Origin of the sequence: Flavobacterium sp. CSZ, assembly GCF_015350725.1 — a bacterium.
In the GTDB taxonomy this organism is placed as follows: domain Bacteria; phylum Bacteroidota; class Bacteroidia; order Flavobacteriales; family Flavobacteriaceae; genus Flavobacterium.
Window position 1 is genome coordinate 1 of the sequence record NZ_JADKPQ010000031.1, and the last position, 53,500, is coordinate 53,500.

The following is a 53,500-nucleotide window of genomic DNA, read 5'->3' on the forward strand; positions in this document are numbered from 1 at the left end:
CTCACTCTCACTCTCACTCTCACTCTCAGTCTTCAGTCACAGTTAAGAAACTGAAGACTGCGACTGAAAACTTATTTCTTAGCTTCGTCGATACGTTTCTGGATCAAATCCCAGGCGTAATAGTGAAACGTCATTCCGTTGCTCATGGCTACGAAAAGACCGTTTTTGAAGTTTCCTCCTAAATTTACGCTGGTAACATCGGCACCATCACATTCAATAGTCGATGTTGGAATTTCTGCCAATAGAGGATAATCGTTCGGGTTTCCTTTTGCGCCTTCTCTTGGATACACCATAAAAGTATTCGCTTGCTGGTTGGATACTAAAATATATCCGGTAGAATCTGTTTTTTTATAAATAGCGATTCCTTCGTTATCTGCTTTGAAACCTGTTTTTCCAAAAAGGGCTATCTCTTTATTGTCATTTAAAGCAGGATCAGCTTTGTATTTTCTAATTCCGAATTGTTCGTCGCAATACAAAACAGTTCCTAATTCGTTATCAACGGCAATGGCTTCGATTTCTTTTTTTCCGCTATAAGCTCCAAACTTTCTAACCACTTTTGCTGTAGCAAATTTCCCGTTTCCGGAAAGTTCGTATTGCCATAAATAACTTCCTGACGGTCCTGATTTTCGGCCTATAATAGCAAAGATTTTACCATCGCTTTTTCGGGTATACAAGGCAATTCCCATTGGATCGCGTAATTCTTCACCTTCAAAAACAGCAATTCCGCCATTATCAATTGCTTTTAGATCCGGTAAACTAAAAACTCTTATTTTGTTCGATTCACGTTCTGTGGTTATGGCAACATCTACTTTTTTTCCGTCAATAATTAAACCGTAAGCGATGTCAACATTATTCGGGCGTTTTAAAACTTCTGATTTTGCAACGATTTTCCCTTTTAAATCAAAGGCATACAAACCGCCGTCGGTATCTTTATCTGTTCCTACGATAATACTTTTAGAAGCATCTGTTGGATGAATCCAGATCGAAGGATCGTCTGTATCGTGAGGTAAAGCTTCGGTAACCACTGTAGGTTTTACTGCATTTGCAGCAACGGGAGCAAGTTTGTCATCTTTACAAGCGATGAATAAAGTACTTAAAAGTAAAAAAGCTATTATAGATTTATTTTTCATTATGGATTTCATTTAATAAAACTAGACAGAACCGCTAAGTTCTGTCTAATTTAAGCATTTTATAAATTGATTATTACAAGTCAAGTTTCAAACCAAAATTATATCTGGCCTGATAGTACTCTGCTTGTTTGGTATGCGCCTCAACTCCTTGGTAGTAACGTAAAGGCTGGTTAGTTAAATTGTTGGCTTCGGCAAAAAGACGAAGTTTAGGAGTAATCTTGTAAGAAGCATTGGCATCTAAGAAAAATTGTTTGTCGTAGTAACTGTCTTTATAAGATTCTGAACCTAATTCATCTAAATAATCTGAAGTGAAATTTGTCGAAACTCTGGCAGAAAAACGTTTATTTTCCCAAGACAATGATCCGTTGAACATATGTGGCGTTGTACCCGGAAGACTGATGTTGTTTCTTTCGTTTCCGTCTTCATCGGCAATTCCTTTTGCTTTAGATTTTGTGTAGGTATAGTTCAAATAAATACCAAATCCTTTCAGGAATTTACCAGGAAGAAAATCTAACTGACGTTGAAAAGCCACTTCGAAACCATAAACATCAACCGTATCTCCGTTTCTTGATTGCAGGAACGACCAGTTTTCTCCCGCTGGAATTGGATTAGTCTGATTAGGGAAATCAGCAGCAAATTTTGCAGCATCATACTGATTATCGCTATAATTGTAGATAAAATTATCTAATTTTTTATAGAAAACTCCTCCTGAAATTAAACCAACAGATTTAAAATAATTCTCGGCCATGAAATCATAGTTGTAAGAGTAAGTTGCCTCAAGATCAGGATTTCCTGCTGTAATTTCTTTATCGGCAGCAATATTGTTTACATAAGGAGCCAATGCATAATAGTTTGGTCTTGCCAAAGCCGTTGTAACAGCAGCTCTTAAAACTAAATCTTTGGTAGCATTATATTGTAAAGAGATACTTGGCAATAAATTGGTATAAGAGTTTTTTGTGTTGATTTGGCTTTCTAATTCTTCTTCATCCAAAACGCGGTTTCCGGTGTAATCTATATGAGTGTTTTCAACCCTGAAACCTAAAACCATTGATAGTTTATCATTAAAATCCTGATCCCATCTTACGTAAGCAGCATAAATACTTTCTTTGGCATTATAATTTACTGCTAAATATTCTGCAGGATCTGATGTTTTATCAAATAATGTTGAATTGTTTAAATCTAAACTTCCTAAAAAGCTTGCAGAGGCGAAAATTCCCGGAACATATTTACTACCCGGATTAAAGTTTTTTCCATCATAATAATTAGTAGGTACTTCAGATAATAATTCCATTCCGTCGTTGATTGGCTCGTAAGAATAGAACATATTATTTCTTTCCTTTTCTTTTAATCGAAGTCTTAATCCGGTTCTTAATCGTCCTTTTTCAGATGGAATAATGGTAAAAGGAAAACGAATATTAACCTTTGCTCCAAATTCGCTTTCGCTCGTTTCATCTGTGTTTTCTGTAACGGAGTCAAATTTGAATTTATCTGTAGATTCTCCAACTGTTGTCATCAAAGGAAATCGGATATCAGATAAATCTTCTGTCATTTCAAGACCTTTTTGACGGTATTCGATATAACGCTCCTGCGGACGATATTCTCTTGCTTTTGCATAGTTTGCTGACCAGTCTAAATCTAATTTAGAGTTGATTAAATGTTCTCCGCGAATCGAATAATTCTGCACACGCTGATCTTCTAATCTTCTGTTTTTATTACGATCATTGTCAACTCCACCTTTTATCTGGCGTTTTACACGACCTTCAAAACCTGTAATTTGTTCGCCGTTATAAATAGGTTCAATATCGTCATAAGTCGTTCTAAAACGGTTTTCTCTGTCGTCTCTCCAGTTATAAATGGCATTGGCAAAAATGGTATTGTTTTCATCAAACTTATAATCTAAAGCTACAGATCCGCTGCGACGAATACGTTGTACATCATATTTTCTAATTTCTGAAGCTTGCAGGTACTCATTCCCGAATTTATCTTTTACCCATTCGTTTTCGATATTATCAGATCCGTAGTTTACGTTATTGTAAGATCCGCTAAAAACAGCTCCCAACTTATTATCTAAAAAACGATTTCCATAAACCAATCCTGCTGTATAAGTAGCGTGTTCGCGAATTGGCATATAGCCACCCGCAAGAGTTGCCGAGATTCTTTCACCATTTGGAGTTGCTCTTGTTACTAAATTTACAGAACCTCCAATAGCATCAGCATCCATATCTGAAGTCAGGGTTTTGTTAACTTCGATAGTCGAAATCATATCAGACGGAATTAAATCCATTTGAACGTTTCTGTTATCTCCTTCTGCAGACGGGATTCTGTCACCATTTAAAGTTACCGAGTTCAATGACGGAGCTAAACCTCTAATAATAATGTTACGTGCTTCACCCTGATCGTTTTGCATGGTGATACCCGGAACACGTTTTAAAGCGTCTCCAACATTGGCATCAGGGAAACGCCCCATTTGGTCAGATGAAATAATGTTTCCGATATTTTTACTGTTTTTTTGTTGGTTCAACGCTTTGGCCTGACCTTTTAAAATGTCTCCAACAACCACTTCGTTCAATTCAGTTCCCGAAGTTTTAAGTGCAAAATCAATTACGTTATTTTTGCCTTGTTCTACAGTAATTTCCTGTGTAATGGCGGTATATCCTATATATTTTACTTCTACTTTGTATGTTCCTACATTAATGTTCAATAATTCAAAACGACCATTATAATCTGAAACTGTGTATTTGTTTTCGCCTACAATTTGAATCATTGCTCCTGGTAAAGGAAGTTTGTCATCAACATCTAATACTTTTCCTGAGATTATGGCTTTTTGGGCATAACCCGAAAAGGCCAATAGCATGAATGTTACTACTAAATAAATTTTTTTCATTGTGTTTTAGTTTGTTTTGTTGCGAAACTAGAACCTTAATGTTATTAAAGACGTTGGAAAAAATTAAGGTAGTGTTATGATTCCCTCCTAACATTAGAAATAGATTAATGTTAAAATAACATTTAATAAAAATGAAATTTTTATGAGCGCAACAGAAAACAAATCAACTATTTAACACAGAATTAAATTTTTGGCGCTAAATTTGCCCTATCAATCATAATCAAAAATCATCAATCATGCTTAAACAATTTTTTATCCTGTGTTCAGGAGCTGATCGTGACCTGCTCGAAGGTTGCTCAGAAGGCGAACAAACCAAATATGTTGGTATTGGCGCCACGGTTTTCTTTACTGCCGTTATGGCTTTTTTGGCCAGTGCTTATGCGCTTTTTACTGTTTTTGACTCTATTTATCCGGCTGTCGCTTTTGGATTTGTCTGGAGTTTACTTATTTTTAATCTGGACCGATTTATTGTTTCGACGATTAAAAAAAGAGATCGTTTTTTTGATGAATTTCTGCAAGCGACTCCCCGAATTATGTTGGCCGTTATTATTGCTATCGTAATTTCGAAACCTTTGGAGATTAAAATTTTCGAAAAAGAAATCAATACCGTTTTATTGAAGGAAAAAAATGAAATGGAATTGGCCAATAAAAAACAAGTGGGTAATTATTTCAAATCAGATTTAGATAAAAATAAAGCTGAAATTGCGGCTTTAAAAACAGATATTGTGAACAAAGAAAAAGAAGTAAATGCACTTTATTCTACTTATATCACAGAAGCTGAAGGGACTACCGGAACTAAAAAACTCGGAAAAGGTCCTGTTTATAAAGAAAAGCGAGAAAAACACGATGCCGCATTAAAAGAATTTGAAACTCTAAAAGCGACTAATGAAGCTAAAATTGCCGAGAAAGAAAAAGCAGGCAAACAATTACAAGCCGATTTAGATAAAAAAGTATCGCAAACTCAACCCATCATTGAAGGTTTTGATGGTTTAATGGCGCGTATAAACGCATTGGATAAATTGCCGTGGTTGCCGTCATTCTTTATTATGTTGTTGTTTCTGGCGATCGAAACGTCTCCAATTATTGCGAAACTTTTAGCTCCAAAAGGCGAATTCGATTTTAAACAAGAAGAAGCCGAAACTGCGATGAAAGCAACTTTGGCACAAAACAAATACCAACGTGATTTATTAGTAAAAACCAGTGCCGAAATGCATGATAAAGTTTATGCTGATATCGCCGAAGATAAAAATCTATACGATCTGCAGCGTAAAAATGCAACGGAGTTATTAGAACTGCAATCGAATAGTTTTGTTGAAAAGCAGAAAGCAACTTTGTAAAAAGGCTTAATCGCAAAGGAATGCGCAAAGTTCGCAAGTTTATATAAAGAAAAACCATCAGCTATAAAACTGATGGTTTTTTTCTTTGCGAACCTTGCGTAAAATCCTTGCGCCCTCTTTGCGGTTAGATTATTACATATAGCTCAATATTTCTTTTTTGTAAGCATCATATTCACCTTGCATGATTAAACCATTATCAAGCAATTTTTTATAATTCTGTAATTTATCAAAAAGTTCTTCTTTAGATAAATCACTTAATTTACGATCTCCTGTTGCAGGTTGTGCTGGCTGAATTGGCTCATAAGTTTCTGTATAAGATGGAGTAGCAGCCGGCATAATTTCAGCATAATTGGTTACTTCTTCCGTTTCAACTTCTTCCACTTCATCTTCAATATCGTCTTCTTCTTCAACAACTTGTGCTGTTTCTGCAATTGGAGTTTCGGCAATAATAGGATTTTTTATTAAATCCAATTGCTCTTTTGCGTAAGTATATATTTTTCTGGCCTGAATTTTCGGAATGTAATCAATCGAAATAGAAAAATCAGTATTGGTATTAAATGAGAATTCAGAACCTAAAATATTTTCTTTTACAAAAGCACCCGCAACATTATCCCAGGTATAATCTGTAAAATCCATTGAAAGGCCTAAATTTTTAGGTTGACAAATAATGATTCGTTTGTTTGTTAATACAATACTATCAGGAAAAACAGTAATTGCCGGTTTTTTTTGAACGGCAATATATCCAATTTCTTCACCTTTCATCAATAAATCATTGAGTTTTGAAGTGACTTTTTCAATCGCTTTTGGATCTTGTTCTTCGTTCAGAAATTTTTTAAATTGTTCTTTCATGGTTTAATAAAGTTGCTGAGTTACCAGGTAACTGAGTTGCTAAGTTTTTTGACTGACATTGCAAATGTAATGCCTAATTTTCTAATTCAATAATTTCATTCTGAATTTTCTTTGTCAAACTTTTGAAAACCAATTCATACGAATGATCGATTAATTCTTTGACCAAGGTATTCGATAAATTTCCGTTTAAGGCAATCGTATTCCAATGCACTTTGCTCATATGGAATCCCGGTTTTATCTCATCATATTCGGCTCTCAGTTCCTGGGCACGTTCCGGATCGCATTTTAAATTGACTGAAGGTTCATTTTTTTCCCATTGTGATAAGGAAGATAAGGTAAACATTTTTCCGCCCACCTTAAAAACCAAAGTATCTTCATCAAAAGGAAAATGTTCGCTAACTCCTTTTTTCGAAAGACAATATTCGTAAAATGTTTCTAGATTCATCTTATTTTATTTACCAATTTCACCTAAATGTGTGTATTTAAAACCTTTCTCGTATTTTAAACCGTAACCAAAAATTCGATCCATTGCAGAATGTGAAAATAAAATAATTCCGGCTAATTGAATCGTTTGAATACTTAAATAACATCCTAAAGCATAAGTTAAAAGTGCAATCCCTTTATGATGAAATACATTATAAAAAAATGCACCGCTTTTATTCCCAAAAAGATAGCCCAGCATAGACAAATCCGGCGCTAAAATTAAAACCAAAAACCACCACCAATCAAAATTTAAGCGGTTGAATAAAAAGATTCCCAGAATAAATAAAGCCGCTTCTTCGAGTTTGATTATTGTTTTCATTATACTTTTTTCTCCATTAATTTTTCGGGATGTTCCAATTGAGTAAAACCAAATTTACGATATAAAAAGTGCGCATCAGTTGTAGCCAATCTCCAAATTTGAATGTTCTTAAGAATGTGTTCGTTCATCATATTTTCGATTAAAATAGACGAATATCCTTTTCCGCGATGTTCCTCGGTGATAAACACATCCATTACATAGCCAAAAACGACATAATCTGTAATCACTCTGGCAAAGCCAATCTGTTTATCGTTCAGGTAAATTCCAAAACAAACCGAAGCATCAATTGTAGTCTGAACTTCTTCGATAGTTCTTCCCGCAGCCCAATAAATATCCTTGAGGAAATTTTGTATAAACGGAACTTCAAGTTTGGTTTTGTCTGTAGATACGGTGATCATTTTAATTTTAGATTTTAGATTTCAGAATTTAGATTTTTTGCAGAAGTAGAATCTAAAATCTAAAATCTACAATTTTGTATAATATCGGTTTACTCGGACTTGCATCATTTTCAAACGAAGCGATTTGTAAATTTAGTATATAGTCTCCATCTTCAATTTCGTCCGGAACATAAATCATTTCGGTAATTGTTGCATTCAAACGTGCATCTGGATTTAGGTTTAAAGTGTCTTTTACATTCCAAAATGCTTTATGGGCTAATAATTTTCCTTCGTCATGCTCTTTGTCAACACTTGGCAAATCGATTAGCAAATGTTGAATTTCGCTTTCGCGGATGAAAATCGCGGCTTCTTCAGACAAATAAGGCGGATTTGTATTGGAGTATTTTCGGGACTTTTTGTCTTTGTGATTTGGAAGTGTTCTGATAATAAGAGCTTCAGTTGTCACACTGAGCGAAGTCGAAGTGCGCATTGCTTTTTCAACTAGTTCTTTTGTAATCATCCAATCATCACCAACTTTTTCTGGCTCAACCGTAATCAGTTTTGCAAAAAAGAAAAACTGCTTCAAAGATTGATTGATACTGTAAAAATCATTCGTTATATGTCCTAAGCATTCCGTATGCGTTCCGTGCCCATGCGGATTGAAAAAGATATTATTGAAATTCGTCGATGATTTTCCCTCAGAAACTTTCCCAATCCAATCTCCAAAAACGACCGGTTCAATTACCGGTTTTTCTATGTACCATGCAATCGGATTTTCATCTGTATTCGTTAACGGAATCGAAATATCAATGGGTTTTGATAGGTCTATTTCGAAGTTGTTGATTTTTGCTAACATATTATTTAACCCCAAGGTTCGCTAAGGTTTACGCAAAGGGCGCAAAGTTTTTTAAAGATTGTTTACAATTCTTCTAATGCCGTTTTTTATTAAAGCTACATTGAAAATTATTAATAAGCCTAATTTACAATTTGTTAATTTTAAATAGGTTAATAATTGAGCAAAATGAACTTCATTTAAAACATCAACAGATTTTATTTCCAAAATTAATTTATTTTCAACTATAATGTCTAGTCGATAACCAATATCTAGTTTTACTTCTTCGTAAATTAAAGGTAAAGGTTTTTGTTTTTCAATTTCTAAGCCTAACTTTTTTAATTCGTAAAAAAGACATTCCTCATAAGTGCTTTCCAAAAGTCCAGGTCCCAAAGTTTGATGAACTTTTAAAGCACAGTTAAATACAATTCTTGATAATTCATTTTCTCACATGAGTATTAATTTTAAATTTAAAAACTCAAATGTGGTATTTAAAATATTTACGCAAATTTATTCTTATAAAAAAATAAATAGCGTTCTTTGCGTAAATCTTAGCGAACCTTGCGGTTAAGCTCTCATTCTAAATTTAGATAAAATAAATCTGAAGCAATTCCATCCGTTAAAAATTTTCCTTTTGCGGTTGGTTTTATAATGTTATTTTCGATGAAAAGCAAATCATCATCCAAGAATTTCTGACTTTGATTTGTTAGATAATCAAGATATTCTACGCCAAATTCAGTTTCAATTCTTTCTAACGAAACGCCCCAAATGGTTCGTAATCCTGTCATAATATATTCGTTATAACGATCAGAAATGGTTAGGGTTTCAGTTTCGATTGGAAGTTCATCATTTTGAATCGACTTTAAGTAAAGCGAATTATTCGCTACATTCCAGCCTCTTTTTTCGCCATTATAGCTATGTGCCGAAGGCCCAATTCCGATATATTTTTTTCCCAACCAATAGGCTGAATTGTTTTTAGAAAAATAATTCTCCTTCCCAAAATTGGATAATTCGTAATGAATAAAGCCATTTTTTTGAAGCGTTTCAACCAAAATCATAAAATGGTTTGAAGCTACTTCGTCTTCTGGTTCAGCGATTTTCCCGGTATCGATTAGTTTTCTTAAAGCCGTTTTAGGTTCAACCGTCAAAGCATAACTCGATATATGCGGAATACCAAAAGATAATGCCGTTTCGATATTTTTCCTCCACATTTCATCTGTTAGTCCCGGAATCCCGTAAATTAAATCGAGTGAGATATTATCAAAATATTTTGTTGCTTCTGTTAAACAATTTATGGCTTCCTCCGAATTATGCGCACGATTCATCATTTTTAAATCTTCTTCATAAAAAGACTGAATCCCTATGCTTAAGCGGTTTATGGGGCTTTTAGATAATTCCAGAATTCGTTCGGTCGATAAATCATCCGGATTGGCTTCGAGTGTAATTTCGGGATTTTCGACAACACTATAATTTTTATAAACTTCTGAAATTAAAAATTTTATTTCGTCATTTGTCAAAACAGAAGGTGTTCCACCACCAAAATAAATGGTTTCTACCATTTCAGTTGAAAACTCATTTTTGCGCATGGCAATTTCTTTGGCTAAAGCCAAAACCATATCGTCTTTCTTTTTCATAGAAGTCGAAAAATGAAAGTCGCAATAATGGCAAGCTTGCTTGCAGAATGGTATATGAATATATATTCCTGACATTTTTTAATTAGATAATAGGGGTAATTAGAAAATTAGATAATTCTTTTCGTGTCTGTAAAATTTTCTAATTATCAAATTGGCACATTGATTCATTTTCTAATTTTATCTTCGTTTTGTTTTACAAAAGCATCCCAACCCGTATAACTTTTTCCGGCAACGATTTTTCCCGAGTTAAAGAAATGACAAACTGCAGCCGCCAACCCATCGGTTGAATCTAGGTTTTTAGGTAATTCTTTTAGGCCTAAAAGTTGTTGCAGCATTTTGGCGACTTGTTCCTTGCTGGCATTTCCGTTTCCGGTAATCGCCATTTTTATCTTTTTAGGTTCGTACTCAGTAATCGGAATATCTCTCGAAAGTCCTGCTGCCATTGCAACACCTTGGGCACGACCCAACTTTAACATCGATTGCACGTTTTTACCAAAGAAAGGTGCTTCAATCGCAATCTCGTCAGGATTGTGCGTTTCGATTAGTTCAATGGTACGCTCAAAAATGATTTTTAGTTTTTGGTAATGATTGTCATATTTAGACAATTGCAATTCGTTCAATTGCAAAAATTCCATTTTTTTATTGATGACTTTTATCAATCCAAAACCCATAATGGTGGTTCCGGGGTCAATACCTAATATGATGCGTTCTTTTGTCAAGTTTTTTAATTTAAATAAGAGAATTTCTTTTCAACTTCTTCCTTAGAGATATTCTCTTTAATTATTTTCTTTTTATTATTTATAATGAAATACTTTCCATTTTTTAAAACATAAAATTCATCTACTTCCTTTTTTGCAGCAAAGGCTAAATCTGTATATATTTTTTCATACTCAAGAGGTATTATACTTTTATTATTAATGTTTACGACGCCATATTCGCCATTTTTAGAAAGAATAATTTTGTTATTATCGATGTAAAACAAACTATCATAAATAACCGGAATCACAGTTTTTCCTTCTTTGGTAATCAAACCATTCTTATTGTTTTTGCTAACAAAATGATAATTAGAACCTGGACCATATTCGACCCAATTTGACATTTTACTATATTCAAAAGGAATAACTATTCTTCCTAATCTATTTATAACGCCATATTTATTATTTTGTTTAGCTATGAAAAAGTTTTTATTGTCATAAAAACAAGGAGATAAATCCTGATAATCGAAATTTAAAATTGTTTTTAAATTTTTACTAATAATTCCGGCTTTGTTGTTTTTGCTTATGATATAATAATCGAGATCTTTCCCAGTCATTATTGCATCATTGTCTATTGGATATAAAATTTGGTTAAATGAACTAATAATACCAGATTTTCCTTTGAGTTCGACTACTGTATTTGCTGTTCCGTTAAAATCTTGAATTACATCATACATGAAAGGAATAATTATTTGTCCTTGAGCATCAACTACGCCATATTGTTTTTTAAAATTCTGAATGATATAAACTCTATAATTTTTTTTGCGCAGACGACTAAAATCAAAGCGGTAATCTTTTATTTTGTCATAGATTTTATTTCCGCTTTTATCCAGTAAAGTAATATAATTTTTATTTTTTCCTTCGAAGATTTCAGATTCATGGTAATCTTCTTCGGGATGTTCTAATGTATCATATTCCGGTTTGACTATTTCTTTTCCAAATTCATTTATAATTCCATATTTGTGATTTTTAGAAACAATTGCAATTCTATTTTGATTGAATCTTTCTCCGGAATCATATTTTCCAAAAGGAATTACTTCTTTTAAATTTTTATCTAAATATGCGGTTTGACGATTTTTTCTAACCAAAATCAATCCGTTTCTCCAAAAAGTACTTCCATTTTCTCCTTTTAAACTAATGTCCGTTACAAAAATTTCATCATATATAAAATCTGTTTTTTGTTTTCCCTTATAATCGAAAAATGCCCATTTCCCTTTTTTGTTCAATGTAATTAAACTGTCAAATGTAGCTTCATTGACATTTTGATAATTGATTGAAATTATCTCTTTTCCTGTTTGATTTATAAATCCAAACTTATTATTTTTTTCTACAAGTGCTAATCCAGAGTTTGTAAAATCGCTATTATTATCAAATTGAATAGGGATTACTATTTTTCCTTTTCTATTTACGAAACCATACTTACCATTTTTTTTGACTGAAGCCAATTCATGATTAAATAGATCAATGTCATCATATTCGAAAGGAACTATAATTTTTTGATTAATATCAATATAACCATGTTTATTGCCTAATTCAGCTAATATCATTCCTTTCTCATCAATAGGATTTAAAAAATTATATTTTCCTAAAGGGATAATAGAATTTCCTTTTTCATCATTAAATCCCCAAGAATTTTCTCCCATGATTCTAATATATGTTCTAGGTTGGTTTTTAGAGTCAACTTTATTACATGAATAGAATAGGAAGGATACTAGGAATATTTTAATGAATAGTTTTATCATATTTTGATATGGATAATCGATGATTTTAATCTTTAGAAAAACGAATATTATTCGTACTCAAATTGATTACTTTTACGGCATGATTTCAATTCCTCACAAAGCTAAACAATTCCTAGTTCTTCTGATCAAACTTTTGATTGTAGGTGGTGCATTTTATTTTATTTATAATCAGTTAGCAAATAATGACAAACTCGATTGGCAAAAGTTCATTAAGCTGTTTCGCAAAAATCAATCGGTTTTAGGGATTGGGTTTATATTGCTTTTGAGTGTTTTGAATCGTTATTTCGAGATTTTGAAATGGCAGAATCTGGCCAAAGTAATTCACGAAATCTCATTAGGAGAAGCTACAAAGCAAGTTCTGGCGGCACTTACGGCAGGAATTTTTACGCCAAATGGTGTGGGAGAGTACGCAGGAAAAGCATTGTTTTATCCGAAATCTGAAGCTAAACAAGTAGTTTTTCTGAATTTGATTTGCAATGGAATCCAAATGATCTTGACGGTGATTTTTGGGCTTTTTGGCTTATTGTATTTTAATGCTAAATACGAGGTGATTACGACTCAAACGGTTGCCATTTTATTTGGAGGTTTTGTATTGCTTTTTATTGTTTTGTTTTCATTAAAGAAGATAAAAATCAAAGGATATTCGATCGAAAAGTTATTGCATAAAATCAATGAAATTCCAAAACCAATTCATCGTAAAAATATTGTTTTAGGAATTTTGCGTTATTTGGTTTTCTCGCATCAATATTACGTTTTGTTTCTCGCTTTTGATGTCGATTTGCCTTATTTTACTTTGATTGCTACAATTACTGTGGTTTATTTTTTGGCTTCATCATTACCCACTTTTCAGTTTCTGGATTTTGCAGTAAAAGGAAGTGTTGCCATATATTTCTTCGGAATTTTAGGTGTAAACGAATGGATTGTGGTTTTTATCAGTACTTTGATGTGGTTTCTTAACGTCGTATTGCCAGTAGTTATTGGTGCTTATTATGTGCTGAATTTCAAAACGAAAGCTGTAGAATGATCTGGTTTTTATTTTTCATATTATCTATCTATGTAATTACGATAGGCTTACTTATTTATGGTTTTACCAAAGTAAAGAACTATCAAAAAGAAGACTTAAAACCGCGAACCAGTTTTACAATTATAGTTCCGTTCAGGGATGAAGAAGAGAATTTGCCAAACCTTTTGCAAAGCTTTTCAAACTTAAATTATCCGAAGAATTTATTCGAAGTAATTTTAGTGGATGACAATTCTAGCGAAAAAATCCAAATTTTAAATTCCAAATTCCAGGTTTTTATAATCGATAATATTAGAGTTTCGAATTCTCCTAAAAAAGATGCCATTGCTACAGCGATGCAACACATAAAAACCAAGTGGGTGATTACTACTGATGCTGATTGCCTGGTGCCTAAAAACTGGCTTCTAACATTTGATAATTATATTCAGCAACATGATGTCTCGATACTTGCGGGCGCAGTTACTTATCAATGCGAGAATTCATTTCTGGATCATTTTCAACAATTAGATTTAACGAGTTTACAAGGAGCAACAATAGGAAGTTTTGGGCTTGGCAACGCTTTTATGTGTAACGGAGCTAATTTTGCCTACACGAAATCTTTGTTCGAAAAGCTAAATGGGTTTGACGGAAATAATAAAATTGCCAGTGGCGATGATGTTTTTTTATTGCAAAAAGCGGCCAATTTATTTCCGGATAAAGTTGATTATCTAAAAGCAAAAGAGGCTATTGTAATTACAAAACCAACAGAAAACTGGAAGTCTTTATTTTATCAACGAGTGCGTTGGGCAGCAAAAACAAGTTCGTATCAAAGTAATTTCGGAAAGGTTTTAGGGTTGATTGTTTTGTTTGGAAATCTGGGTTTTGTTATTGGATTTTTATTTTGTGTTTTAGCGATTTGGCCTTGTCCTTTTTTTGTTTTATTAGCCTTTTCTAAGTTTATAATCGATTTTATCCTGCTTTATAAAACGAATCAGTTTTTGACTAAAACCAGAATAAAAAGCCTGGTTTTAAGTAGTTTGCTATATCCTTTCTTTAGTTCGACTGTCGCTTTGTATAGTTTATTTGGGACTTATGAATGGAAGGGGAGAAGATTTAGAAATTAAATTCCAATCCCGAAGGCTTGCGATAAATTCCAAATTCCAATGGAAAACGTATACTATTATGAACGCTAAGTGGCACGCGGATGATACGGATTCGCTTTGCGAAAGCACGGATTTGGGCGGATTTTTTGTAATGTTTTATTTTGAAAATCGTCTAAGTTCAATCTTTGTTGAATTACACGTGCCGTATTTTGTTAGTACGATGACATAAAATAAGAAAAAGAAATCTGCGCAGATCTGTTTAAATCCGTAAAACCTGCGTGCTATAAATCACAAAGATGAAAAAAATTACTCTTTCCCTTTTTCTTTAAGAATAACAGGCAAAATAAATTGGGTTTTTACCGGAAGTCCGCGTTTTAGGGCAGGATTTATTTTTGGGAAATCGACCAAACGCGCTTGCAAAATACTATCGATTTTGATGGTATCGTAAGCAACGGAGTCTTTAGGAAATTGCGGTTCGAATTTCATTGTTGAATTAGGGAAAACCGTTACTTTTACCTGAATCGTATCGAGTTCAGGATACAGTATAGAAAGTGTATCGATGTCTAGTTTTTGCTGAATAAGCTGTGCCATTACCTGAAAAAAGCATTGTTGGCGTTGTTTTTTATCAGCGATTTTTTCGCAATTTGCTACTGATGGATATTCGTCGACTTCTTTCCAATTGATCGATTTTAATTCTTTTTGAAGTAACTCTTTTTCAGACGGAACCTGCTTGTCAATATATTGACAAGAATTGAAAGATAAGATAACTAAAAAAAGGAAAAACTGCTTCAAGATTTTGATGTTGAATTGAATAAACTGATTATGGTATAAAAATACGATTATTTTTTTTGAGAAGCTTTGTATTGCAGATAATCTTCATAGCTTTCTGAAAGCCATTGTTCTTTATTTTGCGCTGCAACTTCTTTTTGGTCAGGATATAAAGAAGACAAGCGATCAGAAAATGTAGCGATTTGAACCGTGTAATTGTAAAATTCTTTTCTGGTTAAAACAACATTTGCATCATTTTTACGATTAAAGTATTCAAAGAAAAGGGCATCAAATTCTTTCATAGAAAAATTGAGAACTTTTTTCTTATTACTTTTATAGATGCTATCCTGAATTAATTGATCGTCGACAGACAGTTTTTTAACTTGCGCATAAGCAGTATCGTTGATTGAAATAATCAAGGAAATAAATAATGCGATTTGTAAAAGTCTGCGCATTGACTGGATTTACTAAAGAGTTTGTAGGTGCTAAATTACAAAAAAATATATGGATTTACTATTGTTGTTACTTGGTTTTATATGCATGATCGTGGGCATTTTTGGTAGTTTTCTGCCTGTCTTGCCTGGCTTGACCAGTTGTTGGGTGGGGCTTTTATTGCTGTACATGACAAAAGCGGTAGAGAATAATTATTGGGTTCTGGGTATTACCCTTGTGATCACGATAATAATAACGGTTCTCGATTATGTGATTCCGGCAAAAGGAACCAAAAAATTTGGAGGAAGTTCGTACGGAATCTGGGGAACCAATATTGGGTTAATTGTTGGTATTCTGGCACCTATACCTTTTGGAGTTATTATTGGTCCTTTTGTGGGGGCTTTTGTGGGCGAAATAATTTATGATTCAAAAAATCACAAACGAGCGCTAAAGGCTGCAACGGGATCTTTACTTGGTTTTTTGGCCTCTAGTTTTATCAATTTTATGTTTTGTATTATTTTTCTAGGCATATTTTTGAGTGTCACATGGGAATATCGAAACTTTTTGTTTTAATTGTGTAACAATTATTTAGCTTTTTTCTTATTTTTTGGTTTTTTTGTTAAAATTTACAAAAAAATAATTCTACTTTGATTTGATAAAGAAAGGGTTATGTTTACTGACGCGAGCAGTTTTTTTTGTTAAACAACTGTTAATCGATCGCTCAGGTATTTTACTTATTTTTTGGAAATGTTAAAATATTTTATATTTTTATCCTGATAAACGATAAAAAGCCTCACTTTATCGGTTATTTTGAATAGATTTAAATAACATTTTAAACCATTTAAGTATGACTCCAAACCTACAAATTGAACTTAGACGTTTTATTTCTTCTAATGTTGTTTCAAAGTTAAACAAGTTTTATTTTGAAAATGATGCACTTTTAATAAAGGGAATTGATGTTTCGATAGGTACAGTTTTAATGGGTTTGTACAATAGGGCCGAGGAATCGGATTTTTGCAAAGGACTGGTCTCGCAAATACAAGAAGATTCGACATTTTATCAGGAAGTCGATTTTACATCCGGCCGAATTTTATCAGTAGATGATTGTTATCGCTTGGAAGGAAACGATTTACTGAAAGAAATTTTTACAAATAAAAAAGGAAGAATTTCTGAAATGATCTCCAACGAAGTCGGCATCAAAAGCGAAACAGCCAGAGAGATCCTAAACTTTTCAGCCTTATTAGTTGCTTCTTATCTTAAAAACAATCTTCAATTGTTAGACAGTCTAAAATTACTTCTGGACGATCAAAAAAGAGATATCTTAAACAGCATTCCTCCCGGAATCAAAATTATCTTAGGTTTTTCATGTTACGAATCAGTCGAAGAAAAAAACCAATCCATCGGAAGATCTATTTTCACCCTTTTCGGTCACAACTTTTTCAGTTTCTAAAATAAAAAAAATCCCATCTTACAAAAGTAAAACAGGATTTATATTCAAATCAATTTTTGAATCGTTTCTTAAACGTTTTTCAAATTGATAATTTCTTGCTCTGTCAAAAAGCGCCAGTTACCTCTTGGTAAATTCTTTTTGGTCAAACCAGCAAACGATACACGATCTATACGTAAAACATCATAGTCAAAGTTTTCGAAAATAGCACGAACCACTTTTACATTCGATGAACGCAGTTTAAGACCCACTTCGCTTTTTGCTTCTTTCTCGATATAACTTATTTCTTCAACAAACACACGGTGTCCGTCAAGAACCAAACCTTTGCTTATTTTTTCTAAATCCTCAAATTTCAAGTTTTTATCTAGAGAAACCTGATAGATTTTAGATGATTTCTGACTCGGCAAAGTAAATTTACGAATCATATCAGTATCATTAGTAAACAACAATAAACCAGTTGTATTCTTGTCCATTCTACCAATTGGGGCAATTTTTGCCGTTGTAGAACCACGAACAAGTTCCAGAACGTTACGGTATTCCTGACCTTCGTCAAGCGCAGTTGTAAAGTTTTTAGGTTTGTTCAACAAGATGTATTCTTTCTTTTCAGGAGTCAAAACTACACCATCAAAATTAATAACATCATTCAATTTTACTAAATAACCCATTTCAGTAACCGGTACGCCATTTACTTTAACGTTTCCAGACTGAATGTATATATCAGCATCACGACGCGAACAAACACCAGAATTAGAGATGTATTTATTCAAACGAATTTCGTCTGCAGCTTTTTGTCTTTTTGGAGCCTGATTCTGTTTTTTAAGTTTTTGTGCCGCTTCTTCTTCCGCAGCCTTAACAGCAGGTTTCACTTTTTTCGGCCCTTGGGCGCGCTTCGCCATAGGAGGTTTTGGCTTGTTAGAGTTTGGCCTAGAGCTATTTGGTCTAGAACCGCCTCTTTTATTATTGCCTTCCTTATTGTTCATAAATTCTGTAATTTGTGCAAAGATAGTTTATTCTTGCTAAATAATCCTAAGTTCATTGTTCTTAGATTAATAGCTATTATTTTTTAGGGCTGCAGGAGCAGTACAATTGGCTTTTTTTCAGGCATCTTCTCCCTCTTTTCGTTTCAATCTTTTATTTTTTTAAAGGAAAAATATAAAAAGATTTCCACTGCAATCGGGGCTATTTTCAGATAATTGGCTTTTTTTCAGACATTTTGAGAAAGGTTACCACAGAGATGCACAAAGATTTTACACAGAGAAAACACAAAGTTGGGAATAAAAAATCTGTGCACATCTGCCTAGATCCGCGTCATCTGCGTGCCATTTTTAGCATAAGCCATTATCCAAGCTAGGGATGTAAAAGCAAGTTCTTCCCGTGCCATAAAACACTTGGGTTTATCAAAACAATACAGCAAACGCCTGAAACAATTAGGAATTTCAATACATTATGCAAAAGCAGAAACTGCCCTTTAGAATTCGATTTCCATAAGTAAATCAGGAAAAACAACAAAACGGCAAAACATACATAAAAGTAAATATCCATATAACCCACATCATAAATGTTGATTAGGATATACACCGGAATCACGGTTAAAAATGTTAGAACTGTAATAATTTGTTTAGAAACCGTTTCGTTATAGATGATCGGAATTGTTCTGTAATTGTTTACCAAATCTCCTTTAAGATTCTCCAGATCTTTTATCATTTCGCGAACAAGCAATAATAAAAACAAGAAAACCGCATGTGCCGAAATCACCATAAAATGACTCATATGATCCTCAATTTCCTCAAACGAAACCTTATTGTAGAAATAGAGCAGAATTGCGAAAAAAGGCAAAACAGCCAAAAACGCAGCGGTCAAATTACCAACAATGGGGTATTTTTTTATTTTATGAGAGTAAAACCAAATAAGGAAAATATACGCCGAAAAGAACAAAAATGCACGCCAGGAAACAATCAAAGCCATGAAAGCTGCAATAAAATTAAGCGTAAAATACACTGACAATTTCGTTTTCTGACTTACTAATCGATCCAGCATCGATTTGTTGGGTCTGTTGATTAAATCCTTTTGACTGTCGTAAAAATTATTAATAATATATCCTGAAGCAATCGTAATCGCAGAAGCAAAAACAATTAAAAATAAATTAAAATCAAGTAAAATGTCGAGCGCCCTTTTCTCAGGAGCCAATATAAAAATCGCAGATAAATATTGTGCTAAAACAATAATAGGAATGTTGTAACCTCTCACTACTGAGAACAAACTAACAATTTTCATTACTAAAAGTTTATGCTGTCTGCTTAACATTTTTTAAAGTTAGTTTGGGATTTTAATTTAAGGCTTGTTTTAATTTTAGAGGTTTAGTTTAAAAAACATTAAAGTTTGTCTTTTAACAATGCTTTCGAACCAAAACCTAATTTCCGTATGCAAGCTAAGGCTTCTTTTTGAGAAATGTCGACTTCTTTGATGTCTTTTTTTTCTACAAAACAAACAGAGCCACTTCAAGGGTTTGGTGCAGCAGAAACAAAGACTGCAAAATTGTTATCGTTTATTTGTTCTATCAAAAAGGTAAATTGCGTTCCTGCATCAGTTGGAACCAGAACGACTTTTAAATTTTCATTAGATTCCAAGCCCATAATGTTTTCATTCGTTTTCTTGATGAACGAATAACCCGGAATGGAACTCAGAATTCCGTTTTCAAGTCTTTGAATCAATTTCTTCGCATAAGCTGTTCGGACAATTAAACCGGCTGTAATGCAAATAAGAAATATGATTATTATGGCTACAATTTCTTCAATTGCCAATCCTAGAATTTTTACTTTCGGGAAATGATTTACGATCGGAAGCGTAATTTTTTGAATGATATGATATCCTTTTTCCAGAATAATCAATAACAAAACAAGTGGTGCTAAAAACAGAATTCCGCCTAAAAAAGTTGCTTTGATAATCTGTAAAATACTCTTCATATTAAATAACTTTTAGGGTGATGATTTCAGGAAAGCAATTCAATAGGCCAGTACTTTTTTAAAGAAGTTTATTAGAATTGATAAACAACCTCTAATTTATAGTCTTTTAAAGATACTTTAGCGCGCTCTAAATCCTCAGTAAATCCAAGAATATAACCACCTCCGCCAGAACCACAAAGTTTTAAGTAATAATCATTTGTGTCGATTCCGTTTTGCCAGATTCCGTGAAATTGTTCCGGAATCATTGGCTTAAAGTTGTTTAAAACGACTTTTGACAGCTTTTTAGTATTGGTAAACAACGATTTCATGTCACCATGCAAAAAGTTTTCTACGCAGGCATCAGTATATTTTACGAATTGATTTTTAAGCATCGCACGGAAACCTTTATCTTTCAGGTTTTCCATAAAAATGTTCACCATAGGAGCAGTTTCACCTACGATTCCTGAATCTAATAAAAAGACAGCGCCTTTTCCGTCAAAACTTTGAGTCGGGATTCCGGTTGCTTCGATATTATCTTTCGAATTAATTAAAATCGGAATGCTTAAATAACTGTTTAAAGGATCCAAACCAGAACTTTTTCCGTGGAAAAAACTCTCCATTTGAGCAAAAATATTTTTTAGTTGTAACAGTTTTTCGCGAGTTAAATTCTCTAGAACGGTTATTTTGTGTGTAGCATATTTGTCGTAAATAGCAGCAACAAGAGCGCCGCTACTACCAACTCCGTATCCTTGCGGAATACTTGAGTCAAAATACATTCCGGTTTCGACATCATTTTTTAAACTTGCCAAATCAAAAGATACCAATTCAGGTTGTTCTGTTTGTAAAGTTTCAAGATAAGTTGCAAAACGTTGTAAACTTGCGTTTGATGCAATTGCTTCCGCCGAAGGATCTTCGGATTTCTTTAATGCGCCATTATAAAAATTATAAGGAATAGAAAGTCCTTTAGAGTCGCGGATGATTCCGTATTCTCCAAAGAGTAATATTTTTGAGTAAAATAATGGTCCTTTCATGTTTATTTTATGTCTTTCTTTATTTTATTTGGTGTAGAAGATTTTTTATTTAATCCCTTCTCAAGAATCTCTCTAACTTTTCTTAGGATTATAGGATCGTTACATTCCATAATCAATTTCATTACTTTGATTTTTTCTGCTTTGATGCCCATCAATCAAAATTTTAATTAAAGATACGGAAAATTATGATGCAATTGCACCGTCTCCAATTTGGTCGCAAATGTACTGACGATTCTGACAAAATACAACTAATTCGTCCTTAATAAATTGTAATACTTTCTCGCTAACGTTTTCGGGATAAAGTACATGAACATTTGCTCCGGCGTCAAGCGTAAAACAAACCGGAATTTGTGTTTCATTTCTGAATTTCCAGATAGCATTAATGATCTGCAAAGTATTTGGTTTCATCAAAATAAAATACGGCATCGAAGTCATCATCATGGCATGTAAAGTCAAAGCTTCACTTTCGACCACTTTAATAAATTCATCTAAATTTCCGCTTTCGAAAATGGCAATTAGCTGATCCAGATTTTCATGTGCCTGCGCAAAACGTCTTTCGGCATATGGATGATTGTGCATCAAATCGTGCCCAACAGTACTGGAAACTTGTTTTTCGCCTTTATCGACCAATAAAATAGTATCTTGATAGTTCTTGAAATTCTCATGGATAGCGTACGGAAATTCCACTCCGTATAAGTCTGAGCTTCCTTCAATATTTGCCTGATTTCCCCATGCAACAACATTTCCTTTTACACTTCTGCAAGCGCTTCCAGAGCCTAAACGAGCTAAAAAAGATGCTTTTTTGTAAAAATGATCGTCTGTCATTTCAGGATTCAAAGCTTTTTCTAAACTCATAAAATTCATTGCCAACGCTGCCATTCCAGATGCCGAAGAAGCAATTCCTGAACTGTGCGGAAATGTATTTTGAGTATCAATCGTAAAATGATAGTCTTTCAAAAAAGGCAAGTAAAACTCAATTCGTTCTAAAAACTTCTGAATTTTAGGTTTGAAATCTTCTTTTGGTTTTCCTTCAAAAAGTAAATCGAAAGAAAAGCCATTTGTCACGCTGAGCGAAGTCGAAGTGTCTCTTTTTTTAAAACCTAATTTGGTAATCGTTTTACAATTATTAAGTGTAAAACTTATTGAAGGATTTGCCGGGATTTGATTGTCTTTTTTTCCCCAATATTTTACTAATGCAATATTGCTGGGAGCGCTCCACTCAAAATTTCCGTTTTCGATAGTCGAAGTATATTTTTTAGGAATAAAATCAGTTGCTGTAAACATGAATTATAAAATTTTGGCAAAGATAGTTTTTAAATATTTTTACCATATAAGTTATATAAGAAAATGTAAGCGAAACTAAAATGAACTTATATCACTTATATGGTTTACACTTTCTTTTTAACTATTTTTGACTAAAAATTGAATAGAATGAAAATAAACAAGATCACCAAAATCGTCATAGCGCTAATAATTTGTTTAATGGTTGGGTATTCTGCAAGTATAGTAACCAGACCAAGCGTTGAAAGTTGGTATCCAACGATTATAAAACCAGGTTTTAATCCGCCCAATTGGATTTTTATGCCGGTTTGGACATTGCTTTATATTTTAATGGCAGTTGCAGCCGGATTGGTTTGGGATAAAATAAAGGAACAAAACCAGGAAGTAAAAGTTGCATTAGGTTTCTTCTTAATTCAATTGACATTGAATGCGATTTGGTCGTATATCTTCTTCGGATTAAAAAATCCGATGTTGGCTTTAATTGAAATTGCTCTATTATGGTTAATGATTTACGAAACGTATTTAAAGTTTACCAAAATCAACAAAACTGCCGGTTATTTACTGATTCCTTATATGGCTTGGGTTGCTTTTGCCGGAATTTTGAATGCTAGTATTTGGTGGTTGAACAGATAAAATTTTAGTTTCAGGTTTAATTTTTAGATTCTGCTTTTACTTTTTTAAACATTTCATTTTTAGCATACAAAAAATCCATTGTAGTCAATATGTTATTATTTTCTATAAGAGTTTTAGATCTTGGGTCTGCATCGCAAAATTCAATAAAAAGATCTTTTTCTTCGGAACTTAGCTTTAAATCTTTGGTAAAAAAAGTTGCAGGAATAGAGGCCGCTACGAGTTTCTTAAAGCTACTTTCTTCAGTTTTTTTCTTGAGTTCTTCTTTCTTGTCATTTTTAAATAGATTGAAAACCCCTTTTCCCATCCGGGCAAAGTCGATCCCATTTGGAATAGTTCCGTCGTAAACGCCGGTATATTTTTGCAAAGAAGCGGCGTCTTTTTCGAATTTTATTTTATCCAGATCTTGTTGAGAAATTTTAAACGGCTCAAGTTTCATGTTGGTTACTATAACTTCATCTAATTCTTGAGGTCTTGGAATCATATTGACAATAATATTGTTTTTATCAATGTTTTCCTGGGATATTTTTAATCTTGAAAAAAAGTGTTCTTTATGAAAGAAAAGCAAGCTATCTTTAGGTTTTACCAAAATTGAAAATTCTCCCAAATAATCGGTTGTTGTACTGGTTTGGGCTGTTTTATTGATAACCTCTACTTTTTTTAGAGGAAAGTTGTTAGATAAGACCTTTCCGTGAATTAACTTTTCTGTTTGAGAAATAGAAAGCTGATAGGTTAAAAAAGAAATTATAGTGAGCAATTTTACTTTCATGAATGAACTTTAGTTTTTAATTCCTGTATTTAACTTTTTAAACTCTTCATTTTTAGCATATAGAAAGTCTATCAATTCCAAATCATTTGATTTTTCTAAAAGTGTTTTAGATTTTGGATCGGCATTACAAAAGTTTAAGAAAATTTCTTTTTCTTCGGAGTTTATTTTTAAATTTTTGATGAAAAAATCTGGAGGACAAGAAGCGATGACAAGTTTCTTAAAATGATCGTCACTTGGCTCAATTTTTTTTTTCGGTTTGTCAAAAATCGGGTGACTAAAATTTATAGCATTTTTAATTTTACCATCATACACAGTAACCTTGGTAGTAACATCATCAAATTGCTTGCGAATTTTGATTTTATCTATTTCTTCTCTATCATTGGCGATTTTTTTAAGTTCAGTTTTATTAAAAACAGATCTAGAAACTACAACATTCTCCAATTCTTCGGCTTTTAGAGTCATCTCAACAATGAGATAGCTTTTTTCCAGATCTTTCAAAGTTATCTTCAATCTTATAAATAAATAATCCTTTGAAAAAAACAATAAACTGTCCTGCTCTTTTGCTAAAATAGAAAACTCTCCCAATTCATTTGTTCTCGTACTTTTTTTTGCTGTTTTATTGATAACCTCAACTTTATTAAGCGGATAATTATTGGAAATAACTTTTCCATAAAGCAGTTTTTCTGTTTGTGAAATGGAAAGTTGGCAGGTAAAAAAAGAAATTGTAGTGAGTAATTTTACTTTCATCTAATGGTATTTAGCTGAGAGTAAAATTATTAGAATTGTCTTAACGAAAACTTATCGAATCTGTAAATTCTTGTTAATTATAGTTTACTTACAAATTTTTCCAATTCATTATTATTTACTAAAACAGGACCATGTCCAAAACAAAGTATTTTAGGTTTTAAAGAAGCCAGTTTTTTAATCGATTCTCTATTTCTTTGCTGATTATTTGTAAACAGACTTGGCGGTTCATGCAAACCAACAATTGTAGTTAATAAATTCATATTGGTCATAACATCCCCAACAATAAGAACGCCATCAAATTCCCTGAAAAAAGATAAATGACCGCTGGAATGCCCCGGAGTTTCAATAACAGTAAATCCGGCAATATTGTCTCCTTCTTTTAATGTATGAGAAACGGGATGTCCTTTTCCTGCCCAGAATTTCTTTTGGAATTTTGAAATAATATGATTCGGATTTGGGTATTCAGAAATGACATTTCCGTCTTCTGCGGCTTGTTTTTCTGGTTCACTGCACCAAAGCGGAATATGCAACGTCTCACAAATAATTTTGCTGCTTCCCTGATGGTCCGCGTGAGCGTGAGTTAATACGTGTTTCGTTATCGTCTTATTTTTTAGAGCATTCAAAATGATATTTCCGGAACTTCCAATTCCGGCATCAATAAGAACATCTTCAATTACATAACAATTAATACCGTTGCGGGGAAATAAAGGAATTTGGTAAACATCCCTGGCTATATTCTTCATCTTTTCAAATTTTATATTTGCAAAGATTTGAATTCAGTTCTTCAATCTACTTGATAAATGTTAAGAAATGTTTTGACGAATTCTGCTCAAAGATTCAGGTGTAATTCCTAAAAAGGAAGCGATATAAATTAAAGGCGTTCGCTGGATTATTTTGGCTGGAGCCGATTCTAAAAATGTTACATATTTTTCTTTCGCCGGAATCATCTGTAATTTTAAAACGCGATCTGCTATGCAAAGATAATTTTGCTCAGCAAGAATTCTGCCTACACGTTCCCAGTTTGGAATTTCTTTATACAAAAGCTGCATTTTTTCGAAAGTGATAGAAAGAACTTCACAATCTTCAATGCATTGTATATTTTCAAAAGAAGGAGATTGATTTATAAAACTAGAATACGAAGCAATAAAACCGTCATCACAGCTTAAATAAGTGGTGATTTCTTTTCCGTCTTTTAAATAATAAACTCGAGCTAGACCTTCAACAATAAAAAAGATTTTACTGCTAATTTTTCCTATTGAAGAAAGAAATTCTTTGGCAGTAAAATTTTGATATTCAAAACAAGAATCGATCTTTTCTATTTCATTTTCAGAAAACGAAGCGATCGATAGTATTTGTTTTTGTAATGAAGAATTCATGATTTATAATATCTCAATTAATTCCAAAGCATTATTAATTACCAATTTTGCACCACTATTTTTCAATTCTTGTTCGGTTCGATAACCCCAAGAAACACCAACAGCAAACATATTGGCATTATTTGCAGTTTGCATATCAATATCAGAATCTCCTACAAAGAGTATTTCTTCTGTTGTTAAGTTCCATTTTTTACTGATTTCTAAAGCTTCAAACGGATTAGGTTTCTTTAGCTCTTCGGTACTTAAACCAACTGCCATATCAAAATGATTTGGAAATATTTCCGAAGCAATCTTTTTGGTCAGTTCATCAGCTTTGTTAGAGAAAACAGCCATTTTGATGTTTTGTGAAGTCAGGTTTTTTAGCAACTCGACGATTCCATCGTAAGGTTTTGTTTTAAGTGTACAGATTTCTCGATATTCGTTAATCATACATTCAAAACAAATTTCGATTTGTTCGTCTGAGTTATTTGTTACGGGCAGTGCTTTGCTAACCAAATTTCGCAAACCGCTTCCAATAAAATATTGATAAGTATCGTAAGTATGAGTAGGGTAGTTTAGATTGGTAAGTACGGTATTCATCGCATCTGAGATGTCTTCTAATGAGTTTACTAACGTTCCGTCTAAATCAAAAATAATTCCTTTAAATTTCATTGTATTATATATTATTGGCTAAAATAAACCCGCTTGTCCAGGCATTCTGAAAATTAAAACCTCCGGTAATGGCATCAATATTGACAATTTCTCCGGCAAAATAAAGATTTTGATGTAATTTGCTTTCCATGGTTTTAAAATTGATTTCTTTTAAATCGATTCCTCCTGCGGTAACGAATTCTTCTTTAAAAGTACTTTTTCCGTTTACTTTAAATTCGGCTTTTGTAAGTTGAGAAGCTAAGTTTTGCAATTGTGTTTTAGACAAATCAGCCCATTTCGTTTCGGCTTCAATTCCGGATGCTAAAACCAGACTTTCCCATAAACGATTCGGAAAATCGAAAGGTGATTTTTTAGAAACTGCTTTTTTAGCGTGTTCCTGTTTTAAGTCTTTCAGGATTTTCTCGGCATCTTCTGTATCAACGTCATTTAACCAATTGACATAAATCGTAAACTGATAGTTTTTATCGAATAAAGTACGTGCTCCCCAAGCAGAAAGTTTTAAAATTGCAGGACCACTCATTCCCCAATGCGTGATCAATAAAGGTCCTGTCGATTCGAGTTTGGTATCTTTTACGTTTACGGTAACTTGTGCCGCAACGCCAGGTAATTCTTTTATGCGGGAATCTTTGATGTTGAAAGTAAATAGGGAAGGGACAGGACTTACAATGGCGTGTCCTTGTGTTTGTAACATTTCCCAAATTTTAGGATTACTTCCTGTTGCCAGAACTAATTTTTCTGTAGCGTAGTTTTCATCCTGAGTATCAATTTTCCAGTGATTTTCAGCTTTAAAAATCGATTGTACACTTTGTCCGGTTAAGACTTTAATGCCTAATTTTCCGGTTGCTTCGAGGAAACAATCGATGATGGTTTGAGAGGAATTCGAGACTGGGAACATTCTACCGTCGTCTTCGATTTTAAGTTCTACACCGTGTTTTTCGAACCATTCGATGGTGTCTCCGGAACAAAACTGATGAAAAGGACCGCGAAGTTCTTTCTCGCCACGCGGATAAAATTTTACTAATTCGTTTGGTTCAAAACAAGCGTGCGTTACGTTGCATCTTCCACCGCCGGAAACACGAACTTTAGAAAGTACTTCTTTTCCTCTTTCTAAAATGGCAATTTTAAGTTTCGGATTTTTCTCTGCAATATTAATCGCCGTAAAAAAACCTGCAGCGCCCCCGCCAACAATGATTATATCGAAATTTTTGATCATATTTCTTTTTTTGCCACTGATTTCTTTTTTGCCACTAATTGCACGAATTAGCGCAAATTTTAAATCTGATGGTTTATATTATTTTTTGCCACAGATTATAAGGATTAGCACAGATTTTTAAAAATCTTTTTAATCTGTGGCATCTTTTCATCTCGAAAGACCTTTGTCAAAGTTCTAAACTTTGACAAAGGTTCTTGGAAATTGGTTTATAGTTTGTCCGGAAAATCACTGATAATTCCGTCTACGTGGTAACTCTCTATTTTTTGAATGTCCTCTTCGTCGTCTACTGTCCAGGGTAAAACAAGGAAACCTTTTTCTTGTATTTGTTTTACATTTTCAGCATTCAATAACTGATAATCGGGATGAATGGAGTGTGCTTTTATTAATTCGGCGAAAGCCAGAGCTTTATCGAGATCTTCTTCTGTTAAAACTCCAATAGGAATATTTGAATTTAGATTTGATGTTTCCTGTAATAAGCCCCAATCAAAACTTGAAACAATGAAATCTTCGTAGTTCCAGTTTTTATCAGCAATGTATTCTTCAATTAAACTAACAACTTTACCCGCAGTTCCTATATCTTTTAGCTCGATATTGATTACGCATTTTTTGTCTACTAAATCAAAAACTTCCTTTAAAGTTGGGATTTGATATTTTCCATCAATCAAAAATGTTTTTAATTCAGATAAAGAAAAAGTATTTACTAAACCTTTGCCGTTGGTTGTTCTTTCAATCGTTTCGTCGTGAATGACTATTAGATGTCCGTCAGAACTAAGGTGAACATCAAGTTCAATACCATCAGCATTTAAGTCTAATGCTTTTTGGAAAGACTTTAGTGTATTCTCAGGCTCGTATCCTTTGGCACCGCGATGAGCTATTTTTAGCATATATTGAGAGTTTAACCGTTTAACCGCAAAGGTCGCAAAGTTTTACGCAAAGTGCGCTAAGGATTAGATAAAAAGTTAGCTACAGATTATAGGATTAAAATGATTTTTGTTTCACGCAGATCTTGCAGATTGCTTCGCCTGTTCGCTATCGCTCGGGTGAGCAGAATTTTTAGAATGTATTTATAAATAATCGGTATAGATTTTTTAGTCTGCCTTATCTGCAGAATCTGCGAGAGAAAAAAAAGTTAGCCACAGATTAAAAAGATTAGCACAGATTTGAAAATCCTTTTAATCTTTTTAATCTGTGGCTAAAATACTTTGCGGTTAAATTCTATATTTTTTCCAATAAAACAAGTCCGAATTCAGAATGTACAAATGCTTTTCCGTCCTGAACTTCTGTTTCTTCGCCAGAAAAAGTATCTCTTAGTTTTGTACCATCCTGAAAAATAGATGCTATTGGAAGTTCTTTTAGACCAACGCCAAGATCTAGACCAATTATAACCTGATCAGTATAATTTTCATTGGTATAACTTCTGGAAAATATATATGGTTTTGCTGAAATCATGTTGTGTATTCCTGCACCAACTGCCGGATGATTTCTACGAAATTGCCCTATTTTTTGCCAATGCCAGAGTATTTTTTGTGTTTCGGGATTGTTTTGAATATCATCCCAATTCATGAAAGATCGTAAGGTGGCATCGCCTTCTGTGCCTTCAATAACTAGGGAACGACCGGATTCGTCGCCATAATATACCTGGGACATTCCGGGAGAAAGCAATAGTTTGGTTCCGGATTCGAAAGTTCGATTGCGATGCGCATCAAAAGGATCGGGATCATCGTGCGAGGAAACATAATTAAGAACGCTATATCCTTTTAACTCATTTTGAAGTTTGGCCGAATATTTCGAGAATATCGCTTCATAATCATTTTGAGCATCCAGTTTAAATTCAAAATTGATCATGGAATTAAAACCATGTTGAAAGTAATTTACTTTTCTATCGCCGAAATCATAATCTTGTCCAGCGCTGATTTCATAACCGTAAACTTCGGCAATGGTATAAAACGGATTTTCATCTAATATTTCTGATGGATGGTTTTTCTTCCAGGTTTCGAATGCATAATCACATTCTTTTTTAAAATCGACCCAAACAATTTCTTCAGTATGTTTTACGGTATCGGCTCTATAACCGTCAATTCCGAATTCTACTATATAATCAGTCAGCCATTTTATGATGTAATATTTAGGGGTTCGGGGATAATTGGTTCTTGTGAAGAATTCATTAATCGAAGCAATTTCTTTTTCATATCGACCTTCTTTGTTCCATTTTTCGATTAAAAAAAAGGGTATCGGTACTTCCTGATCACTTTCGGTTCTCACATCCGGAAGATTATCTACTAATGTACACATTGTAGTATTTTCGAATGATTTGTAATCGCAGACAACGCCGGTTCTTACCCAGTCTTCCGGCCACATAGGATCTTTGGGAGTTACGGGACCGGTATGATTGATAACGCCGTCAAGCATGATTCTGATGCCTTTTGCGTGTGCTTTTTTAACCAGATTGGCGAGATCTTCCTTGGTCCCGAAGTTAGGATCTAAAGATGTCCAGTCTCTTGCCCAGTAACCGTGATAGCCATAACTAAGTCCGGTTCCTTCATCAACGCCATCATGGATTTGCTCTACAATCGGCGTAAGCCAAATTACATTTATTCCTAATTGGTCAAAGTAACCTTCGTCGATTTTCTTTATAATTCCGATGAGATCTCCGCCTTCAAAACCACGTAATTTTCCGGGAGTTTTGGTTCGGTTAAAATTTAAATCGTTAGAAGTGTCTCCGTTATAAAAGCGATCGGTAAGTAAAAAGTAAACATTTGCTCCTTCCCAAACGAAAGGTGTTTTCGAAGTATTGTCGTTATTCATTGAAACTTATTTTGAGTCAGAGTAGCCCATTATTAATGAATATTAAAGATAAAGAAAGGAAAATGGATTTTCTTGTTTATTTTAAATTTAACATGTATTTATAATTTGTAGGAAAATAAATTACGCCATGAATTCTGTGTGTGAATTTAAACACATAGAAGCATATATTTTATTGTTTTAATTAAAGTGGAAAATAAATGACAGATCATTTAAACATAGCTATAGCATAAAAAAATCCGCCACGAATTCACGAATTATTCTTTTATATAAAATTCGTGAATTCGTGGCGGAAAAAATAATAGCCACAGATTAAAAAATTAAAATGATTTTTTTAAATCTGTGTTAATCTTTTAATCTGTGGCTAAAAATCCTTTGCTCTTAGTATCTTATTCCAATTCTAAAACAATAGCCGATTTTGGTTCTAAACTAATTTCAGTAGCTAAATCGAATGTTTTTCCTGAAATAACATCTTTTCCTGATTTAAAATTTTTGATATTTTCTTTAAAACGATTGGTTTTGATCGTTTGTGCTGTAGCGTTGTTATTGAAAACTACCATTACCGTTTTAGCATCAGTATACCTGAAATAAACATACGTATTGTTTTCCGGAATATAGTGTGTCATTTTCCCGAAATGAACCGCTTCATTTGTTTTTCTCCAGTTGAATAATTTCGAAGTAAAATCGAAATATTTGGCTTGTTCAGCTGTTCTTCCTGCCGCGGTAAGAGCGTTGTTTTTATCGCCAGCCCATCCACCAGGGAAATCCTGACGAATATCTGCATCGCCTTTGCTTTTGTCTCCGCCCATTCCAATTTCTGAACCATAGTACAATTGTGGGATTCCACGAACTGTAGCCAATAAAGTCATGGCCAGTTTGTATTTTGGAAAATCGTATTTAAACTTATCATTCATACGATCTGTGTCATGATTTTCGGCAAAAACCAAAATATTATTTGGGTTTGGATATAAAAAATCCATTGCAAAATTATTATAGAATTTAATCAATCCATTGTCCCAGCTTGGTTCATTTTCGTTGAAAGCAGATGTAACCTGACTTTGTAGCGTAAAGTCCATTACACTTGGCAAATTCGAATTGTAGTTTTCGATTGCACCAATTTTACTGTCTTTTTGCCAATAGGCTAAATTTGCCTGATTGTGCATCCAGATTTCCCCCACAATATTAAAGTTCGGGTATTCATCTGTAATTGATTTTGCCCAATTTGCCATAGCCGTTTGATCAGAATAATTATATGTATCAACTCTAAATCCGTCAAGATCTGCATATTCAATCCACCAAATCGCGTTTTGAGTTAAGTATTTTGCTACCAAAGGATTTCTTAAATTCAGATCTGGCATAGAAGGTACAAACCATCCATCGACACAAACTTCCTTATCTATTTTTGAGGCGTGAATATCAGTAATAACTTCACGACGGTGATGTGTTTGTGTAAAAGTTTCGAATTGATTGAACCAGGTTTTAGTTGGCATATCTTTGATCATCCAATGCGTAATTCCCCAGTGATTGGTCACATAATCCATAACCAGTTTCATGTCTTTTTTGTGCATTTCTGCCGCAAGACGTACGTAATCTTCATTGGTTCCGTAACGAGGATCTATTTTGTAAACATCAGATTGCCCATAAGTATGATACGAATGTTGTTTGTCGTTGTCTTCGCATAAAGGTGTATTCCAGATTGTAGTTGCACCTAAAGAGGAGATGTAATCTAAGTTTTTGATAATTCCTTCGATATCACCACCGTGACGACCACTTGGATCCTGACGATTTCCTTTTTCTGTTAAAGCTGTATTGCTGTCATTTTTAGGATTTCCGTTAGCAAAACGATCCGGCATAATCAGGTACATCATATCCGACGCATCGTAACTTTTTCTGTTTGCTGAATTTGCTCTTCTTTCTTTAAGTGAATATTTCTGGGTAAAAGCGACTTTATTTTTGGTTTTGAAAGAGAAAACCAATTCCGAAGCCTTTAGGCTTTGAGTATCTATTGTAACAAAAAGATAATTTGGATTTTCTGTTTTCTCGACATTTTTAATCACCACATTGTTTGAAACCGAAGCTTCATATTGTGCAATGTTTTTTCCGTAGAACATAATCTGTAGTTCCGGATTTTTCATTTCTGCGTACCAAAATGGCGGCTCTACTTTCTGGATTTGCGCTTTCGCGGAAGCAGAAAATAATAAAACAAATAGTATTATTTTGTAGAGAAAATGGGTTGTTTGGATTCTTGTTTTTTGGATGTTCATAATCTAATGGATATTAAATACCTAACAGGTTTAAAAAACCTGTTAGGATATTGTAAGGTTTCCTAACAGGTCTCCAAGACCTGTTAGGTATTATTTAAATTTAAAAAAAAAGACAAGTAATCCTGGGGAAAATCACTTGTCTTTAAAAAAATTATTTGGTTTCGATAATGCTAATGGCATAACCTCCGCCAGGGACAGATAACTGTGATAATTTTGATTTGTTTGTTACAGCAATTTTCTTGATCGTGTAAGCTTGCGGATTTGTTTTGTAATGCGCATCTTTTGCATCAGCATAAATTGTAGCGGTATATTTTTTACCTTTTTCAAGGAAACTAAAATCAATGTTTGATGTACGGGCAGTTTCTCCGTTTACGTTTCCTACGAACCAGTTGTTTGTTCCTTTTGCTTTACGGGCAACTGTGATAAAATCCCCTGGTTCAGCCTCGATATATTTACTTTCTGACCAGTCTACAGCTACATCTTTGATGAATTGGAATGCATCCGGGAAACGGTTGTAGTTCTCCGGAGTATCAGCTGCCATTTGCAATGGGCTGTACATCGTAACATATAATGCTAATTGGTTTGCAATAGTACTGTTTACATGAGATTTGTTGTCAGGATTCATTTTGCTGATATCCATTTCGAAGATTCCAGGCGTGTAATCCATTGGTCCACCAATTAAACGTGTAAATGGTAAAACCGTTACGTGGTTTGGTTTAGATCCTCCAAAAGCTTGATATTCTGTTCCTCTTGCAGATTCGTTTCCAATTAAGTTAGGATACGTTCTTGCAATTCCTGTAGGACGAACTGCTTCGTGAGCGTTTACCATAATTTTATAATCTGCTGCTTTTTCGATAGCATATTGGTAGTGGTTTACAATCCATTGGTTATAATGGTTTTCACCGCGTGGTAAAATATCTCCAACATAACCGCTTTTTACAGCATCGTATCCGTTATCGTTCATGAATTTATAAGCTGCATCCATATGACGCTCGTAGTTACGAACAGAACCTGAAGTTTCATGGTGCATGATGATTTTTACACCTTTAGATTTTGCATATTCGTGCAAACCTTTTACATCAAAATCAGGATAAGGTGTTACGAAATCAAAAACATAGTCTTTTGAGTGACCAAACCAGTCTTCCCAACCTTCGTTCCAACCTTCTACTAAAACAGCGTCGAAGCCATTTGCTGCAGCAAAATCAATGTATTTTTTTACGTTTGCATTGTTTGCTCCGTGAGTTCCGTTTGGTTTTGCTTTTGAGAAATCAGAAACGCCCAATTGTACCGTTGGGAAATCGTTTGTGTATGACCAGGAGCTTTTTCCTGTAATCATTTCCCACCAAACACCAATGTATTTTACTGGTTTAATCCATGAAGTATTTTCAATTTTTGATGGATCATTTAAGTTATAAGTCATTTTTGAAGCTAAGATTTCTCTTGCGTCATCGCTTACCATAATCGTTCTCCAAGGTGAGTGGCTTGGTGCTTGCATGTATCCTTTATCTCCTTTTGCATCTGGAGTTAACCAAGAAGTAAAAGTCATGTTTTTATCATCAAGATTCAGGTGCATACAAGAATAATTAATCAAAGCTGCTTCGTGTAAGTTGATATATAAACCATCATTTGTTTTCATCATAAGAGCCGTTTGAACTCCTGTTGGTGAAAAAGATTTTTGCGAAACATTTGCTGTATATGCTTTTTCAGATAAACCTCTGATTTCTGATAATTTAGATTTTGTATAATCGTATTCCTGAGTATCATAATCTCCCGGAATCCAAAATGCAGTGTGGTCGCCCGCCATAGCAAATTGAGATCTCTCTTCTTTGATGATGAAATAGGTAAGGTTTTTTTGAGTTGGAAATTCATATCTAAATCCAAGTCCGTCATCGAATAAACGGAAACGAATTACGATTTGTCTGTCTGTTCCTTTTTGATTTAAAGTTACAGCCAATTCATTATAATGATTTCTGATTTTGTCTACTTCGCCCCAAACAGGTTTCCAGGTTTCATCAAAAGTGGAAGTTTTAGAATCAACAACTGTAAAATCATTCAATAAAGATTTTTTATCATCTTTTAGTTCAAGACCTAATTTACTGGTTTTGATAACCTCTTTATTTTTGTATTTCAGATTATAAGTTGGAGTTCCGTCGTTTTGAAGCGAAAATTCCATTACGAACTTGCCTTCGGGTGACTTTAATTGTTGTGCTTTTGCAATTGAGCTAAAAGCAAACAAGATTAAACTTGCGAAAAATAAGTTTTTCATGTTTTTTAGTTTTAGAGTATTGTAATTTAATTAATTTGTACAAATTTACTTGCAATTTCAGGATTTCCGTTCACTACAATTGTTAAATCTTGATCTCCATCTACAGTAAAAGTAGTTTCGTTATGATTTACAGACACTTTAAGAATTTGATTTCTAAAGTTTATTTTAAAAGAGTAACCTTTCCATTCTTTTGGAATTTTTGGAGCAAAATGCAACTGATCATTTTTTACTCTCATTCCGCCAAAACCTTCCACGATACTCATCCATGTTCCGGCCATTGAGGTAATGTGACAACCTTCTTCAACTTCTTTGTTATAATCATCAAGATCAAGACGAGAAGTTCTTAAATAGAAAGTATAAGCCATATCCATTTTGTCTAAATGAGCAGCCTGAATAGAGTGTACGCAAGGCGAAAGCGAACTTTCATGAACGGTAAATGATTCGTAAAATTCGAAATTGCGTTTTAGTTCTTCTTTAGAAAAATGATCTTCAAAGAAATAAAAACACTGTAAAACGTCGGCTTGTTTGATATAAGGCGAACGTAAAACACGATCCCAAGACCATTTCTGGTTGATTGGACGTTGTGATCTATCCAAATCTTTTACAGGAACTAAATCTTTATCTAAGAAACCATCTTGTTGTAAGTAAACCCCTAATTCCTCTGATTTTGGGAAGTACATATTATTGGCTACTTTTTTCCATTCCAGAATTTCAGCCTCGGCAAGATTTACTTTTTCTAAGATACGTTTGTGGTCTGCAGGATATTCTACTGCCACTTTTTTAATTTGTTCCTCAGTATAATCGATACACCATTTTGCAATATAATTGGTATAGAAATTATTGTTGATGTTGTTCTCATATTCGTTTGGACCTGTAACACCCAGAATAACGTATTGATCTTTATCTTTAGAGAAAGAAGCTCTTTGGTGCCAGAAACGAGCAATTCCAATTAAAACTTCTAAACCTTTTTCAGGAATATAAGAGTAATCTCCGGTGAAACGATTGTAATTGAAAATTGCAAAAGCAATCGCTCCGTTTCTATGAATTTCTTCGTGTGTGATTTCCCATTCGTTATGGCATTCTTCACCATTCATGGTAACCATTGGGTACAATGCTGCTCCGTTTTTGAAACCTAAATTGTCTTTAGCATTTTCGATCGCTTTGTCTAATTGATTAAAACGGTACGTCAATAAGTTTCTCGCAACTTGCTGATCTTTGGTCGCCATATAAAACGGAATACAATACGCCTCTGTATCCCAATAAGTAGATCCGCCGTATTTTTCTCCTGTGAAACCTTTTGGTCCAATATTCAAACGAGAATCTTTTCCTAAATAAGTTTGGTTCAGTTGAAAGATATTGAAACGGATTCCTTGTTGTGCTTTTACATCGCCATCAATGGTAATGTCCGACATTTCCCAAATTTTTGCCCAGGCATCAATTTGGTTTTGAAGTAAAGTATCGTATCCTAAATTAAGAGCATTTTTAATTACTTTTTCGGCTGCAGCCAAAGTATTATCGTGGTTTAAAGAAACCGTATATCCACCAATTTTCTGGATAGATGAGGTTTGCCCTTTTGCGATAATAGTTCCGTAAGTAAACTGAACTTTATCTGATGTTGAATCGATTGTAGAAGGCGAAACATGAATGTTTTCACCATTTGCTAAAATCGTATTGTGCATAAAAGTAGTAACTTTAAAATGCGTTTTAAAAGTCTGAGCCGTTACAAAAGCTTCATTAGTTCCTTTTTTTACTTCAAGAGGTTCCCAGAATTTTTCTTCCCAGTTGGCATCTTCATTGGTTACACCAGCATCTACGTATGGTTTGTAAACAATTTTTGCATCTTTATTTAATGGAGTAATATCAAACTTGATAATTCCCGCTTCGTCTAAATCTAAAGAAAGAAAACGACGAATGTTTACGGCGATTTCGGTTCCGTTTTTTAAAGTTGCTTCAAAAGAACGATTGTACCATCCTTCTTTCATATTCAATTCTCTACGAAAGTTTCTAACCTCTGTACAAGTATTTAAATCAAGATTTTCTTCATTGATTTGAACGTCAATTCCAATCCAGTTTGGAGCGTTTAATACTTTTGCAAAATATTTTGGATAGCCATTTTTCCACCATCCCACTTTGGTTTTATCCGGATAATAAATTCCGGCAATATAACTTCCCTGGAAAGTTTCACCTGAATAGGTTTCTTCAAAATTGGCGCGTTGTCCCATAGCACCGTTACCGATACTGAAAAGACTTTCAGACGACTTTACTCTTTCGGCATCAAATCCTTCTTCTATGATGGACCAGTTGTCTGGTTTTATATAATCTTGATTCATTTGTTCAAATTAGATAATGTGGCAATTTGATAATTAGATAATTCCCTTTTTAGGCTTTTTTGATTTATCTGATTAATTGCTCGTTGTTTTACTATTTTACTTTTTTAATTAGATGATTTATATCTTTAAAATATCTAATGGTTTACTGAAACGCGGTAATTAGTCATTTTCTAATTATCAAATTGACACATTGCCACATTCTTCACTAACCGATTAGTTTCTCAATAAACGTTGTGTTTATTTCGGTAAAATCTTTAAAAATGTATTGAGCCTCATGTAGAATTGTTTCCTCGCCAATTCCCACACTTACCATTCCGCCAATGTTTGCCGCCTGGATTCCTGCAACAGAATCTTCGAATACAATGGCATCTTTTGGATCAATATGTAATAATTGAGCCGCTTTCAGGAAAACTTCCGGATCTGGTTTGGCATTGGTAACGTCGTTTCCGTCAACAATAACATCGAAGTAGGAAAGAATTCCGGTTTTTTCAAGGATTGGTCTGGCATTTTTACTCGCAGATCCCAAAGCAATTCCCTGATTTTTTTCTTTTAATAGTTGCAGAATTTTAAAAACTCCCGGAAGAATCTCGCTTTCGTCCATGTCAACTAAATAAGATAAATAATCTTCATTTTTTTGAATCAGCCATTTGTCTTTGTCTTCCTGCGAAGCCTGAACATTTCCTAATCCAAGTATAATATCCAACGAACGAACTCTACTTACACCTTTTAGAAGCTCATTGTCTTCATGTGTAAAATTTATGTTTAATGATTGGGCTATTTTCTGCCATGCTAAAAAGTGATATTTAGCGGTATCGACAATTACGCCGTCAAGGTCGAATATGAATGCTTTTTTGCTCATTATATTAGAAATTGTTCTTTATGATTTTTGAATAGTGTCGTCTACATCTTTTACTTTGTAGACTAAAAGGGCAGCGATTAAAAAGCTTACTCCGCTTGTAATTAAGGCGTAAATAGCATCACCGTTGTAAAGGTATTTTACAATTGGACCTCCAATAAGTGCATTTACAATTTGAGGAATAACAACGAAAAAATTGAAAATCCCCATGTAAACGCCCATTTTTTTAGGAGCAATAGATCCTGCAAGAATTGCATATGGCATTGCCAGAATACTAGCCCAGGCAACTCCAACTAAAATCATTGGTAATACCACCCAGTTTTCATTTGGCATAAAATAGATCGAAATTAATCCGATTCCTCCAATGATTAATGAAACGGCATGAGTTGATTTACGTCCGATTTTTTTAGCGATATAAGGCAGGAAAAACAGTGCGATAATAGCAGAAACTAAGTTGTAAACTCCAAACAAAATCCCCACCCAATCTCCGGCATTCTGATATTGCTGGCTTGAAGTGTCGCTTAATGGTAATCCGTAAATGTGATGTGCAATGGCGGGAGTGGTAAAAACCCACATACCAAATAATCCGAACCAGGAGAAAAACTGCACCCAACTCAACTGGCGCATTGTTGTTGGCATTTTTGCAAAGTCGGTAAAAATATCTGAAAGTTTTGATTTTTCTTCAGAAGGAATATCTACTTCACTTTGAGGATCTTCAAAATTGGCTAATTCTTCTGGTGAATATTCTTTTGTTGTAAAAAGTGTTACCAGAATTGAACCAATTAAAACGGCAGCTCCAATAATAAAAGAAAGAGTTAAATTTAATGGTACACTTCCTGGAACTGTGCTGTTTGAAACATGAAAATACTTGGTTAAAACATAAGGTAATGCTGAACCAATTACGGCTCCAAAACCAATTAATGAAGTTTGAATACTGAAACCGGCAGTGCGTTGATCTGTTCTTAAATTATCACCAACCAAAGCACGAAAAGGCTCCATGGCAATGTTGAAAGAAGCATCCATGATCATTAACATTCCGGCTCCAACCCATAAGGCAGGTAAAACTGAAATGAAAATATTAGCTTGTGGCATTAAAATTAATCCTACCGAAGCTAGAATGGCACCTACAAGAAAAAATGGCTTTCGTCTTCCGAATCGTCCCCAGGTTTTGTCACTGTAATGACCAATAACAGGCTGCACTATTAATCCCATAAGGGGAGCAATAATCCAAAACCATGATAATTCATGTACGTCGGCACCAAAAATTTGAAGAATTCTGCTGGCATTTGCATTCTGAAGAGCAAACCCCATTTGTATTCCCAGGAATCCGAAACTCATGTTCCAAATTTCCCAGAAACTTAATTTACGCTTTTCCATTATCGTAATTAAAAAATTAATTAGACGATAAGCGCTTTGCTTATCAAAACTTACTTATGGTTTCGAAGTAAAAGTAAAAGCTTTGAGCAGGCGTAAAAGTATTAATTATTTTTTTAATTCAAATCATAAAAAAAACATAAATAACATTTATGGCTTTAGAATGTGTTGATTTTAAGAAAATTAGTCAGTAGATTCTCTTTGTATTAGGTGCGTTTCTATTACTTCTGTGGTGTAATTTTCGTTTTCTTCATCGTCGTCATCATGATTGGCTTCTAGTCTTTCGATCAGCATTTTAGCTGCTTTATTACCCATTTTTTCACCACTTTGGCTTACAGTTGTAATAGTGGGAGTAGAGTATTTAGAAATAATTCCGTCGGTAAAAGCGATTACGGCAAGATCTTCCGGAACTTTAAGTCCCATTTTGTTCGCTGTTTTAATGATTGTTACGGCAAAAAGCTCGTTTACGGCAAAAACAGCATCAAAAGCCCTGTCGTGTAAAAGCTGGCTGATGGTGATTTCGCAAGTATCGACATCCTCGATTTTTATTATTAAATCTTCATTAAATGGTAATCCGTTGTCCAGAAGTGCTTTTTCGTAACCATCAGTTCTTAATTTTCCAACACTTACATAATCAACAGTAGTTACAAGGGCAATCTTTTTTCGGCCATTATCAATCAGACTCTGAACAGCTTCGTAAGCGGCTGCTTTATCGTCAATAATTACTTTATCGCATAAAATATCATTGGTCACACGGTCGAACATTACAACAGGCATTCCCTGATTGATAACTTCTGTAATGTGGTGAAAGTCACCTTTGTATTGGGTTTCTTTAGAAAGAGACATGATAAAACCATCGATACTTCCGTTGGCCAGCATCTCCATATTTAAGACTTCTTTATCGAAAGAATCATCAGATAAGCATATGACAACACTGTAGCCATTTTCGTTTGCCACTTGTTCAATTCCGTTGATTACTGTAGAGAAAAAGTAATGTACAATTTCCGGAATGATAATACCAATACTTTTGGTTTTTCGGTTTTTTAGACTAAGGGCAATGTTGTTGGGTTTATAGTTGTAAAACTTTGCAAAAGCCTGAACTTTTAGACGTGTTTCTTCTCCTATTTCAAGACTGTTTCTGAGTGATTTTGAGACAGTTGAAATAGAAACGTCGAGCTCCTTTGCAATCTGTTTTAGGGTTATTTTACGTTTCATAGGATTTGTTGAAAAAAATCTAATTATTAATAAAGGTATCTTTTATTTTTTGATTTGACATTTTTTGACTGAAAAGATTACAAAAAATAGAAAGTTTTCAACACTATCACGTTTTCGTAACTCAATAAAAAAGGTCTCTGGTCGAGCACGTTAATAAATTCATAATTTTGAAATTCGAAGTAAAATTAAAAACTTAACTAACAATCAAAAACTCAAACTAATTTAAACAAAAAGTATGAAAACAATTTACAAAAAGTTGTTATTTTTATTCCTACTGTTACCGTTTAGTGTACTAGCTCAAAGTACCTTGACAGGAACAGTTGCCGATCTGGCAACGGGGCAACCAATCCCGGGAGTAAACGTAAATGTACAAGGTGCTCCAGGCGGTGCATCGACAGATTTTGACGGTAAATTTCAGTTATCTAATTTAAAAAATGGAGACAAAATTTTGGTTTCATTTATTGGATATAAAACGTCAACTGTAACTTTTAATGGTCAGCAAACTATATCGATTTCTTTAGAGGAAGATACCAATCAGCTTAAAGAAGTTGTGGTACAAGTAGGTTACGGTACTGTTAAGAAAAAAGACGCGACAGGTGCGGTAACTGTTTTATCAGCCAATCAGCTTAATAAAGGACCGGTTGGTTCTGCAGATCAATTACTTGTAGGTAGAGCTTCTGGTGTTAGAATTACTACAGATGGTGGTATGCCAGATGCAAACCCAAATATTAGAATTAGAGGAGGAAGTTCATTATCTGGTAATAACAATCCTTTGATTATTATAGATGGTGTGCCAATTGATAATACAAATCCGGCAGGAATCTCTAATCCATTAACCTTGATAAATCCTAATGATATTGATTCGTTTACAATATTAAAAGATGCATCTGCTACCGCTATTTATGGTTCAAGAGCTTCTAATGGTGTGATCATTGTTACTACTAAAAAAGGTGTTAGTGGTGCTCCAAAATTTACTTTTTCATCTAATATAACTGTTGGTAAAGTAAATAATCCTGTTGATATGATGACTGGAACTCAATTTACTTCTTTCATGCAAAAGTATCACCCTGATTACACTAATTTATTAGGTGTTCCTGATGGTAGTGGTGCGGTTGATAATCCGGCAACTCCTCAAATAGAAGGAAGAAAATTATACAATACAGACTGGCAGGATTTAATTTACAGAACATCTTTCTCTAGTGACAATAACTTTAGTGCAAGAGCGAATTTATTTGGTAAAATTCCATTTAGAGCTTCTGTTGGTTATGCTAAAAATGAAGGTGTTGTAAGAACAAATGATCTTGAAAGATATACAGGATCTATTAAACTTTCACCAGTTTTATTAGATAATCATTTAAAAATTGATGTTAATGCTAAAGGTATCTCTGTTAAAAAGAATGCTATAGATGCTGATGCTGTTATTGGTAGTGCTTTAGGAATGGATCCTACTAAACCAGCTTATGCTGATCCTAATTCACCAAATAATATTTTTGGAGGATACTATCAGTTGCTTAATACTAATAAATCTATTAATGGAGCGCAAAATCCATTGGCAATCTTGAATCAAAGATCTCGTCCGGAGGAAGTTCAGAAATTATTAGGAAACATTGAATTAGATTATAAAATGCCATTTTTCGAAGCTTTAAGAGCTGTTGTTAATGGTGGTATCGAAGCATCTAAATCAAAAATTAGAGAATCATATTCAGAGAATGCTCTTCAGACTTATCAATTAGACAACTCTGCCGGAACAACTCCTCCAACGTATGTGTTTAATCCAGGTTTAAATTATGCCGAAGATCAAACCGTTACAAATAAAACATTAGATGCTTATTTTGTATACAACAAAAGTTTAACAGGATTTGTAACCAGAGTAGATGCTCAGGCAGGTTATTCTTATCAAAACTTTAAAACTGACGGAACTAAGGAAAATTACAGGTATAGTACTGTAAACGGTTTAAGAGAATTAACTCCAAACCCAGCGAATAATGCTAATAACAGATACTATAACGAGAGAAACTTACAATCGTTTTTTGGAAGAGCAAATTTTGATTTAGTAGACAAATACTTATTTACGTTTACTTTAAGAGCAGATGGATCTTCTTTATTTAAAGAAGATAAAAGATGGGGTTATTTCCCTGCAGCAGGTGTTGCATGGAGAATGAAAGACGAATCATTCTTAAAAGATTCTAAAACCTTTAAAGACTTAAAATTAAGATTAGGTTACGGTATTACAGGACAACAAGATATAACGGGTGTTGCAGGTTCTTATCCTTACAGTGCATTATTTGCGCCAACTGGTACCTCAAGTACTTATATTCCTGGAGTAAATGGTTATTATGCTAAACCTTATAATGAGGATTTAACATGGGAAAAAACAACTACATATAACGTAGGTATTGATTTTGATCTTTTTGAAAAAAGTATTGTTACAGGTAGTATCGATGCGTATCAAAAATATACAAAAGATTTGCTTTCTGTAGTTTCAGCGGCTCCTGGACAAGCTTTAACAAATGAGTTTGTTGCTAATGTTGGAGACATGAAAAATAAAGGTGTTGAAGGAAACTTAAATGTAAAAGTGATCAATAGTGATGATTTCAATTTAGCTGTAAATGGAAACATTGCTTATAACATTGGTAAAATTACAGATTTGAATAACAGAACGACAAACGTAGATAACGCATCGAACATTCCGGTAGGAACAGGACAAAAGATTGCTTACAATACTGTTGGTCAACAACCTTACTCGGCTTGGGTATTTCAACAAGTTTATGATTCAAACAACAAACCGGTAGAAAATGCTTTTGTTGACAAAAACGGAGATGGTGTTATCGATGATGGTGACAGATATTATGTGGCTTTAAGACCAAACTGGACGTATGGTTTAGGATTAACAGCTTCGTACAAACAGTTTGATTTATCAACAACTTTCAATGGTCAAATAGGAGGGAAAGTATACAATGCAAGAAAACTTCAGTCTGGATTTATTGATAAAGCATTGCCTGCAAATTCAACTAGTTTAACGAATGTTTTGAATACTGAATTTGATTTTCAAACTATAAACGGAAACGTTCCATTTTCTGATTATTACTTAGAAGATGCAAGCTTTTTACGTTGTCAGAACATAACTCTTGGATATAATTTTGACAAAGCAATTAAAGGTGCTACTTTAAGATTGTATGCTTCAGCTAATAATGTATTTATTGTAACCAATTATACAGGGGTTGATCCGGAGAATTTCAATGCAATTGATAATAATTTCTATCCAAGATCAAGAACTTTCAGTTTTGGTCTGAATTTAGACTTTTAATAAAAAAATATAAAGATGAATCAATTTAAATTTAAGATTATAGGAGCTGCTTTGGTTCTATTCTTATTCACTGCTTGTGTAGATGACTTAAATACAGAACCAAAAGTAGAATTGACTTTGGATAAGCTTTTAGAGCAGGATCCAAATGCTGTAGACGGTTTAGTTTCTAAAATTTACGGAACTTTTGCTCTTTCAGGTCCTGATGGTCCAAGTTCTACAGATGTTACTACAAAAGATGCTGGAGAAGCTGCTTTTTTAAGAAGTATCATCAACTTACAGGATTTCTCTGCAGATGGTATGAAAAACCGTTGGGGAGATGATGGTTTAGATCAGTTAACTACAACAAGTGGGTGGAATGCAAATAATAAATTCTTTAGATATTTATACGACAGAGCTTATTACACGATATCTCAGTCAAGTAATTTAATTCAGATTTTAAAAACGACGAAAGTAGATGTTCCAAACAGAGAAAATCATATTGCAGAATTGCGTTTTTTAAGAGGATTAGCTTATTACTATCTTATAGATTGTTTTGGTAAAGGAGCTATTACAACCGAAGCTGATATTAATACAACGACTCCAAAAAAAGAATCAACAAGAAAAGAGCTTTTTGCCTTTTTAGAATCTGAATTAAAAGAGGTTGAAGGTACTATTACAGCAACAAAATCTTACGGTAAAGCAGATAAAAATGTAGTAAGAATGCTTTTGGCAAAATTATACCTAAATGCAGAAGTGTATACAGGAACTCAAAGATATGATGATGCTTTATTATACTCTAAAAAAGTAATCGATGAAGGTGGTTATACTCTTGCGCCAAATTTTGGAAGTGTGTTTTCAGGAGATAATAATACTTCGCCGGAAATTATCTATTTTTTAATTGCAGATGCTGTAGTGAGTCAGGGTTATGGTAATACAACTTATATCATTAACGGAAACCTTAGTACAGAAACAATGAATCCTAATAATTATGGTGCTATTGATGCTTGGACTGGTCACAGAGCTACTAAAGCATGGTACGGATTATTTAATAACGGAAACTTAGTTGATTCTCCAGATGACAGAGCAAAATTATTCTTTACTACAGGACATTCTTATGAGATGAATGATTATAAAAAATGGACTGACGGATATCCTAGTGTAAAATTCACAAACAAAAACTTTGTAGGACCTACAAATGCAACAAGTTTTGCAAACACAGATTTTCCTTTATTTAGATTGTCTGATGCTTACTTAATGTATGCTGAATGTGTTTTAAGAGGAGCAAGTGGAGGTTCTGCTGGATTAGCTTTAGAATATGTAAATAAAGTAAGAACAAGATCGCATGCGGGAGAAATAAATGCGGGAGAATTAAATCTTGATTTTATTTTGAAAGAAAGAGGTAGAGAATTAAATCTTGAAGGACACAGAAGACAGGATTTAATTCGATTTGGAAAATTTACTGGAGGATCTTACCTATGGCCTTGGAAAGGTGGAGTAAAAGATGGAGTTGCAATTCCTGAAACTTACAACTTGTACCCAATCCCTACAACTGCGTTACAGGCAAATCCACAGTTAACACAAAATCCAGGTTATTCATCTTAATACGAGAAATATGAAAAATATATTAAAACTAAGTGCATTTGCACTGTTATTTATATCAGCTACAGCTTGTGATTCAGATGATGATCTAACTGTAGTTACGCCAACAAAAGCGGCTGTATTAGCAGTTCCTGCTGAAGGATCAGTTTATGTTCTTGATAAAGCAGAACCTAACAAAGTAGCTGCAACTTTTACATGGGATGCTGCACAATATGCAGGTGAGTCGACACCGGTAACTTATCAGGTTGAAATGGCAAAATCAGGAACAGACTTCAAAGATGTGGTTGTCGTTTCTGTAACTACAACAAATAAAGTAGTCGTAACAAGCGGAGAACTTAATGCAGCAGCGGTAAATGCCGGATTAACGGCTTTTCAATCTCAAGATGCAGACATTCGTGTTAAGTCGTATGTTGGTGCGCGAGGCATTGCTCAGTACTCAAATGTTATTAAATTAGCTATTACGTCATATTCTGCATGGGACAACTGGGGACTTATTGGTTCTGCAACTCCTAATGGATGGGATGATCCGGATACTAATTTAGAGTATGATTTAGCAACTAAAACATATTCGTACACTGGACCGTTGAAAGTTGGAGATTACAAATTTAGACTTGACGATAAATGGGACACTAACTATGGTGATAATGGTAATGATTTAACATTAGAAGCCGGAGGTGCTAACATTCCAGTTACTGTTGCAGGAAACTATACAATCATTGTTGATTTTGTTGCAAAAAAATACACCATTACAAAAAACTAACGTTTTGTTATAATTAAAAGAAAGGCTGTCTCTATGATAGCCTTTTTTTATAAACTAACTAACCAACCACATTATGAAAAAAACTTTACTATCAATATTTTTATTGATGGCAGTAGTTGCTTTTGCACAAAAACAAATGGCAACTTACTCCATTAGCCCTTCAACTTTTGAAGATACGACACCAATTACCATTACTATTAATGGTACAAGTATTGATGAAAGTACCTGGGGAGTTATTGGGAATGCATTATATCTTTGGTCGTGGTCTTATGATGTAAATGATACCACTCAAATGGATTCTCCTTCTAACGGACCCTGGACTGCATCAAATGAAGCAAGTAAGTTTACTTATAATTCCGCAACCGATACTTATACAAAAACATTTACACCATCGGTATATTTTAATAGAAACGGAATTGGGAAAATAGGTTTTCTTGTTAAAGCTAAAGACGGAACAGGTACTAAACAATCACAGGATATTTTAATCGAAGTTGGTTCTTTTCAGGTTTCATTGACTTCTCCGGTAGAAAATAGTGCTTCAATTATAGCATCGGGATATAATTTTAATATTGCTGCGACAAATACAAATGGTGTGGCAAGTTATTCCTTAAAAGCTAACGGAACCGTTATTAATACAAATACAAGTACCGTGAGCTATTCTTATTCTCATATTGGTGTTACAAATAATCAGAGTTACGAGCTGACTGTTACTCAGGCAGGAACTACAATTGTAAAGAAATTTTCGGTAATAGCAAACCCAAATACGGTTTCGCAGGCAATGCCAACAGGTTTAGTAGATGGAATTAATTATAATGCGGCCGATGCTACAAGAGCGACTTTGGTTCTGGATGCACCTTTAAAAGATTTTGTTTACGTTGCCGGAAGTTTTAATAATTGGCAGCCTTCATCGGCGTATGCCATGAAAAAAGATCCTGTTTCCGGAAAATTTTGGTTAGAATTAAACGGATTAGTTTCCGGTGTAAATAATACGTATCAATATTGGGTGGTAAAAACTAATCCAATTGCAAACTCGCCTTCCTTGGTAAAAACGGCTGATCCGTATTCAACTTTGGTATTATCTCCTTACGATGACCCTTCTATTCCTGAAGCTTCTTATCCAAATATGCCAGTTTATCCAACAGGACAAAATTTTGAAGTTACAGTTCTTAAAACGGGACAAACGCCATATAACTGGCAAATAACTAATTTCACAAAACCTGAAAAGGAAAAATTGGTAATTTACGAGGTTTTAGTTCGTGATTTTGATTCGGGTAAAAGTTATCAAAGTTTAATAGATAAGATAGAATATTTTAAATTATTAAAAATAAATGCTATCGAATTAATGCCGGTAATGGAATTTGAAGGCAATGAGAGCTGGGGTTACAATACGTCATTCCACATGGCATTGGATAAATTTTATGGAACATCAGATAAATTAAAAGAACTGATTGATGTTTGTCATCAAAACGGAATTGCGGTTATTCTGGATGTTGCATTGAATCATGCTTTTGGCAGAAATCCGATGGTGAGAATGTGGATGAACGATCCTGATGGTGATGGATTTGGAGCGCCAACAGCTGAAAATCCTTATTTTAATACAGTAGCCAAACATACTTTTAGTGTTGGAGAAGATTTTAATCATCAATCGGTAAAAACACAATATTATGTAGAACGTGTAATTAAACAATGGATTCAGGAATATAAAATTGATGGTTTCCGTTGGGATTTAACGAAAGGTTTTACACAAGCTTGTACTGCCGCAGATGAAGCCTGTACCAATGCTTATCAGCAGGATAGGGTAGATATATTAAAGAAATATGCTGATTATTCATGGAGTTTAGACCCGACACATTACACCATTTTTGAACATTTGGGAACCGAAACCGAAGAAAAACAATGGGCAGATTATAAAATTTCTGAAACGCCAAGTAAAGGAATTATGATGTGGGGAAAAATGACAAAAGAGTATAATCAATTGTCTATGGGATATGCGACTGAAAGTAATATCTCGAAAATGTCAAGTGCAAATCGTGGGTTTGTCGCAAATCGTTTAATAGGTTATGCAGAAAGTCATGACGAAGAACGTTTGATGTATAAAAATCTACAATATGGTGCTTCAGGCGGGACTTATAATGTGAAAACTTTAGATACCGCTTTATCCAGAATGTCGGCAATTGGAGCTGTTTCATTGTTGGTTCCGGGGCCAAAAATGATTTGGCATTTTGGGGAATTAGGTTGGGAAAATTCAATTTTTACCTGCAATAATAATTCTGTAAATACAGATTCAGATGCCATTTCAGGAGATTGTAAATTAGATACTAAACCACAGCCTCAATGGGTAAACAATTGGTTAGGAAATTCAAATCGTAATAAAATTTATAACGATTGGGCTAAAATGATCACGCTTAAAAAAACAGAACCTGTATTTTTAGGAACTTCTACAATTCCAAATTCTAATTCGTTAACATTAAATATTAAAATAACCAATGCCAGTTTGGCTTCGGCACAATTAAAAGATGTTTTAATTCTGGCCAATTTTGATGTTACAGCACAAAATGTTTCAACAGGTTTTCCGTATGCAGGAACGTGGTATAATTTAATGGATAATACGACTATAAATGTTGCGGATATAAATGCACCAATAAATTTACCTGCTGGAGAATATAGAATTTATGGCAACAAAACAGCGAATTTAGCCATTGAAGATTTTGAAAAAGGAAATGCGGTGAATTTATTCCCAAATCCGGTTTCAGACTATTTTACTTTAAATACTGCTGTTACAAAAGTTCAGGTTTATTCAATTTCCGGACAATTGGTTAAAAGTTTCGCTTCAAATAGAAACGTTGATTTTCAATTTGGCGTAAGCGAATTACAAACGGGTTTATATATTGTAAAAGCCTTGGATGAAAGCGGTAAAACGCAAGTAATGAAGTTTGTTAAAAAATAAAGGTTTAAAATATATCTCTAACAGATTAAAATTTTTGGTTTGGTTAGTAATGAAAAAGGGCTGCTCTATATTAATAGACAGCCCTTTTCTCATGTAATTTTGTATTACTTCTCTTTGTTGTATTCTCCAATTACGGCAAAATAGCCAAAAGTTCCCAATCCTAAAACAATGAGAGGAGTAAGAATAAAAAGGATGATGATTCCAAATACTAAATCATCTTGTTGGTCAGACAAGAGTTTGGGTAAGCCAAATTCGAATATGCAAAAATATGCCGCTGCAACTGCAAGGATAATCCACAAAACACCTAAAATTTGTTTGATAGTATTCATAGTTATAATATTAAAGGTGATTGGTTTTATTTTTATTATCGATGTAAATCATTCCAATTACAAAACAGACTGAAGCTATAATAATAGGATACCAAAGTCCGTCGAGATAAAAGTCCGGTTTTCCGGCTCCTTTAGCATGAGTTACAAAATATGTCGAAATAGCAGGAAGCAGACCTCCAAAAATACCATTACCAACATGATAAGGCAAAGACATTGACGTGTATCTGATTTTTGTTGGAAACATTTCGACTAAAAATGCCGCAATAGGTCCGTATACCATCGTAACAAATAAGACCTGAATGAAAACTAAGAAAATTAAAGTCCACTCATCGCTTGAATTGATCGTAATCGAAGTAGTAATATGAGCTTCTTTTTTGCCTGAAAAATGCGTCTTTTTCTCTAAGAAAGAAGTTCCATCACTATATTCTTTGTGTGTAGTATAAATAGAATCGTTGTCTTTATTAACCTCGATTGTTTCTTTTGTGGCCTGAGTAAGTTCTGTTTTGTAGTTTACATCTGTAGTATTGTACATCATTTTGTAAATAGGCCTGTAGAACAAAATCGCAAGAAGCATTCCGCCCATCATAATATATTTTCGTCCTATTTTGTCGCTCAGCCATCCAAAGAAAATAAAAAATGGAGTACCTAATAATAATGCAATTCCTAATAGTCCATCAACTTGCGACGAATCGATATTCATTACGGTTTTCATAAAACTCATAGCGTAAAACTGACCGGTGTACCAAACAACACCTTGTCCCATTGTGGCCCCAAATAATGCGAGTAACACGAATTTCAGGTTGTATCGGTTTCCGAAACTTTCTTTTAGAGGATTTGTACTGGTTGTACCTTCTTTTTTAGCTTTGGCAAAAACAGGAGATTCATCCATGTTTTTACGAATTAAATAAGAAACACCCACCATAACAATCGAAACCCAGAACGGAACCCGCCATCCCCAGGAATCAAAATCTTCAGACGAAAGTACATTTTTGGTCGCCAGAATAACCATTAACGAAATAAATAAACCAACTGTAGCTGTAGTTTGAATCCAGGAAGTCCAATATCCTTTTTGTCCCACAGGAGCATGTTCGGCAACATAAGTCGCTGCGCCTCCATATTCTCCACCAAGCGCTAATCCTTGTAATAAACGCAGAATCAATACTAATAATGGAGCCATAAAACCAATCGTTTCATAACTCGGGATACAGCCTATTAAAAAAGTAGAACCCCCCATTAATAATAAGGTAGCCATAAAAGTATATTTTCGGCCAATAATATCTCCGAGTCTTCCAAAAAATAAAGCGCCAAAAGGTCTTACGACAAATCCGGCAGCAAAAGTGGCCAAAGTCGATAAGAAGGCAGCGGTTGGATTATCACTCGGAAAGAATTTAGTTGAAATTACAACGGCCAAACTCCCAAAAATATAGAAATCATACCATTCAATCATAGTACCCATTGATGAGGCCGAAATTACTTTCCAGATGCCTTTTGTAGAAGTTTTGCTCATAAACTAATTTATATACTTGATGACAATTAAGAGTATTAAATATTTTTTCACGAATATAAAAGATAATTTTTTATTTATTTGATACTTTTTTAACAAATGATGTTTATTTGTTGATTTAACATTTATTCGGTAAGTCAAAGCTTTGTAAATCGAAATAAATTATAGTTTGCAGCAATGGTCAAAGCCTTTAAAATAAAGGACTGTTGCTTTGTTACGAAAGAAAACACTAGTTTTGCAGCTCAAATTTTAGAACAGAAAATGGTTGTCATATTGATGCAATATTGACATTAAAAGGGAATTTGGTGAAAATCCAAAACTGTCCCGCAGCTGTAAGCTCATTAACTGAAACCCTTTAATACGTCACTTTTCATTTTGAAAGGGAAGGCTGGGTGTAGGGAGCAAGTCAGAAGACCTGCCATTTTTATAGTAATAAATAGCTTTCGGGGATTGAAGCTTGAATTAAGAACAATACTTTTCACTTTGTGTGATCATGTATTGTTTCGTTATTCTATTCTCGTAAGCCAAAAATAGAGTTTATGAGTTTTTTTTTCTGCAAATATGATATCGTCAAAACAATTTTCTTCGAGATGTTTTTCTATGCGATTCATTGTTTTTCTTCATTAAAAAAATCATTAAAACGTATCGTTGTACAAGATGTTTGCTTTTGCAAAAGTGCTTATACCGCTTTTGTCCAGGTAAATTGTATTTCGATTTAAAGATTTAAGTAATATAATTTTTTAAATATTTAATAATGAAAAACCAATTTTTTTCCAAACCATTAATTGCAATCGTCTCTTTGATGCTGCTGACAATTTCGTGTAATAATGATGATGATTTTACAGCTCCACCTGTAATAAAAGGCGAACAGCAGTTAAAAGATACTTTGACCATTGGAAAAACGCTGCAATTAAGCTCAAAATTAGCCGATAGAAAGAATGTTTCTTTTGAATGGGCCGTAGACGGAAAAGTAGTAGGATCTGATTCTACTTATATCTTTAAACCGGAAGCAAGAGGCGATTTTAAAATTACAATGACAGCCAAAAATGATGGCGGAAACGTTTCTCTAACTTATAATATTCATGCATGGGGAGCATATGAAAACGGTTTCTTTATGATCAACGAAGGATGGTTTGGTCACGGAACAGGAACGGTAGGGTTTTACAGATATGATACAAAAGCCGTGGAAGACAGTGTTTTTGTAAAAGTAAATCCGGATAAGGATCTAAAACCGGCAACGTCTACATTAGAATTTGGAACGATCATCAATAAAAAACTATTTTTAGTTTCTAAAGTTGGCGGACCAGTTGTAGTTGCTGATGCTTATTCTCTTAAAGAAGAAAAAAGAATCGTGGCTAAAGGCGGAAACGACTGGCGTGCAGTAGTAGGTATTGATGAAAATCAAGCTCTTTTGACTTCGAGTAAAGGGATATTTAAGCTTAATCTTAATACTATGGAGGTAAATGGGCAAATCGATGGTATTACCGGTCAGGTAGGAGATATCGTTAAGTCTAACGGTTATATTTTTGCATTGTCTGCTTCAAAAGGAGTGATTGTTATTAATGCTTCGACATTGGCTATCGAAAAAACTATTCCGGGTATGGTTTTAGGATTTGCAGTTACCGATGATAAAAAAGTATGGGCAGCAGGAGGTAAAAAACTTATAAGTATAGATTCGAATACGCTTGAAGTAAAAGAAATCGCATTAGGTTTTCAGGCTTACGGAAGCTGGGGAGCATGGCATCCGGGATCTATTACAGCGGCTAAAAATGATATTTTTATTGCTAAAAACGGAAGTTTTAGCGGTGGTAAAGAAGTTTATAAATACACAGGAACTCCGGAGTCCTTGGCGGAACCTTTTATTAGTTTAACAAATTCAAATATCTTATATGGTGCAGGAATTGGTTATGATCGAAAGAAAAACACTTTGGTACTGAATACATTAAATGAAGGTTTTGGGGTTAATTTCTCTATTAATAATCTTTATTTATTCAACGCCGATTCAGGAGTTAAAATAGCATCGGTAAATTATTCAGGATATTATTTCCCTGCGGTTTCGGTGTTTCATCAATAGTTTTTTTTCGGAACCAGATTTAAGCGAAAAAAAAATTAACCGCAAAGATCGCAAAGTAAAAAACACAAAGTTCGCAAAGCTTTTTATCGTAAAGCTTTGCGAACTTTGCGTTTTCTCAGCATAACGTCAGGTGAAAATCTTAGCGCACTTTGGGTAAAAACT

The 53,500-nt window shown here is 33.9% G+C and carries 46 protein-coding genes and 1 riboswitch; of the genes, 11 read left to right on the plus strand and 35 right to left on the minus strand.

The features are described 5' to 3' along the window. Positions 1 to 71: 71 nt before the first annotated feature. Together IRZ78_RS24420 and IRZ78_RS24425 are read right to left on the minus strand one after the other, a co-directional pair. Positions 72 to 1,130: a phytase gene (locus IRZ78_RS24420; RefSeq protein ID WP_194619895.1), complete on the minus strand. Its 1,059-nt coding sequence runs from the start codon at positions 1,128 to 1,130 to the stop codon at positions 72 to 74. A 73-nt stretch (positions 1,131 to 1,203) separates the two neighbouring features. Continuing rightward, positions 1,204 to 4,014, minus strand: a complete 2,811-nt coding sequence (locus IRZ78_RS24425) for a TonB-dependent receptor (RefSeq protein ID WP_194619897.1) — start codon at positions 4,012 to 4,014, stop codon at positions 1,204 to 1,206. Positions 4,015 to 4,250: 236 nt separating this feature from the next. On the opposite strand from IRZ78_RS24425, the gene IRZ78_RS24430 reads away from it, so the two are divergent. Beyond that, positions 4,251 to 5,351 carry a DUF4407 domain-containing protein gene (locus IRZ78_RS24430; RefSeq protein WP_194619899.1) on the plus strand — a complete coding sequence of 367 codons (1,101 nt, stop codon included), beginning with the start codon at positions 4,251 to 4,253 and terminating at the stop codon, positions 5,349 to 5,351. Between the two features lie 132 nt (positions 5,352 to 5,483). Here the strand turns inward: IRZ78_RS24430 and IRZ78_RS24435 are convergent, their stop codons facing one another. The 9 genes from IRZ78_RS24435 to IRZ78_RS24475 all read right to left on the minus strand — a co-directional run bounded on the left by IRZ78_RS24435 (position 5,484) and on the right by IRZ78_RS24475 (position 12,342). Continuing rightward, a complete protein-coding gene (locus IRZ78_RS24435) occupies positions 5,484 to 6,200 on the minus strand; it encodes a PH domain-containing protein (protein ID WP_194619901.1) in 717 nt (238 codons plus the stop codon). Between the two features lie 73 nt (positions 6,201 to 6,273). Then, on the minus strand, positions 6,274 to 6,645 hold the full coding sequence (locus IRZ78_RS24440; protein ID WP_194619903.1) for an MmcQ/YjbR family DNA-binding protein: 372 nt from the start codon (positions 6,643 to 6,645) through the stop codon (positions 6,274 to 6,276). Between the two features lie 6 nt (positions 6,646 to 6,651). Next, entirely contained in the window at positions 6,652 to 7,002 is a 351-nt protein-coding gene (locus IRZ78_RS24445) for a DUF4260 domain-containing protein (protein WP_194619905.1), read from the minus strand. Continuing rightward, a complete protein-coding gene (locus IRZ78_RS24450; RefSeq protein WP_194619907.1) occupies positions 7,002 to 7,400 on the minus strand; it encodes a GNAT family N-acetyltransferase in 399 nt (132 codons plus the stop codon). Before IRZ78_RS24450 ends, IRZ78_RS24445 begins: the two co-directional genes overlap by 1 nt. A gap of 52 nt (positions 7,401 to 7,452) precedes the next feature. Next, on the minus strand, positions 7,453 to 8,235 hold the full coding sequence (locus IRZ78_RS24455) for a cyclase family protein (protein WP_194619909.1): 783 nt from the start codon (positions 8,233 to 8,235) through the stop codon (positions 7,453 to 7,455). A gap of 51 nt (positions 8,236 to 8,286) precedes the next feature. Then, positions 8,287 to 8,640, minus strand: a complete 354-nt coding sequence (locus IRZ78_RS24460) for a GxxExxY protein (protein WP_347349849.1) — start codon at positions 8,638 to 8,640, stop codon at positions 8,287 to 8,289. A gap of 146 nt (positions 8,641 to 8,786) precedes the next feature. Beyond that, the gene (hemW, locus tag IRZ78_RS24465; RefSeq protein WP_194619919.1) at positions 8,787 to 9,920 is read right to left on the minus strand and encodes a radical SAM family heme chaperone HemW; all 1,134 of its coding nucleotides are present in this window, start codon (positions 9,918 to 9,920) and stop codon (positions 8,787 to 8,789) included. An 89-nt stretch (positions 9,921 to 10,009) separates the two neighbouring features. Further along, positions 10,010 to 10,564 (minus strand): crossover junction endodeoxyribonuclease RuvC, encoded by a 555-nt coding sequence (gene ruvC / locus IRZ78_RS24470; protein ID WP_099710470.1) that lies wholly within the window; start codon positions 10,562 to 10,564, stop codon positions 10,010 to 10,012. 5 nt (positions 10,565 to 10,569) lie between these two features. Continuing rightward, positions 10,570 to 12,342 carry a WG repeat-containing protein gene (locus IRZ78_RS24475; RefSeq protein ID WP_194619921.1) on the minus strand — a complete coding sequence of 591 codons (1,773 nt, stop codon included), beginning with the start codon at positions 12,340 to 12,342 and terminating at the stop codon, positions 10,570 to 10,572. 79 nt (positions 12,343 to 12,421) lie between these two features. Here IRZ78_RS24475 and IRZ78_RS24480 point away from each other — a divergent pair, with 79 nt between their 5' ends. After that, on the plus strand, positions 12,422 to 13,366 hold the full coding sequence (locus tag IRZ78_RS24480) for a lysylphosphatidylglycerol synthase domain-containing protein (RefSeq protein WP_194619988.1): 945 nt from the start codon (positions 12,422 to 12,424) through the stop codon (positions 13,364 to 13,366). Next, the gene (locus IRZ78_RS24485; protein WP_194619923.1) at positions 13,363 to 14,466 is read left to right on the plus strand and encodes a glycosyltransferase; all 1,104 of its coding nucleotides are present in this window, start codon (positions 13,363 to 13,365) and stop codon (positions 14,464 to 14,466) included. The genes IRZ78_RS24480 and IRZ78_RS24485 overlap by 4 nt, the downstream gene beginning before the upstream one ends. A 285-nt stretch (positions 14,467 to 14,751) precedes the next feature. On the opposite strand, the gene IRZ78_RS24490 is transcribed toward IRZ78_RS24485, so the two are convergent. Together IRZ78_RS24490 and IRZ78_RS24495 are read right to left on the minus strand one after the other, a co-directional pair. Beyond that, complete coding sequence (locus IRZ78_RS24490; RefSeq protein ID WP_194619925.1) at positions 14,752 to 15,237, minus strand: hypothetical protein; 486 nt, start codon at positions 15,235 to 15,237, stop codon at positions 14,752 to 14,754. Positions 15,238 to 15,284: 47 nt separating this feature from the next. Continuing rightward, positions 15,285 to 15,668 (minus strand): hypothetical protein, encoded by a 384-nt coding sequence (locus tag IRZ78_RS24495; protein ID WP_194619927.1) that lies wholly within the window; start codon positions 15,666 to 15,668, stop codon positions 15,285 to 15,287. Positions 15,669 to 15,717: 49 nt separating this feature from the next. Here IRZ78_RS24495 and IRZ78_RS24500 point away from each other — a divergent pair, with 49 nt between their 5' ends. Together IRZ78_RS24500 and IRZ78_RS24505 are read left to right on the plus strand one after the other, a co-directional pair. Next, the gene (locus IRZ78_RS24500) at positions 15,718 to 16,218 is read left to right on the plus strand and encodes a DUF456 domain-containing protein (RefSeq protein ID WP_194619929.1); all 501 of its coding nucleotides are present in this window, start codon (positions 15,718 to 15,720) and stop codon (positions 16,216 to 16,218) included. A gap of 274 nt (positions 16,219 to 16,492) precedes the next feature. Next, the gene (locus tag IRZ78_RS24505; RefSeq protein ID WP_194619931.1) at positions 16,493 to 17,095 is read left to right on the plus strand and encodes a DUF937 domain-containing protein; all 603 of its coding nucleotides are present in this window, start codon (positions 16,493 to 16,495) and stop codon (positions 17,093 to 17,095) included. Positions 17,096 to 17,163: 68 nt separating this feature from the next. On the opposite strand, the gene IRZ78_RS24510 is transcribed toward IRZ78_RS24505, so the two are convergent. The 6 genes from IRZ78_RS24510 to IRZ78_RS24535 all read right to left on the minus strand — a co-directional run bounded on the left by IRZ78_RS24510 (position 17,164) and on the right by IRZ78_RS24535 (position 22,349). Further along, positions 17,164 to 18,072 (minus strand): pseudouridine synthase, encoded by a 909-nt coding sequence (locus IRZ78_RS24510; RefSeq protein ID WP_083695183.1) that lies wholly within the window; start codon positions 18,070 to 18,072, stop codon positions 17,164 to 17,166. 367 nt (positions 18,073 to 18,439) lie between these two features. After that, the gene (locus IRZ78_RS24515) at positions 18,440 to 19,396 is read right to left on the minus strand and encodes a geranylgeranylglycerol-phosphate geranylgeranyltransferase (protein ID WP_194619933.1); all 957 of its coding nucleotides are present in this window, start codon (positions 19,394 to 19,396) and stop codon (positions 18,440 to 18,442) included. 194 nt (positions 19,397 to 19,590) lie between these two features. After that, positions 19,591 to 20,055 (minus strand): DUF502 domain-containing protein, encoded by a 465-nt coding sequence (locus tag IRZ78_RS24520; protein ID WP_228520611.1) that lies wholly within the window; start codon positions 20,053 to 20,055, stop codon positions 19,591 to 19,593. Positions 20,056 to 20,126: 71 nt separating this feature from the next. Further along, on the minus strand, positions 20,127 to 21,065 hold the full coding sequence (locus tag IRZ78_RS24525) for a mevalonate kinase (RefSeq protein WP_194619935.1): 939 nt from the start codon (positions 21,063 to 21,065) through the stop codon (positions 20,127 to 20,129). 2 nt (positions 21,066 to 21,067) lie between these two features. Then, entirely contained in the window at positions 21,068 to 21,217 is a 150-nt protein-coding gene (locus tag IRZ78_RS24530; protein WP_194619937.1) for a hypothetical protein, read from the minus strand. 31 nt (positions 21,218 to 21,248) lie between these two features. Further along, positions 21,249 to 22,349 (minus strand): diphosphomevalonate decarboxylase, encoded by a 1,101-nt coding sequence (locus IRZ78_RS24535; protein ID WP_194619939.1) that lies wholly within the window; start codon positions 22,347 to 22,349, stop codon positions 21,249 to 21,251. Between the two features lie 153 nt (positions 22,350 to 22,502). On the opposite strand from IRZ78_RS24535, the gene IRZ78_RS24540 reads away from it, so the two are divergent. Further along, positions 22,503 to 22,979, plus strand: a complete 477-nt coding sequence (locus IRZ78_RS24540; protein ID WP_194619990.1) for a TspO/MBR family protein — start codon at positions 22,503 to 22,505, stop codon at positions 22,977 to 22,979. Positions 22,980 to 22,995: 16 nt separating this feature from the next. Here the strand turns inward: IRZ78_RS24540 and IRZ78_RS24545 are convergent, their stop codons facing one another. The 14 genes from IRZ78_RS24545 to IRZ78_RS24610 all read right to left on the minus strand — a co-directional run bounded on the left by IRZ78_RS24545 (position 22,996) and on the right by IRZ78_RS24610 (position 40,839). Then, a complete protein-coding gene (locus IRZ78_RS24545; protein WP_194619941.1) occupies positions 22,996 to 23,745 on the minus strand; it encodes a hypothetical protein in 750 nt (249 codons plus the stop codon). A 9-nt stretch (positions 23,746 to 23,754) separates the two neighbouring features. After that, positions 23,755 to 24,492, minus strand: a complete 738-nt coding sequence (locus IRZ78_RS24550; RefSeq protein WP_194619943.1) for a hypothetical protein — start codon at positions 24,490 to 24,492, stop codon at positions 23,755 to 23,757. A 77-nt stretch (positions 24,493 to 24,569) separates the two neighbouring features. After that, positions 24,570 to 25,235 carry an MBL fold metallo-hydrolase gene (locus IRZ78_RS24555; protein ID WP_194619945.1) on the minus strand — a complete coding sequence of 222 codons (666 nt, stop codon included), beginning with the start codon at positions 25,233 to 25,235 and terminating at the stop codon, positions 24,570 to 24,572. A gap of 60 nt (positions 25,236 to 25,295) precedes the next feature. Continuing rightward, positions 25,296 to 25,868 (minus strand): Crp/Fnr family transcriptional regulator, encoded by a 573-nt coding sequence (locus IRZ78_RS24560; protein WP_194619947.1) that lies wholly within the window; start codon positions 25,866 to 25,868, stop codon positions 25,296 to 25,298. A 3-nt stretch (positions 25,869 to 25,871) separates the two neighbouring features. After that, positions 25,872 to 26,519: an HAD family hydrolase gene (locus IRZ78_RS24565; RefSeq protein WP_194619948.1), complete on the minus strand. Its 648-nt coding sequence runs from the start codon at positions 26,517 to 26,519 to the stop codon at positions 25,872 to 25,874. Positions 26,520 to 26,523: 4 nt separating this feature from the next. Continuing rightward, entirely contained in the window at positions 26,524 to 27,732 is a 1,209-nt protein-coding gene (locus tag IRZ78_RS24570) for an NAD(P)/FAD-dependent oxidoreductase (RefSeq protein WP_194619950.1), read from the minus strand. A 206-nt stretch (positions 27,733 to 27,938) separates the two neighbouring features. After that, complete coding sequence (locus IRZ78_RS24575) at positions 27,939 to 28,616, minus strand: glycerophosphodiester phosphodiesterase family protein (RefSeq protein ID WP_194619952.1); 678 nt, start codon at positions 28,614 to 28,616, stop codon at positions 27,939 to 27,941. A gap of 331 nt (positions 28,617 to 28,947) precedes the next feature. Beyond that, complete coding sequence (locus tag IRZ78_RS24580; protein WP_194619954.1) at positions 28,948 to 30,537, minus strand: alpha-amylase family glycosyl hydrolase; 1,590 nt, start codon at positions 30,535 to 30,537, stop codon at positions 28,948 to 28,950. 386 nt (positions 30,538 to 30,923) lie between these two features. Beyond that, on the minus strand, positions 30,924 to 32,798 hold the full coding sequence (locus tag IRZ78_RS24585; protein ID WP_194619956.1) for a glycoside hydrolase family 13 protein: 1,875 nt from the start codon (positions 32,796 to 32,798) through the stop codon (positions 30,924 to 30,926). Positions 32,799 to 32,949: 151 nt separating this feature from the next. Next, positions 32,950 to 35,064, minus strand: a complete 2,115-nt coding sequence (locus tag IRZ78_RS24590; RefSeq protein WP_194619958.1) for a glycoside hydrolase family 97 protein — start codon at positions 35,062 to 35,064, stop codon at positions 32,950 to 32,952. Between the two features lie 26 nt (positions 35,065 to 35,090). Next, complete coding sequence (locus IRZ78_RS24595) at positions 35,091 to 37,394, minus strand: glycoside hydrolase family 65 protein (RefSeq protein ID WP_194619960.1); 2,304 nt, start codon at positions 37,392 to 37,394, stop codon at positions 35,091 to 35,093. Positions 37,395 to 37,599: 205 nt separating this feature from the next. Beyond that, complete coding sequence (pgmB, locus tag IRZ78_RS24600) at positions 37,600 to 38,253, minus strand: beta-phosphoglucomutase (RefSeq protein WP_194619962.1); 654 nt, start codon at positions 38,251 to 38,253, stop codon at positions 37,600 to 37,602. Positions 38,254 to 38,271: 18 nt separating this feature from the next. Then, complete coding sequence (locus IRZ78_RS24605; RefSeq protein ID WP_194619963.1) at positions 38,272 to 39,627, minus strand: MFS transporter; 1,356 nt, start codon at positions 39,625 to 39,627, stop codon at positions 38,272 to 38,274. A 180-nt stretch (positions 39,628 to 39,807) separates the two neighbouring features. Continuing rightward, the gene (locus IRZ78_RS24610; RefSeq protein ID WP_194619966.1) at positions 39,808 to 40,839 is read right to left on the minus strand and encodes a LacI family DNA-binding transcriptional regulator; all 1,032 of its coding nucleotides are present in this window, start codon (positions 40,837 to 40,839) and stop codon (positions 39,808 to 39,810) included. 235 nt (positions 40,840 to 41,074) lie between these two features. On the opposite strand from IRZ78_RS24610, the gene IRZ78_RS24615 reads away from it, so the two are divergent. The 4 genes from IRZ78_RS24615 (at position 41,075) to IRZ78_RS24630 (ending at position 49,431) form a co-directional block, all read left to right on the plus strand. Next, positions 41,075 to 44,146: a SusC/RagA family TonB-linked outer membrane protein gene (locus tag IRZ78_RS24615; RefSeq protein ID WP_194619968.1), complete on the plus strand. Its 3,072-nt coding sequence runs from the start codon at positions 41,075 to 41,077 to the stop codon at positions 44,144 to 44,146. Positions 44,147 to 44,161: 15 nt separating this feature from the next. Next, the gene (locus tag IRZ78_RS24620) at positions 44,162 to 45,727 is read left to right on the plus strand and encodes a RagB/SusD family nutrient uptake outer membrane protein (protein WP_194619971.1); all 1,566 of its coding nucleotides are present in this window, start codon (positions 44,162 to 44,164) and stop codon (positions 45,725 to 45,727) included. A 10-nt stretch (positions 45,728 to 45,737) separates the two neighbouring features. Beyond that, entirely contained in the window at positions 45,738 to 46,484 is a 747-nt protein-coding gene (locus IRZ78_RS24625) for a SusE domain-containing protein (RefSeq protein WP_194619973.1), read from the plus strand. Between the two features lie 73 nt (positions 46,485 to 46,557). Next, a complete protein-coding gene (locus IRZ78_RS24630; protein ID WP_194619975.1) occupies positions 46,558 to 49,431 on the plus strand; it encodes an alpha-amylase family glycosyl hydrolase in 2,874 nt (957 codons plus the stop codon). A 104-nt stretch (positions 49,432 to 49,535) separates the two neighbouring features. Here the strand turns inward: IRZ78_RS24630 and IRZ78_RS24635 are convergent, their stop codons facing one another. Next, positions 49,536 to 49,760, minus strand: coding sequence for a DUF6814 family protein (locus tag IRZ78_RS24635; protein ID WP_194619977.1), 225 nt, complete (start codon positions 49,758 to 49,760; stop codon positions 49,536 to 49,538). A gap of 10 nt (positions 49,761 to 49,770) precedes the next feature. Next, positions 49,771 to 51,267: an MFS transporter gene (locus IRZ78_RS24640; protein WP_194619979.1), complete on the minus strand. Its 1,497-nt coding sequence runs from the start codon at positions 51,265 to 51,267 to the stop codon at positions 49,771 to 49,773. A 242-nt stretch (positions 51,268 to 51,509) separates the two neighbouring features. Next, a riboswitch (cobalamin riboswitch) is annotated at positions 51,510 to 51,702 on the plus strand. Positions 51,703 to 52,018: 316 nt separating this feature from the next. Between IRZ78_RS24640 and IRZ78_RS24645 the strand changes: the two genes are divergently transcribed. Further along, positions 52,019 to 53,338: a DUF5074 domain-containing protein gene (locus IRZ78_RS24645; protein ID WP_194619980.1), complete on the plus strand. Its 1,320-nt coding sequence runs from the start codon at positions 52,019 to 52,021 to the stop codon at positions 53,336 to 53,338. Positions 53,339 to 53,500: the final 162 nt, after the last annotated feature.

What these genes read in the sequence shown, in the direction of transcription:
- IRZ78_RS24645 (WP_194619980.1), top strand. Translation starts at nt 52,019, where the DNA reads ATGAAAAACCAATTTTTTTCCAAACCATTAATTGCAATCGTCTCTTTG.
- hemW (WP_194619919.1), bottom strand. Translation starts at nt 9,920, where the DNA reads ATGTCAGGAATATATATTCATATACCATTCTGCAAGCAAGCTTGCCAT.
- IRZ78_RS24440 (WP_194619903.1), bottom strand. Translation starts at nt 6,645, where the DNA reads ATGAATCTAGAAACATTTTACGAATATTGTCTTTCGAAAAAAGGAGTT.
- IRZ78_RS24615 (WP_194619968.1), top strand. Translation starts at nt 41,075, where the DNA reads ATGAAAACAATTTACAAAAAGTTGTTATTTTTATTCCTACTGTTACCG.
- IRZ78_RS24595 (WP_194619960.1), bottom strand. Translation starts at nt 37,394, where the DNA reads ATGAATCAAGATTATATAAAACCAGACAACTGGTCCATCATAGAAGAA.
- IRZ78_RS24530 (WP_194619937.1), bottom strand. Translation starts at nt 21,217, where the DNA reads ATGGGCATCAAAGCAGAAAAAATCAAAGTAATGAAATTGATTATGGAA.
- IRZ78_RS24545 (WP_194619941.1), bottom strand. Translation starts at nt 23,745, where the DNA reads ATGAAAGTAAAATTGCTCACTATAATTTCTTTTTTAACCTATCAGCTT.
- IRZ78_RS24640 (WP_194619979.1), bottom strand. Translation starts at nt 51,267, where the DNA reads ATGAGCAAAACTTCTACAAAAGGCATCTGGAAAGTAATTTCGGCCTCA.
- IRZ78_RS24475 (WP_194619921.1), bottom strand. Translation starts at nt 12,342, where the DNA reads ATGATAAAACTATTCATTAAAATATTCCTAGTATCCTTCCTATTCTAT.
- IRZ78_RS24635 (WP_194619977.1), bottom strand. Translation starts at nt 49,760, where the DNA reads ATGAATACTATCAAACAAATTTTAGGTGTTTTGTGGATTATCCTTGCA.
- pgmB (WP_194619962.1), bottom strand. Translation starts at nt 38,253, where the DNA reads ATGAGCAAAAAAGCATTCATATTCGACCTTGACGGCGTAATTGTCGAT.
- IRZ78_RS24565 (WP_194619948.1), bottom strand. Translation starts at nt 26,519, where the DNA reads ATGAAATTTAAAGGAATTATTTTTGATTTAGACGGAACGTTAGTAAAC.
- IRZ78_RS24505 (WP_194619931.1), top strand. Translation starts at nt 16,493, where the DNA reads ATGACTCCAAACCTACAAATTGAACTTAGACGTTTTATTTCTTCTAAT.
- IRZ78_RS24550 (WP_194619943.1), bottom strand. Translation starts at nt 24,492, where the DNA reads ATGAAAGTAAAATTACTCACTACAATTTCTTTTTTTACCTGCCAACTT.
- IRZ78_RS24495 (WP_194619927.1), bottom strand. Translation starts at nt 15,668, where the DNA reads ATGCGCAGACTTTTACAAATCGCATTATTTATTTCCTTGATTATTTCA.
- IRZ78_RS24445 (WP_194619905.1), bottom strand. Translation starts at nt 7,002, where the DNA reads ATGAAAACAATAATCAAACTCGAAGAAGCGGCTTTATTTATTCTGGGA.
- IRZ78_RS24500 (WP_194619929.1), top strand. Translation starts at nt 15,718, where the DNA reads ATGGATTTACTATTGTTGTTACTTGGTTTTATATGCATGATCGTGGGC.
- IRZ78_RS24425 (WP_194619897.1), bottom strand. Translation starts at nt 4,014, where the DNA reads ATGAAAAAAATTTATTTAGTAGTAACATTCATGCTATTGGCCTTTTCG.
- IRZ78_RS24420 (WP_194619895.1), bottom strand. Translation starts at nt 1,130, where the DNA reads ATGAAAAATAAATCTATAATAGCTTTTTTACTTTTAAGTACTTTATTC.
- IRZ78_RS24620 (WP_194619971.1), top strand. Translation starts at nt 44,162, where the DNA reads ATGAATCAATTTAAATTTAAGATTATAGGAGCTGCTTTGGTTCTATTC.
- IRZ78_RS24430 (WP_194619899.1), top strand. Translation starts at nt 4,251, where the DNA reads ATGCTTAAACAATTTTTTATCCTGTGTTCAGGAGCTGATCGTGACCTG.
- IRZ78_RS24480 (WP_194619988.1), top strand. Translation starts at nt 12,422, where the DNA reads ATGATTTCAATTCCTCACAAAGCTAAACAATTCCTAGTTCTTCTGATC.
- IRZ78_RS24555 (WP_194619945.1), bottom strand. Translation starts at nt 25,235, where the DNA reads ATGAAGAATATAGCCAGGGATGTTTACCAAATTCCTTTATTTCCCCGC.
- IRZ78_RS24570 (WP_194619950.1), bottom strand. Translation starts at nt 27,732, where the DNA reads ATGATCAAAAATTTCGATATAATCATTGTTGGCGGGGGCGCTGCAGGT.
- IRZ78_RS24485 (WP_194619923.1), top strand. Translation starts at nt 13,363, where the DNA reads ATGATCTGGTTTTTATTTTTCATATTATCTATCTATGTAATTACGATA.
- IRZ78_RS24450 (WP_194619907.1), bottom strand. Translation starts at nt 7,400, where the DNA reads ATGATCACCGTATCTACAGACAAAACCAAACTTGAAGTTCCGTTTATA.
- IRZ78_RS24585 (WP_194619956.1), bottom strand. Translation starts at nt 32,798, where the DNA reads ATGAACATCCAAAAAACAAGAATCCAAACAACCCATTTTCTCTACAAA.
- IRZ78_RS24455 (WP_194619909.1), bottom strand. Translation starts at nt 8,235, where the DNA reads ATGTTAGCAAAAATCAACAACTTCGAAATAGACCTATCAAAACCCATT.
- IRZ78_RS24435 (WP_194619901.1), bottom strand. Translation starts at nt 6,200, where the DNA reads ATGAAAGAACAATTTAAAAAATTTCTGAACGAAGAACAAGATCCAAAA.
- IRZ78_RS24625 (WP_194619973.1), top strand. Translation starts at nt 45,738, where the DNA reads ATGAAAAATATATTAAAACTAAGTGCATTTGCACTGTTATTTATATCA.
- IRZ78_RS24590 (WP_194619958.1), bottom strand. Translation starts at nt 35,064, where the DNA reads ATGAAAAACTTATTTTTCGCAAGTTTAATCTTGTTTGCTTTTAGCTCA.
- IRZ78_RS24525 (WP_194619935.1), bottom strand. Translation starts at nt 21,065, where the DNA reads ATGAAAGGACCATTATTTTACTCAAAAATATTACTCTTTGGAGAATAC.
- IRZ78_RS24575 (WP_194619952.1), bottom strand. Translation starts at nt 28,616, where the DNA reads ATGCTAAAAATAGCTCATCGCGGTGCCAAAGGATACGAGCCTGAGAAT.
- IRZ78_RS24520 (WP_228520611.1), bottom strand. Translation starts at nt 20,055, where the DNA reads ATGAAGAGTATTTTACAGATTATCAAAGCAACTTTTTTAGGCGGAATT.
- IRZ78_RS24605 (WP_194619963.1), bottom strand. Translation starts at nt 39,627, where the DNA reads ATGGAAAAGCGTAAATTAAGTTTCTGGGAAATTTGGAACATGAGTTTC.
- IRZ78_RS24560 (WP_194619947.1), bottom strand. Translation starts at nt 25,868, where the DNA reads ATGAATTCTTCATTACAAAAACAAATACTATCGATCGCTTCGTTTTCT.
- IRZ78_RS24580 (WP_194619954.1), bottom strand. Translation starts at nt 30,537, where the DNA reads ATGAATAACGACAATACTTCGAAAACACCTTTCGTTTGGGAAGGAGCA.
- IRZ78_RS24610 (WP_194619966.1), bottom strand. Translation starts at nt 40,839, where the DNA reads ATGAAACGTAAAATAACCCTAAAACAGATTGCAAAGGAGCTCGACGTT.
- IRZ78_RS24515 (WP_194619933.1), bottom strand. Translation starts at nt 19,396, where the DNA reads ATGTTAAGCAGACAGCATAAACTTTTAGTAATGAAAATTGTTAGTTTG.
- IRZ78_RS24535 (WP_194619939.1), bottom strand. Translation starts at nt 22,349, where the DNA reads ATGTTTACAGCAACTGATTTTATTCCTAAAAAATATACTTCGACTATC.
- IRZ78_RS24630 (WP_194619975.1), top strand. Translation starts at nt 46,558, where the DNA reads ATGAAAAAAACTTTACTATCAATATTTTTATTGATGGCAGTAGTTGCT.
- IRZ78_RS24510 (WP_083695183.1), bottom strand. Translation starts at nt 18,072, where the DNA reads ATGAACAATAAGGAAGGCAATAATAAAAGAGGCGGTTCTAGACCAAAT.